43 protein-coding genes (1 of these 43 running past the window's edge) are annotated in these 57,671 nt (G+C 64.8%); 16 read left to right on the top strand and 27 right to left on the bottom strand.

Annotated features, from left to right (window positions below):
• Both PI87_RS23835 and PI87_RS23830 read left to right on the top strand, forming a co-directional pair.
• A protein-coding gene (locus PI87_RS23835) for an efflux RND transporter permease subunit (RefSeq protein ID WP_039600200.1) crosses the window boundary here: on the top strand, nt 1-1,575 show its 3' end. The gene continues 1,632 nt to the left of window position 1, outside the view; only the last 1,575 of its 3,207 coding nucleotides appear in the window; its start codon lies off the left edge, out of view; the stop codon is at nt 1,573-1,575.
• Between the two features lie 13 nt (nt 1,576-1,588).
• Nucleotides 1,589-3,115 carry an efflux transporter outer membrane subunit gene (locus tag PI87_RS23830; protein ID WP_052321715.1) on the top strand — a complete coding sequence of 509 codons (1,527 nt, stop codon included), beginning with the start codon at nt 1,589-1,591 and terminating at the stop codon, nt 3,113-3,115.
• A 72-nt stretch (nt 3,116-3,187) separates the two neighbouring features.
• Here the strand turns inward: PI87_RS23830 and PI87_RS23825 are convergent, their stop codons facing one another.
• The 17 genes from PI87_RS23825 to PI87_RS29210 form a co-directional block, all read right to left on the bottom strand.
• Nucleotides 3,188-3,613, bottom strand: coding sequence for a tetratricopeptide repeat protein (locus PI87_RS23825; protein ID WP_198139617.1), 426 nt, complete (start codon nt 3,611-3,613; stop codon nt 3,188-3,190).
• Nucleotides 3,610-4,407: a hypothetical protein gene (locus PI87_RS23820; RefSeq protein ID WP_039600198.1), complete on the bottom strand. Its 798-nt coding sequence runs from the start codon at nt 4,405-4,407 to the stop codon at nt 3,610-3,612. The genes PI87_RS23825 and PI87_RS23820 overlap by 4 nt, the downstream gene beginning before the upstream one ends.
• 12 nt (nt 4,408-4,419) lie before the next feature.
• Complete coding sequence (locus PI87_RS23815) at nt 4,420-8,862, bottom strand: DUF6531 domain-containing protein (RefSeq protein WP_052321714.1); 4,443 nt, start codon at nt 8,860-8,862, stop codon at nt 4,420-4,422.
• Between the two features lie 13 nt (nt 8,863-8,875).
• The gene (locus PI87_RS23810; protein ID WP_039600197.1) at nt 8,876-9,298 is read right to left on the bottom strand and encodes a DcrB-related protein; all 423 of its coding nucleotides are present in this window, start codon (nt 9,296-9,298) and stop codon (nt 8,876-8,878) included.
• Between the two features lie 4 nt (nt 9,299-9,302).
• Nucleotides 9,303-11,585 (bottom strand): type VI secretion system Vgr family protein, encoded by a 2,283-nt coding sequence (locus PI87_RS23805; protein ID WP_039600196.1) that lies wholly within the window; start codon nt 11,583-11,585, stop codon nt 9,303-9,305.
• A 380-nt stretch (nt 11,586-11,965) separates the two neighbouring features.
• Complete coding sequence (locus PI87_RS23800; protein ID WP_198139616.1) at nt 11,966-12,898, bottom strand: hypothetical protein; 933 nt, start codon at nt 12,896-12,898, stop codon at nt 11,966-11,968.
• Nucleotides 12,891-14,369, bottom strand: a complete 1,479-nt coding sequence (locus PI87_RS23795; protein WP_052321713.1) for a D-alanine--poly(phosphoribitol) ligase — start codon at nt 14,367-14,369, stop codon at nt 12,891-12,893. Before PI87_RS23795 ends, PI87_RS23800 begins: the two co-directional genes overlap by 8 nt.
• Before the next feature lie 9 nt (nt 14,370-14,378).
• A complete protein-coding gene (locus PI87_RS23790; protein ID WP_039600214.1) occupies nt 14,379-14,615 on the bottom strand; it encodes an acyl carrier protein in 237 nt (78 codons plus the stop codon).
• 24 nt (nt 14,616-14,639) lie between these two features.
• Nucleotides 14,640-16,253 carry an MBOAT family O-acyltransferase gene (locus PI87_RS23785; RefSeq protein ID WP_039600195.1) on the bottom strand — a complete coding sequence of 538 codons (1,614 nt, stop codon included), beginning with the start codon at nt 16,251-16,253 and terminating at the stop codon, nt 14,640-14,642.
• Nucleotides 16,254-16,260: 7 nt separating this feature from the next.
• Nucleotides 16,261-17,436 (bottom strand): alginate O-acetyltransferase AlgX-related protein, encoded by a 1,176-nt coding sequence (locus PI87_RS23780; RefSeq protein ID WP_232314072.1) that lies wholly within the window; start codon nt 17,434-17,436, stop codon nt 16,261-16,263.
• Complete coding sequence (locus tag PI87_RS23775) at nt 17,433-18,485, bottom strand: alginate O-acetyltransferase AlgX-related protein (protein ID WP_157003216.1); 1,053 nt, start codon at nt 18,483-18,485, stop codon at nt 17,433-17,435. Before PI87_RS23775 ends, PI87_RS23780 begins: the two co-directional genes overlap by 4 nt.
• A 29-nt stretch (nt 18,486-18,514) precedes the next feature.
• A complete protein-coding gene (locus tag PI87_RS23770) occupies nt 18,515-19,243 on the bottom strand; it encodes an alginate O-acetyltransferase AlgF (RefSeq protein WP_039600194.1) in 729 nt (242 codons plus the stop codon).
• 16 nt (nt 19,244-19,259) lie between these two features.
• The gene (locus tag PI87_RS23765; RefSeq protein WP_052321710.1) at nt 19,260-21,791 is read right to left on the bottom strand and encodes an NfrA family protein; all 2,532 of its coding nucleotides are present in this window, start codon (nt 21,789-21,791) and stop codon (nt 19,260-19,262) included.
• Complete coding sequence (locus PI87_RS23760) at nt 21,788-23,968, bottom strand: glycosyl transferase family protein (protein ID WP_052321709.1); 2,181 nt, start codon at nt 23,966-23,968, stop codon at nt 21,788-21,790. The genes PI87_RS23765 and PI87_RS23760 overlap by 4 nt, the downstream gene beginning before the upstream one ends.
• On the bottom strand, nt 23,965-26,136 hold the full coding sequence (locus tag PI87_RS23755) for a cellulose biosynthesis cyclic di-GMP-binding regulatory protein BcsB (RefSeq protein WP_039600193.1): 2,172 nt from the start codon (nt 26,134-26,136) through the stop codon (nt 23,965-23,967). The genes PI87_RS23760 and PI87_RS23755 overlap by 4 nt, the downstream gene beginning before the upstream one ends.
• Nucleotides 26,137-26,193: 57 nt before the next feature.
• A complete protein-coding gene (wecB, locus tag PI87_RS23750; RefSeq protein ID WP_039600192.1) occupies nt 26,194-27,387 on the bottom strand; it encodes a non-hydrolyzing UDP-N-acetylglucosamine 2-epimerase in 1,194 nt (397 codons plus the stop codon).
• A 380-nt stretch (nt 27,388-27,767) separates the two neighbouring features.
• Entirely contained in the window at nt 27,768-27,920 is a 153-nt protein-coding gene (locus tag PI87_RS29210; RefSeq protein WP_157003215.1) for a hypothetical protein, read from the bottom strand.
• A gap of 1,290 nt (nt 27,921-29,210) precedes the next feature.
• Here PI87_RS29210 and modB point away from each other — a divergent pair.
• Together modB and PI87_RS23735 are read left to right on the top strand one after the other, a co-directional pair.
• On the top strand, nt 29,211-29,897 hold the full coding sequence (modB, locus tag PI87_RS23740; RefSeq protein ID WP_039600190.1) for a molybdate ABC transporter permease subunit: 687 nt from the start codon (nt 29,211-29,213) through the stop codon (nt 29,895-29,897).
• The gene (locus PI87_RS23735; protein ID WP_232314071.1) at nt 29,894-30,652 is read left to right on the top strand and encodes a sulfate/molybdate ABC transporter ATP-binding protein; all 759 of its coding nucleotides are present in this window, start codon (nt 29,894-29,896) and stop codon (nt 30,650-30,652) included. The genes modB and PI87_RS23735 overlap by 4 nt, the downstream gene beginning before the upstream one ends.
• On the opposite strand, the gene PI87_RS23730 is transcribed toward PI87_RS23735, so the two are convergent.
• The 4 genes from PI87_RS23730 to PI87_RS23715 all read right to left on the bottom strand — a co-directional run bounded on the left by PI87_RS23730 (nt 30,649) and on the right by PI87_RS23715 (nt 35,497).
• Nucleotides 30,649-31,149: a flavodoxin family protein gene (locus PI87_RS23730; RefSeq protein ID WP_039600189.1), complete on the bottom strand. Its 501-nt coding sequence runs from the start codon at nt 31,147-31,149 to the stop codon at nt 30,649-30,651. The two genes, PI87_RS23735 and PI87_RS23730, sit on opposite strands and share 4 nt — an antisense overlap.
• 5 nt (nt 31,150-31,154) lie before the next feature.
• Nucleotides 31,155-31,967 (bottom strand): TOBE domain-containing protein, encoded by an 813-nt coding sequence (locus PI87_RS23725; RefSeq protein ID WP_039600188.1) that lies wholly within the window; start codon nt 31,965-31,967, stop codon nt 31,155-31,157.
• A gap of 107 nt (nt 31,968-32,074) precedes the next feature.
• Nucleotides 32,075-32,578 (bottom strand): DUF6622 family protein, encoded by a 504-nt coding sequence (locus tag PI87_RS23720; protein WP_039600187.1) that lies wholly within the window; start codon nt 32,576-32,578, stop codon nt 32,075-32,077.
• 120 nt (nt 32,579-32,698) lie between these two features.
• Nucleotides 32,699-35,497 (bottom strand): sensor domain-containing protein, encoded by a 2,799-nt coding sequence (locus PI87_RS23715; protein ID WP_039600186.1) that lies wholly within the window; start codon nt 35,495-35,497, stop codon nt 32,699-32,701.
• 709 nt (nt 35,498-36,206) lie between these two features.
• Here PI87_RS23715 and PI87_RS23710 point away from each other — a divergent pair.
• The 4 genes from PI87_RS23710 to PI87_RS23695 all read left to right on the top strand — a co-directional run bounded on the left by PI87_RS23710 (nt 36,207) and on the right by PI87_RS23695 (nt 38,582).
• A complete protein-coding gene (locus PI87_RS23710; RefSeq protein WP_039600185.1) occupies nt 36,207-36,614 on the top strand; it encodes a hypothetical protein in 408 nt (135 codons plus the stop codon).
• Nucleotides 36,611-37,042, top strand: coding sequence for a hypothetical protein (locus tag PI87_RS23705; protein ID WP_039600184.1), 432 nt, complete (start codon nt 36,611-36,613; stop codon nt 37,040-37,042). Before PI87_RS23710 ends, PI87_RS23705 begins: the two co-directional genes overlap by 4 nt.
• A gap of 88 nt (nt 37,043-37,130) precedes the next feature.
• A complete protein-coding gene (locus tag PI87_RS23700; RefSeq protein ID WP_442965513.1) occupies nt 37,131-38,000 on the top strand; it encodes a helix-turn-helix transcriptional regulator in 870 nt (289 codons plus the stop codon).
• Between the two features lie 141 nt (nt 38,001-38,141).
• Nucleotides 38,142-38,582, top strand: a complete 441-nt coding sequence (locus PI87_RS23695; protein ID WP_039600182.1) for a universal stress protein — start codon at nt 38,142-38,144, stop codon at nt 38,580-38,582.
• A gap of 29 nt (nt 38,583-38,611) precedes the next feature.
• On the opposite strand, the gene PI87_RS23690 is transcribed toward PI87_RS23695, so the two are convergent.
• From PI87_RS23690 to PI87_RS23680, 3 genes are all read right to left on the bottom strand, one after another.
• On the bottom strand, nt 38,612-39,157 hold the full coding sequence (locus PI87_RS23690) for a Spy/CpxP family protein refolding chaperone (protein WP_039600181.1): 546 nt from the start codon (nt 39,155-39,157) through the stop codon (nt 38,612-38,614).
• A gap of 144 nt (nt 39,158-39,301) precedes the next feature.
• Nucleotides 39,302-39,961, bottom strand: coding sequence for a response regulator (locus PI87_RS23685; protein ID WP_039600180.1), 660 nt, complete (start codon nt 39,959-39,961; stop codon nt 39,302-39,304).
• A gap of 2 nt (nt 39,962-39,963) precedes the next feature.
• Nucleotides 39,964-41,511, bottom strand: coding sequence for an ATP-binding protein (locus tag PI87_RS23680; protein ID WP_052321708.1), 1,548 nt, complete (start codon nt 41,509-41,511; stop codon nt 39,964-39,966).
• 320 nt (nt 41,512-41,831) lie between these two features.
• Between PI87_RS23680 and PI87_RS23675 the strand changes: the two genes are divergently transcribed.
• From PI87_RS23675 to PI87_RS23665, 3 genes are all read left to right on the top strand, one after another.
• On the top strand, nt 41,832-42,596 hold the full coding sequence (locus tag PI87_RS23675; RefSeq protein WP_052321716.1) for an AraC family transcriptional regulator: 765 nt from the start codon (nt 41,832-41,834) through the stop codon (nt 42,594-42,596).
• A 94-nt stretch (nt 42,597-42,690) separates the two neighbouring features.
• Entirely contained in the window at nt 42,691-43,608 is a 918-nt protein-coding gene (locus PI87_RS23670; protein WP_039600179.1) for a DMT family transporter, read from the top strand.
• A gap of 2 nt (nt 43,609-43,610) precedes the next feature.
• Nucleotides 43,611-44,303, top strand: a complete 693-nt coding sequence (locus PI87_RS23665) for a B3/B4 domain-containing protein (RefSeq protein WP_039600178.1) — start codon at nt 43,611-43,613, stop codon at nt 44,301-44,303.
• Here the strand turns inward: PI87_RS23665 and PI87_RS23660 are convergent.
• Both PI87_RS23660 and PI87_RS23655 read right to left on the bottom strand, forming a co-directional pair.
• Complete coding sequence (locus PI87_RS23660; RefSeq protein WP_039600177.1) at nt 44,300-45,877, bottom strand: TerC family protein; 1,578 nt, start codon at nt 45,875-45,877, stop codon at nt 44,300-44,302. The genes PI87_RS23665 and PI87_RS23660 overlap by 4 nt on opposite strands.
• Nucleotides 45,878-45,986: 109 nt before the next feature.
• Nucleotides 45,987-47,363 carry a cytochrome-c peroxidase gene (locus PI87_RS23655; RefSeq protein ID WP_039600176.1) on the bottom strand — a complete coding sequence of 459 codons (1,377 nt, stop codon included), beginning with the start codon at nt 47,361-47,363 and terminating at the stop codon, nt 45,987-45,989.
• Between the two features lie 275 nt (nt 47,364-47,638).
• Here PI87_RS23655 and acpA point away from each other — a divergent pair, with 275 nt between their 5' ends.
• Entirely contained in the window at nt 47,639-49,795 is a 2,157-nt protein-coding gene (gene acpA, locus PI87_RS23650; protein ID WP_039600175.1) for an acid phosphatase, read from the top strand.
• Between the two features lie 55 nt (nt 49,796-49,850).
• Here the strand turns inward: acpA and PI87_RS23645 are convergent, their stop codons facing one another.
• Nucleotides 49,851-50,099 (bottom strand): dodecin, encoded by a 249-nt coding sequence (locus PI87_RS23645; protein WP_039600174.1) that lies wholly within the window; start codon nt 50,097-50,099, stop codon nt 49,851-49,853.
• 617 nt (nt 50,100-50,716) lie between these two features.
• On the opposite strand from PI87_RS23645, the gene PI87_RS23640 reads away from it, so the two are divergent.
• From PI87_RS23640 to PI87_RS23625, 4 genes are all read left to right on the top strand, one after another.
• A complete protein-coding gene (locus PI87_RS23640; protein ID WP_039600173.1) occupies nt 50,717-50,986 on the top strand; it encodes a hypothetical protein in 270 nt (89 codons plus the stop codon).
• A 189-nt stretch (nt 50,987-51,175) separates the two neighbouring features.
• Nucleotides 51,176-52,477, top strand: coding sequence for an MFS transporter (locus PI87_RS23635; RefSeq protein ID WP_039600206.1), 1,302 nt, complete (start codon nt 51,176-51,178; stop codon nt 52,475-52,477).
• 259 nt (nt 52,478-52,736) lie between these two features.
• Nucleotides 52,737-54,704 (top strand): ATP-binding protein, encoded by a 1,968-nt coding sequence (locus tag PI87_RS23630; protein WP_084210075.1) that lies wholly within the window; start codon nt 52,737-52,739, stop codon nt 54,702-54,704.
• 268 nt (nt 54,705-54,972) lie between these two features.
• Nucleotides 54,973-57,423 (top strand): penicillin acylase family protein, encoded by a 2,451-nt coding sequence (locus PI87_RS23625; RefSeq protein ID WP_039600172.1) that lies wholly within the window; start codon nt 54,973-54,975, stop codon nt 57,421-57,423.
• Nucleotides 57,424-57,671 lie beyond the last annotated feature (248 nt).

Here is a 57,671-nt window from a genome sequence, read left to right as displayed (position 1 = left end):
CGCAAGGCTGTGATGCTCGGCATCTACCTCGCACTGATCGGCCTGACTGCGCTGCTGTTCAACCGCGTGCCGGGCGGCTTCGTGCCGATGCAGGACAAGCAGTACCTGGTGAGCTTCGCGCAACTGCCGGATGGCGCCTCGCTGGACCGCACGGAAGACGTGATCCGCCGCATGTCGGACATCGCCCTGAAACACCCCGGCGTGGAAAGCGCCGTGGCCTTCCCGGGCCTGTCGATCAACGGCTTCACCAACAGCCCGAGCGCCGGCATTGTGTTCGTCACGCTCAAGCCGTTTGACCAGCGCAAGAGCGCCGACCTGTCGGGCGGTGCGATCGCAGGCCAGTTGAACAAGCAATACGGCGCCATCAAGGATGCGTTCATTGCAGTGTTCCCGCCGCCGCCGGTGCAGGGTCTCGGCACGGTGGGTGGCTTCAAGCTGCAACTGGAAGACCGGGGTTCGGTCGGCTACGAACAGCTCTTTGCCGCCACACAAGCTTTCATGGCCAAGGCACGCCAGACGCCAGAGCTGGGCCCGTCGTTCTCGAGCTACCAGATCAACGTGCCGCAGTTGAATGCCGACCTGGACCGCGTGAAGGCCAAGCAGCTTGGCGTGCCGGTCACGGATGTGTTCGACACCATGCAGGTGTACCTGGGCTCGCTGTACGTGAACGACTTCAACCGCTTCGGCCGCACGTATCAGGTGAAGGTGCAGGCAGACGCACCGTTCCGCGCCCATGCAGAAGACATCCTGCAGTTGAAGACGCGTAACCAGGCGGGTGACATGGTGCCGCTGTCGTCGCTGCTGCGTGTGTCGCAAGGCTTCGGCCCCGACATGGTGGTGCGCTACAACGGCTACACCGCTGCTGACATCAACGGTGGTCCGGCGCCGGGCTTCTCGTCAGGCCAGGCACAGGCGGCTGTGGAACGCATTGCGCATGAAACGCTGCCCAAAGGCGTGCGCTTCGAGTGGACGGATCTGACGTATCAACAGATCCTGGCTGGTAACTCGGCGGTGTGGATCTTCCCGATCTGCGTGCTGCTGGTGTTCCTGGTGCTGGCTGCGCAGTACGAAAGCTTGACGCTGCCGCTGGCCGTGATCCTGATCGTGCCGATGAGCCTGTTTGCCGCCATGCTGGGCGTGTACCTCTCGCATGGAGACAACAACATCTTCACGCAGATCGGCTTGGTGGTGCTGGTGGGGCTGGCGTGTAAGAACGCCATCCTGATCGTGGAGTTTGCGCGGGAGCTTGAGCTGCAAGGACGCTCCATCGTGGAAGCCGCCATCGAGGCCTGCCGCCTGCGTCTGCGCCCGATCCTGATGACGTCGATCGCTTTCATCATGGGCGTGGTGCCCCTGGTGGTGTCGACCGGTGCCGGCGCGGAAATGCGTCATGCCATGGGCGTGGCCGTGTTCGCGGGGATGCTGGGTGTGACGCTGTTCGGCCTGTTCCTCACGCCGGTGTTCTACGTGCTGCTGCGTACGCTGGCCACCCGCCTCGGCCAGCGCGCGGAAGATGCACCCGATCGTGATCTGGACCTGGATGGCGCACTGCCTGTGCCGTCGGCTCAACACTAATCAAGACATCGCTATGAACGCGTTTAAACAACACATGGGTTCGGCCGCGCGGCCGGGCCGCTGGACTCCGCTGGCGCTGGCTGCCGCGCTGTTCCTCGCGGCCTGCTCGCTGGCGCCAACCTACGAGAAGCCGGATGTCGGCACGCCCAACGCCTTCAAGGAGGCTACGCAACCTGCAGACGCACCTCTGGCTGCCGGTGAACAAGGCAAATGGAAGACCGCTGAGCCTTCCCTGCCCGCTGACGGCGCGTGGTGGAAGATCTTCAACGATCCGACACTCGACAAGCTCGAAGCACAGGCCGGGGAAGCCAGCCCAACGCTGGCCGCCGCAGCCGCGCGTGTGAACCAGGCGCGCGCCTTCGTGCAAGCCAACCGTGCATCGCTGTTCCCGGAACTGGATGCGGGCTTCGGCCCGACGCGCCAGCGAGCTTCGGCCGCATCGGCGGGCTTGCCGGTAGGCGCGCCTGTACAGCCGCAGACGTATTGGCGTGCACAGGCCACGGTGGCGTATGAGGTCGACCTATTCGGCCGTGTGCGCAACAACATCGACGCCGCCGGTGCTGATGCCGAGCGTGTCGAAGCGCTGTACCGCGCCGCCCGCCTCTCGCTGCAAGCCGATGTGGCGCAGACGTACTTCAGCCTGCGCACACTCGATGCGGAAGAGGCATTGCTCGCCCGCACCCTGATCGGCCGCGAAGAGGCGCTCAAGCTCGTGCAACGCCGCTTCAACACCGGTGACATTGGTGAACTGGACGTCGCCCGCGCCGATGCTGAACTGGCGACCGCACGTTCCGACCGCATTGGCGTGCAACGCCGTCGCGCGGTTCTGGAACACGCGCTGGCAACCCTGCTGGGCAAGGCACCTGCCGATTTCACGATGGGCGCCGACCCGCTGCAAGCCGCTGATGTGCGCGTGCCAGCAGGCCTGCCCTCGGCCCTGCTGGAGCGCCGCCCCGACGTGGCCGCTGCGGAGCGCTCGATGGCTGCAGCCAACGCACGTATCGGCGTGGCGCGCGCGGCGTTCTTCCCGCAGTTGCAGCTCACGGGCGGTTTCGGCTATGAGTCGCACGACATTGGCGACCTGCTCAAATGGGGCAGCCGTACGTGGATTCTCGGGCCGCTGGTAGGTACCGCGTTGTCGCTGCCGATCTTTGACGGTGGCGCCCGCAGTGCCGGCGTGAAGCAGGCACGTGCAGCGTACGAAGAGAACGTCGCCAACTACCGCGAAAGCGTGCTTGTCGCCTTCCGTGAGGTGGAGGACAACCTGTCGGACCTGCGCTTGCTGGCGGATCAATCCAAGGCGCAGGGCGATGCCGTGCGCGCTTCCACGCGTGCCGCGCAGCTCTCGCGCACGCGATACAACGCAGGGTCAGTCAACTATCTGGATGTGATTGATGCGGAGCGCAACATGCTGTCTGCTGAGCGCATCGGCGTCCAACTTGCCGGCAGCCGCGTGAATGCGACAGTGGGGCTGATCAAGGCGCTGGGCGGTGGCTGGGGGGACTTGCCGCCGGCTCAAGCGACGGTGGCACAACAGTAAGGATTCGTTTCCTCTCTCTCTGGAAAGCGAGATTCTGCGCGGCTTCGGCCGCGCTTTTTTTTTCTGAACGTCTCAGAGCTTGATCTTCGTTTCCAGAAATTCCAGGTACTTCGAGTCGTCTTCCAGAAAGATGTCCAACCCACCGCCCATATAGGCGCGGGTCAGTTCATCTGCCGCCTTGTCGAAGTTGCCCTGCTCGTAATAGAGCTGGCCGAGACGGAGGTGGATGTATGGGTTACCCAACCCCTTCGGACACAGCACGGCGTTGTAGAAGCACTTGAACGCCTTGTCGAAGTTGCTCGTGCGGAAGTGGACATCGCCAATGGCGACGTAGATCCACGTGGCGGCTTCCCAGTCGAGTGGGTTGTCGGGCAGCAGGCGCAGTGCGGCGATGTAGTGCTGCTTGCCGGCAGCAAGATCGCCCTGCTCCACCAGACGATCACCCTCGTTACACAACGCTGCGATTTGCGCGTAGGTGGCGTCTGGGAGTTCCATCATGGCAAGGCTCTGCGTGCTTTCTGAGGCGCGGGTGGCTTCCAGGCCAGCAGAATGCCGGCCTCTCCGCAACTGCGGTTCACGCTATCGATGTTGCTCCCCTCGACTTGCCACAACCACAGTCCGGCTCCGGCACTTGTCAGCGCCCCACGATCCGGCGCGTTTGCGATCCACGCCTTGAGCGAGGTGCCCTGGATCTGGATATCCAAGTGTGAGTCATTCAGGACATTGCACGGATAGACCATCCTCAGGATGTCTTTTCGATAACGTGCCGGCCCCTTGAACCGACCAGGTGCATCGCGCTTGAACACGGTCGGGTCTTCAAAATCGAACAGGCGCGCCAGGTTTTCGCCCTCGGCGTAGTAGAAGGCATCCGCAACCTTCTTGGCCTGATACAGCATTCCGTACGAACAGGCGATCTGCGGTACCTCGTCGTTCAAGTACTGCACAAGCTTCGTGTAGACATCATCAAGGTCGGCCGTACACTGCGCATCCATGTGATGAAAGCCGCCGAACTCGTCGGTCATATAGCCGAACGACGCGAGCCATGGCTGGGCACCCGGCTTTTCTGCGTACAGTCTGAAGGCCTTCATCTCTCCGGAGGACAAGCCGGCTCTCAACTCCGGCAGAGGAACCTCCTTCAGCTCGACATCCTGTTCCCCGTTGACGGTGACGTATCGGTAGTAGGCAGCGTTTGCAACCCGCTCACCAATGGCATCGAAAAATGCTTCACCAATTCTGCATGCCTCGATCGGGCTGATGCTGCCCGTGTCGTAGATCGCCAAACCTGCGGCCATAGTTCAGTTCACCTAGATGATCGAAATCAGTTGGTCCAACGCGCTCTTGATGGTCGGGGCATCGTACGGATGGTCGAGCACGATGATTTCACCCTGTTTGGCTGGCGGCAGGTTATTCATGGCAGCCTGATTGCGCGTCGTCAGCGATGGCAGCTTGGCGCCCATGTCCGTCTTGGAAGCCAGCTCGATCGCGTGAACCTTGCCGTTCACGTCGACGGCCATAATATCAGGGCGTCTGATCGACACCCCCTTGCCATTGGCAAAGTTGTAGGAGCGGTTCAAATAGACATCCGTGAACTTGCCACTCATCGCCAGCTTGTTGGCAATCAACTCCGATAGCTGATCGTGGCCAGGGGTCCCATCCTTCTGCCCGGTGCCATGGATCTTCGTACCGTTGACCTCGCGCACCGGACATTTAGCCAGTCCGAACGGATCAACCCAGGCATTGGGCGTTTCAACATATCCATGCGTGCGTAAGCCGCCTTCCAGGCCCAAGGGATCGGGGCTGAGATACTGTCCGGCGTCCGGATCATAGTAGCGATGCAGGTTGTAGCTCAGGCCACTCTCTTCATCGCCCCATTGGCCGGGGAAGCGCAGCGTGGAATCGATTCCCGCATCATTGGCCGCCTGCCTTGCGGGAAGCAAGCTGCCCCACAGCGTGTACGCTGCCCGCCAAACCGTTCGGCCTGATGCATCGAAAATCGCTTTCGGCAATCCAACCTGATCCGTTGTGATCGGATACATGCCCGCATCTGTTTCCTGCGCGAGTGGCACGGATTCCGGCGTGATGTGCCACGTGACGACCTGCCCTGTCGTGCCGTCGCGCCTGTGTGTCCAGCGCTCGGCAAGGGTGTATCCGTCCCAAAGGAATTGGATCGCCTCGCCGCTGCCGGTATCGATCTTCTCGACACGACGGTTGAATGCGTCATAGCGATACACCCAAACGCGGCTCTCGGGTGTCTGTACCTTCACCAGCCGGTTCAATCCATCCCACGTGTAGCGCCATGTCTTGGGCCTGAAGCCCGGGCGCTCAACAGTTTTCTCGATCGCCCTGCCCCGCGCGTCATAGCGATAGGACGCGTGCCCCACGCGTTGCTGCAGCCCCCCTGGGAGGTAGTGATGTCTATCCACTGGGCCTTGCCTGCCATGGGCAGCGATGTTCTGGGCTGCGTCGTACGCATAGTGTTCCGCACCCTGGCAGACGCTGGTCAAGGCCGTAACCTGCCCGCGCAAATCATACGAATAGGCCAGGCTGCCACCTTCTGTGTCGGCATGCGTGAGTTGGCCCGCCGCATCGTAGCGGTAGCCCTGGCGGACAAGCTGCTCGAGTGCGTGAAGCGGGTCACTCGGCATTGCCTCGAATGCTGAGCGCGGGCCAGCGGTCTGGCGCAGGATTCTGCCAACGGGGTCGTACTGCCGTTGCGAGACGAAATCTCCAACCTGCCGCCCCACCTCTCGCCCGTGCGCATCACGTTGGATGTTGAGCGCGCCCACGCGCGTCAGCGCACCCAGCGCGTCGTACTCGTAGTGCGTGGCACGGTGCGGCGTCTTGCGCTCACTGCGCAGGCCCCCTGCGTCGTACACATGTGCCAGCAACTGTCCGGCCTGATCCTCCTCGATGACGCGGCCATGGGTGTCGTAGCGAAACCGTGTGATGTGTGTCGTATCGGATCGTACGGCTGCAACGCTCAGGCGCCCCCCGCGATCGTAACGATAGATCAGCCTCACGTCGCCGGCGTTCAATGCCACCAGGCGATTTTCCGCGTCGTACCGGTATCGCCAGGTACTCCCATCCGGGAGTGTCTTTGTCAGCAGTCGGCCGACCGCATCACGTGCATAGCGGGTGGTGCGCCCGCCCCAGTCGCTCTCGGCAATCAGTCGACCTGCGGCGTCATAGCGGTACTCCCATGTCTCGCCCAGCGCGTTGATGACTCTGGTCGGCCGCGTTGCATGGTCGTACTCGAAGCGGGTGGTGCGACCCATGGCATCGGTGATGGCGAACAACAGGTCGAATGGCCCGTAGTCGTAGCGCGTCACCCGACCCAGTGGATCCTTCTGCTCGACCGGCAATCCCTCACGGTTGTAGGCAATGTCGTAGGCGGCGTTGTCTGCGAGCGTAATGCGCGTGATGCCGCCACGAGGATTGCGCTCCCCGGCGGTGTGGTCGTAGCGTGTTGTGTTGCCTTCAGCATCGGTCTGCTCCAGCAGCCGGCCGAGCACATCAAACCGCGTCCCGAGCTTCGCCCCCGTCGGCAGGCGCATCTCCATCGGCAGGCGCTGGGCGTCGTAGTGGAGTCGTGTCTCGTGCTCGCCTTCCACCACGCGGAGAAGCTCGCCGTACTCACCGTAGCGATAGCGCTTGAGCGTTCCGTCAGGATCGGTGCGGGAAATCAGCCGATGCTGTTGGTCGTACTCGAGCACCAAACGAGCGCCGCCCGGCTCAACAATGGTGGCCAGCCGTCGGTGGGTGTCGTACTTGAATTGTGTCGTCGCACCCGTTGGCGTACGAACGGCAGTGAGCTTGCCCAGCGCATCGTGGATGAACTCAGTGCGCCGCCCCAGCGCGTCAACCTGCGCCGTCATACGTCCAAGCTGCCACTCCCGTTGCGTGACATGTCCGAGCGGGTCCACTTCGCGTGTGACCAGGCCTTCAGCGTTGTGCTCGTAGACCCATTCGCCATCCGCATCAAACATGCGCGTCAGGCCCGCCTCGTAGACGAAGCGTCCGGTGTGATAGCCCTGCTGCGTTCCGGTCTCAACAACCTGGCCGGCATTGTCGTAGCGGTAGCGCACCTCGGTCTGATCGGCGTCGCGCCAGCTCGTCATCCAGCCATGCGCGTCGTAGGTGTAGTGAAACTGGCCGTGCTGGAAGCTCGATACCCCCGTAAGCATTCCGTTGTCATAGGTGTAGTCGACCAAACGGCGCGTCTCGCCAGAAACCTCATGCAGCGTGATGCTGGACACGGTGCGCGCAGCGCCGCGATAGTCCAACATCAGCGCGTAGCCGATCGTATGCCGCAGCATGACCAGGCGGCCGTGCGCGTCGTAGTCAAAGGCGATGGCGTTGCCGTTCCAGTCTTCGATGCGCTCGATGCGGGAGACGCCACCATCCACCAGCGGCGCGAACACCATGATCTGCCGTGTCTCGTCATCAAGGATGCGCGGTGCGGCTCGCGTACCCTCCAGCCGATACCGGGGCTCGCGCAGGTTGATGCCATTGAGCTCGGCATCCGGCGCTTCGAAGGTGATGGTGAGGCCGCCTCCATCAAAGAAGCGTACGAGTCGGTCTTCATCCAGGCGCAGGCACCGTGACCAACTGACCGACCATTTCGGCCCCAGCAAGGCGTCATCATCAGAGCGAGTGCGATAGCGGCGCGCAAGCGCAAGCGGCAATACGCCGGGAATGGAGAGGTCTGTACGCATCTCCACCATCTCCCCTGTTGCAACGTCGATGGGATCGTTGCACTTGGTCGCGGTCTCCTCCTTGACGCCATCACGCTCCGCCGATTTGTTCGGCTCGCCCGGCGCCTTGCCTCCAATCATGCCGCCCAGCTTGGCGCCAAGCAGCCCGCCCACCAGCCCGGCGACAAATTCCTCACCCGCCGTCAGCTCCGGATTCTTGGGGCCGAACTGCCCGGTGGTCTTGTCGATCAGGATGCTCTTGCGGCCGGAGTTCACCTTGCCGCTGCAATGGCTCGAATGGCCGATGCGCACGATCGGCAGTTGATTGACCGTGATGGTCAAGCTGCCTTCTACCAGGGGCTCTGGGCCGGGGTGTTTGTCGCAGGCAATGATGTCGGTCACACGCGCGGCAGCTTTGCCCTCGAACGTGACATTGCCCGAGCCCGACGCGATCTTGCCGCAGTTGGTGCCCATGCTCTGGCTGGCCGATGCCAACGCGCTGCCGATGCTCAGGCCGCCCGCCATGCAAGCCCCCACCAGCACCGCGCCCGCCAGACCACCGGTGGCCACAGTGGCAGCAACCATCGCGCCGATGGCCACACCAATGGCAAGCCCCGCCACCATGCCCCAGAAGCCCGACGAGTGCGCAATGTCATCGCCCACGCAGGCGGGGTGCGGATCGCCCCGGCCGATGGTCAGGCCGAGCTTGTCGCCAAGCCATTCAGCGCCTTCGGCCATGGCGCCGGTCACGCCGATCTTGCCGAGTATCCACGCACCGCCCAGCGCAACGACAGCGGGCACAGCGGCCAGCGCAGCGGCACCGGCGGCGGCGGCACCCGTTGCACCTGCCGCCGTGGCAGCCGTGCCGGCCGCGTAGGCACCGTAGCCAACGTCGGCGCCCAACATGCCGTAGTTGGCACCGTCCACCCACTTCATCTGCGACTGCTTCTTCGCCTCACCGTCTTCCAGGTGCTGGATCGCGGCGATGCGCTCCTCGGCGGTACCGCTCGGGCCGGTGGGTGACGTTGGCGTGCTCGGATCTTGATCGGCCATGACAGCGCTGCGCTCAGGCCGGCGCGTTCAAGCGCAGGCTCTGCACGACGCCTTCTACCAGCGCCTTCTGGCTCGGGCTCAGCACGCCGGGCGCGGTGAAGGTGAGCATCAGCACCTGCTTGCCGTTTTCCACCATCGTGAGCAGTTGCTGTAGCGGCCGGCCGTTGTTCGACCACTTGTATTCGTGCGCATACGCCGCGCGGCCGGACACCGTGGTCTCGTTGCTGGCCACGGCCTCGTAGTCCGGCACCTGCTTGGCGAGCTTCTGCAGCTCGCTGGTGGCGTACTCGGCAAACTGCATGCCCCACGGCAAACGTTCACGCGTCACGACAAAACTCACACCCTCGGTGCCGGTTGCGGCAGAGACGAACACGTTCATCGACTTGTCGATCCAGTCGGGCGGGAGCGACAGGGAACCTTCCTGCATCTGATACATGGTGTCAGCCGTTATCTGGGTTGATATGGGTGTTGGAGGCCTGGATCTTGATCTCGGCTGCGTCGAGCCGGATGGTGGACGAGCCCTTGTGCAGTTCAATCGCATCGGCCGTCATGTGGATCGACGTGCCACCCGCGCCGCCCACCTTGATCCACAGCTCCTTGGCTTCGATCGTGTGCACGCCTGCGGGTGACTTCTGCGTCGTATTGCCTTGGGTCACGGTGTGGGCCTGGTCCCCCACAGACACCGTCGTCTCGTAGTTGCCCTTGGCAACGGTGAGCTTCTTGTCGCCCTTGCCGACGGTCGTTTCCATGTTGCCGGTATCGACCTGCGTCTTGTGGTCACCCTGTGTCACCAGTGTGGTGTGGTTGCCCTTGACGGCTTCACTCATGTTGCCGGTGGACACCTCCGTTGCATGGTCCCCCGTCGACACCAGGATCGTCCGGTCGCCCTTGATCACGTGCGTGCTCTGCGCATCCTGCACGACGGTGTTCATGTCCTTCTGTGCGTGCATGAAGACTTCCTGCGCGCCGTTCACGTCAGAGAAGCGCAGCTCATTCGAGCCACCGCCCTTGTGCGTCTGACTGCGGATGCCCATGGTCTGGCCGCTGTCGCCGTGGTAGGGGTTGGCGGCCTCGCCGTTGAAGACGCGCCCAACGATCACGGGGTTGTCCGGGTCGCCCTCGTTGAAGGCAACAATCACCTCTTGCCCAATACGCGGGATGGCCGCGCCGCCCCAGCCCGCCCCTGCCCACGGCTGCGAAACGCGCACCCAGATCGAGTCGGAACCATCCTGCTTGCCACGCCTGTCCCAGTAGAAATGCAGTTTGACGCGGCTGCCGTCGGTATGGATTTCTTCGCCCTTGGGGCCCACCACCACTGCTGCCTGCGTGCCGTACATGTAGGGCTTGGGCGTGCGGCGCTCGGGTCGGAACGGCACCTCCACCGGCAGGCAGGTAAAGCTGTTGCGATACGGCAGCTCGGTGCCCTGGCGCGTGTAGTCATTCACCGCGTGGTGCCGCACATGCAGGAGCACGAAGGGCTTGTCGTCATAGGCGGATACCGGGTGATTGGTCAGCCGAAAGCGTCCGCCCGTAGTCATCGCCTGCACGAACCCTGTGCCCTTGAAGCGGTGCGCCAGCGCTTCTTCTGCCTCCATCGCCTGGCGTGCATAGCGGCGGCCGTCGTCACCGTGGTCGTAGAGCGAATGGTATTCGTAGCGCTCGGTGCCGCCGATGTTGGGGTTCTTCAGCGTGGTCGGCACCTCCACGTGCATCAACGGCGACGATGGCGTGTCGTAGTTGAAATCCCGATACGTGATCTTGCCCACGCGAAAGTTGAACGCCTCGTCCCAACGGTCGATGCCGTTGCGCTCGCTGGCGGCGCTCGCGCCGTAGTACGGAATTGAATCGACCGGCTCGATCGGCTTGAACGTATCGTTGGTGTCGCCAATCACGAGGACGTGTTTGTCTTTCTCGTAACGGTGCGTCCAGAGCATGCCCTCCTGCTCCATCAGGCGGGCGCAAAAGTTGTAGTAGGACTCGCGGTACATGACGATGTACTCAAGCCGCGTCTGTTCCGACTTCAGATGGAATTCGAAGTCATGAAAGCCAAGTTCGACAAAGATCTCCGAGAGGATCTCTTCAGCGGTCTTGTTCTGGAAGATGCGGCAATCCGTCGAGCGCGTGAGGAACCAGAACCACGGCACCACCGTCATCTCGTAGCGCGTGACAGCGCCCGGGTGCCCCACCCGCCCGAACGACGCAACGTAGCCCTGGAAGTAGCGCTGGCCGATCTCCGGCCCGCCCGCCAACTGGCCGAACAGGCCCCCGGCCGACTTCGGCTCCAGCGACACCGACACCTGCTGCCCGACGATCTTGTCGATCTCGATATCGCTCTGGTGCGAGAGCAGATCGAGATGGATCTCCGGCAGGCGATTGACGTATTCGTCCACCACCAGCGCGTTGACCAGCAGCACGTCGTGCCCGAGCGGCGACTCCATGCGCACGAAACGGCTGTCCTGCGTCAGCCGCGCCTTGGCACCCGACATGCCGTTGATGGCATCGGCAATGGACGCAGGCGTGCGCCCGAGCAACGACATGCCCGTCTGCGCGAGTTGCGCCGCACGCGCGGCACCGCCGATCAGGCCTGCGCCCGGCACGTTGCCAAGCATGCCCGCGGCATCCGTCAGCAGGCTGGTACCCGCCTGCAACCCGCTGCCGGACAGTGTCGACAGAAAAGAATTTCCGGACGGCGCATTGCCGTTTCCGGTTGTTGTGAAACTCATGGGCCCGCTCCCATCGTCCTATGCGATTTGCACCGGCCGGGCCAACTACGCAGTCAACAGAAACACCCGTTGTCTTCGGCCGGAATCCCCCCGGCGCATCCAATCGATACGTTGTCGATTGGCGATGGATCGCATGCTAGTGGATGCATGCGTTTGGCAGATGAGCGTTCCGTTACTTGGAGCCTGAAACTTTTTGAATTCTGGCTTAACGCGTTTTAATCACAACGCGCGACGTCGCTACGAAAGCACTTGAGCGCTTCCGCATCGCCCCAACATGAACGTTTGATAAAAAACGCGGCGTCTTCAAAGCGCCGCGCCATGGGTCTGATCGAGATTCGCAAACGCCATCCGCGCCTGAATGGCCGCTCGGCTCTGCGTGCCTACGAATCCTGCCCGCTCCCGATCTTTGCGGGAGGCTGCGGCGCCTCCAGCGCCAATCCCGGCGTATTCCGCAGCGGGTGCTTGAGCAGTCCATCCACGAGCGTTGGCGACACGTAGTGCGGCCCGTCGAACAGATAAACCTTGAAGCCCTGGTAGCGCGCCAGTTGCGGCGCCAGCTCAAAAGCAGTGGCGGGGCGGAATCCGCCGCGGCGCTTGGGACGAAACGCCTCCGCAATCACGCGTACGCGCTCGGTGCCAAAGCGCCCGGCCAGCGCATCAGCATAGGCCCGCGCTGTAGCCGGATCGCGCTTGAATGCGCCGCAACCGTCCTGCCAGAACACGCCCACGTCGGCGGGCAGCCAGCGTGCAACCCAATCGGCGAAGCCCTTGGCGCCAAGTTCACTGTGGTCGTACACGCTGATCCACAGCGGCCGCGGCAACCGGTCCAGCGCGCGCTTGAGCCGTGCCATGTCCTTCCACGTGGGATCGACTTCGACCGGGAAGTACCAGCCCTCAACGTTGACGGGGGGGCGCACCGACACCAGGTGCCGTGAGCGCTCGGCAAGCTCTTCAACGTGGGCGCGCGCCCAGGTTTCATCAAATGCACCGGCCAACCCGACGATGACGTTGCGCGCCCAGGGCTCGGCAGCAATGCGCGACCAGTCCGGGGCATGCGCCACCGCCGACGGCCGGGCGCCCGACACGAAGGTCGCGTCGTCCACGGCTGTCCATTGCACCAGCAGGTTGCTGACACCGAGCCTGTCCCACGTCCCCTTCGGATTCTTGTGCAGGGCATCTGGTTGCCAGACGACGCCCTCTGCCAGCGGCTCACCGGCAAACTCCTGCGCAACCGCCCCGCCCGTCAACGTACCGGACAGCGCCAGGGCCACGACCAGCGCGGCACATCGCCAGGAAGGACGGCGTTCAGGCATTGTGCTTGCCCTCGGTTTGGCGGATCGGGTTGAGTTGCATGTCACGGTAATCCTGCGCCAGCTTGGCGCGATCGATCTTGAAGTTGACCGACACCGGCAACGTTTGCCGCGGAATCAACTCCGACGGGATCATATACGGCGGCAGCGCCTCACCCAGCGATGCCTTCCAGTCTTGCGGCAAGAACGGCGACTGCGCATCGCCTGACGCGGGCTGCACAAAACCGACAATGCGCGCCACCGACCCATCGGGCCGCCGCAATGGCACCGCTGCGGCACTCTGCACGCCGGGCAGCTTGCCCAGCGCGGCGTCGATCTCCAACAGCTCGATACGGTAGCCGCCCACCTTGACCTGGTCGTCCATCCGGCCATGGCAGAACAGGCGGCCATGCTCGTCCACCGCGCCCAGGTCGCCGGTGCGAAATCCGCGCGTGCCGTTGTGCGAGAACATGCGCGTGGCATTGAGGTCTTCGCGGTTCAGATAGCCCCGCATCACATGCGGGCCGGCAATGCACAGTTCACCGTCTTGCACGAAGACTTCGCTGCCGCGCTTGGGGTAGCCGATGGGCAGCTTGTCTGTACCGGCAAGCATGGCATCGTCCACCACGATCCACGTGGTGGCAACCGTGGCCTCGGTGGGGCCGTAGGTGTTGATGATGCGCGCGTTCGGAAAACGCTGTCGCAAGTGACGTGCCAGCGTCACGGGGAGCACCTCGCCGCAGAACAGGAAGGTGTCGAGCGTGGGCAACCCCTTTCCCGAGAAATCCGGTTGCAGCAATTGCTGCTGGGCAAATGACGGGGTCGAAACCCACGTCGTCACGCCGTGCGCGGCCAGCATCTTCAGGAAAGCATCGCCCTGGGTAATGGCCTCGCGGGAGGCCAGCACCACGCCGCCGCCCAGCGCGAGCGTGGCCATTACCTCGTACATCGACAAGTCGAAGCTGAACGGCGCCTGATTCAGGAACACCGGCGCCGTGCCCAACCCAAAGTCGTGCGCCATCCAGTCGACCAGGGTGTGCACGCTCTCGCGGCCAATCTGTACGCCTTTGGGCTCGCCCGTGGTGCCCGAGGTGAACAGCACGTAGGCCAGCCCTTTTTCTTGCAACGGTTGCGGACTGCTGCCATGCGGCAGGGGCTCGAAGGTTGCGGTGCGCGCGTCGTAGTAGGCGTGCGCGCTCAATGTGCGCGCAATGCGGTCCATGCGCTCGTCGGGGTAGATCGTGTCGAGCGGCACGAAGGGCGCGCCCAGCATCAGCGCACCGGCAATGGCCACGAAGAACGCCGCCTCCTTGTGCCCGCGGATGATGACCGGCACGTCAGCAGCAAAGCCCGCGGCGCGTGCCTGCTCACACCAGGCAGCCGCTTCTACCGCCAGCGCTTGCCAGGTGAGCGTGCGATCGGCGCCGATCACCGCATCGTGGTCGGGCCGCAGCCCGGTATCGACAAAGGTACCCGTATGAAGATCGAACCGCATGGCCCTCTCCTATCTGGTGGATTGGATATACGCTGCCAGTGCATTGACCGAGGCCAGATGCTCGGCAATTTCCGTGGGTGGCACGCGCGCGCCAAACTGCACTTCGACCGCCATCACGATCTCGACCGCCAGGACGGAATCGACCAGGCCCGATTCGATGAGCGGCGTGCCGGGTTCGACCGTGCGCATGACAACGCTCTCGACGAGCGCTTTCACATCGGCCTGCAGGGTTTCGGTTTGAGTCATGGTCATGGTTGCGATTAAGCGCGGTCAGAATTGGAAATAGAGAAAGCGCACTTCGCCGTGCAACTGCGCCATGCAAAACAGCAGCAGGCCGACGATGACAACGCTCCAGCGCAGCGAAGGCCGCCACGCAAAACGTGAAGCCGCAGCGTTGGCAGGACGCTCCAGCGCCGGTGAAAATTGGCCCATCCATTGATGCACGTTGGGCAGGCACCAGACGATGGCCAGCATCACCACGATCTGCAGCGCCAGCATTGAGCGGCCCAGCACGATGCGCAGCCACTCCAGGCCGGTCATGCCGGCTTCGCCCCAGGCGGGCCAACCCAGTGGCTCGATGCCGCGCAGGCCAACCATGCCGCCCAGCATCTGCAGCGCGTCATGCACACCGTGCGCGCGAAAGAAGACGAACGCGACCAGCGCAGCAACGAACGTCAGCAGCACATTGCCTGCATGGCGCAGCGGCGTGGGCGGTGCAGGCTGTGCCGGCGCACCGGCTGGCGCGCGTGCTGCCTGCCACGCACGCCAACCGTGGTTGACGCTCAGGAAGGCCGCATGCAGCAGGCCGTAGATGAGGTACTGCAGCCCTGCCCCATGCCAGACACCGGCCAGACCCATGGTGTAGAAGGTCGGGACGGCCACGGTTGCCGCAAAGCCGTCCACCGAGCGCTGCGCCAGCCGCCCCGTCGACTTGCCGCTGCTCATGCGTGCGCGGTTGATGCGCATCGCCATCGGGTAGTAGAGGTAGCTGGTCAGGTAGCGCGTGAGCGTCATATGCCAGCGCTGCCAGAACTCGATGATGCTGCCGGCCTTGAATGGCGAATTGAAGTTGAGCGGGAAGCGCACCCCGAACATCTTCGCCAGCCCCATCGCCATGTCGGAGTACCCCGAGAAGTCGAAGTAGAGCTGCATGGCATACGCCAGACAGGTGCCCCAGGCTGCCAGCATCTGCAGCTCGTGCGGTGCAGCAAAGCCATGATCGGCGTACGGCGCAATCGCGTCGGCCAGCAGCAGTTTCTTGGCCAGCCCGCAGGTGAACATGGTCAGGCCGATGGACAGGTTCTCCGCGCGCAGCCGGTACGTCTCGGGGCGCGCGAACTGCGTCATCATTTCCTTGTGGTGCAGGATGGGGCCCGCAATCAGGTGCGGGAAGAACGTGACGAACTGGATGAAGCCCAGCGGATCACGCTCCTTGACGATGCCCGCGTTGCAGTCGAGCAGATAGCCGATCTGCGTGAAAGTGAAGAACGACACGCCCAGCGGCAGCGCCACGTCCTCCATCGCCACGGCAACCCAGCCGGCCGGCATGATGTCGGCCGCGTTCACCACCAGGCCAAGCAGTGCGGCCAGGTATTTGTAGCGCACCAGCACCGCCAGATCGACAACGATGGCGAAGGCCAGCCACGCGCGGTGCGCACGCGACCCCGCCGGGTTGCTGAGGATCAGCCAGCTCATCGCAAAGTTGAACGCGATCGACAACGTGAGCAACAGCACGAACGACGGGTTCCACCACCCGTAGAACAGGAACGACGCAACGCACAGCCAGACCGACGCCGCACGCGGCGAGCGCGCACCCAGCAGGTAATAGCCGGCAATCGAAACCGGCAGGAACAGCGTCAGGAAAATGAACGAGTTGAATAGCATCTCGGCCTCAATGGCTTGCGCCGATAGCAGTGTTCTTCACCGGCAGGTGCAGCGCGTCTTCCGACATTTCCCACACCAGCACGCGCACGCTCTTGGGCCAGGTGGCGCGTTTGTCCCACATGGCCTGCATGGCCCGGTCGAACTGGCCATCGTCCAGGCTCACGTTCCAGACCTCGCGGCCAAGCTGTTCGCCCAGACGCCCGGCAAACTCACTGCGCCGCGAGAACGAGCTGCCTGCCAGCATGACTTCCACCGGCGGTGCGTCATCCAGCAGGCCACCCGAATGCACCACGCCGATAGTTTGCGGCGTCACCTGATCGGGCGCCGGGCGCCATGCGTCGGGCACGTCGCCCAGACCGCTCAGCGTAAGCAGATCGCCGACGCGTGGCTCCACCGGCCCCTGTTGGTGCTCGAAGCCTGCCTCGCCTCGCCCCCCCAGCAACGGCAGCACAGCTGCGCCGATCACGTTGGCAGCAGCCTGCGCGCCGCTTGCATTCCAGTGCACATCGGTGCGGAAGTACGCGGGGCTTGCCTGTTGCAACGCGGGCAGCAATTCAATGCGTGCGACACCGGCAGCGTCCAGCGCTTGTTGCCATCCAGTCAGGCGCTGCGTCATGCGGGCGTCCTGGTGCAGGCCGCATAAGGCCTGCGCCTCAACGCGTGCCTTGTCAGGCACCGTCACGACCACCAGGCGAATGCCGTCTTTGCGCAGCGCGTCGGCATAGCGGTGCAGTGTCGCGATGCGCGCATCGAGCAACGCATCGGCACCGGGCACACCCACCTGCCGCACCCGCCCGGCCGCAGCCGGGGGCGGGCGCAATCCATCGGCGTAAAAGAGCCAGCCCGGGCAACCCTCGCGCACCTGTGGCCCGAGATCGCCCAGCACGCGATAGCGCACCGCTGCCTGCCAGCGGTGCAGCATGCGGGCATACGGCACATCGATGGCACCTTCAACCTGATGGCCCAACGTACCATCACGCCATCCGCTCCAATTGAACGGCTCGCCGCTATCGGCCTGTCGCGCGAGTGCTACCACGGCCATGCCCAAACCGACAGCCAGAAGCAACGCCACCAGCCACGCCACAGCCCGATGCCAGAACGCGGACCGGTCCGGTGGCGCAGCCTCTGCCGGCGCTTCCCCTGGCAGCGCGGTTGCAGGCGAGCGTGCGAGCCCGTCGCTCATCGCGCCAGCGCCTTGTCCAGGCGAGCAAGCCATGCGTCTTCCGCCATGATCGAGGCGGCATCCCACTGCGTGGCTGCATTCGGGCCGTTCATCATCTGGCCCTCATTGAACTGCCAAACCAGCGCCTTGATCTTGCCGGACTTGAACGCAGGCGACTCCAGATAGTTCAGCAGCGTCTTCCACGGGCCAACGTTGCCGAAGGTCCAGGTCAGGCCAACGGGGGTGTCGATCGCATTCGAGAGCTTCTGCGGAAAACCAAGGTACGGCTGCACCATGCTGTTGCCGACCACCTGCACAACCGGGGGCGCGCTATCGAGCAGGTCCTTGCTGTTGCCGGCCTGACGCACGAAGAAATGGTCCTTGCCGACAGCCTTTTTCTTTTCGGGCGGCAGCAGGTCGGCCAGATCGCCGTAGCTGATTTCTTCGGTCCATTTGCCGAGCCGCGTGCCGCCACCGGTGCGCTCGGTGAACAAGCCACGTGCCTGCAGCAGCTTGGCAGTGGCAGCGGCGTTGGCCTCGGCGGCGCGGCCCGACCAGTGGTAGTCGGCGCGGATGAACGTTGTGTCGTCGGTCGGGTTGACGGTGGCAATGGCGGCTTCCGCATCCACCAGGTCGAGCCCGATCTTGCCGGCATGTGTTGCCAGTGCTGCGTAGCGGCCTTTCACTGCGGACGACAGCGTCGTGCCGTCGGGCAGCTTGTCGGCGTAGGCGCGCGCCTTGAGCGGTGCGATGACGATCACCGTGCGGATGTCGCTCGCGCTGAGCTTGTCGGCCGCCTTGCGGATGAGGTCGAGCACCTGCAGGCAGGCACCGGTGTCGTCATCGGTCAGGCTTTCCCAACCGGGGAACAGCCAGCGGTCGCGCCCTTCGATGATGGTCTGCACCTTGGTGGCAGGCGCTTGCGTGCCCAGCACAGCAAGGCTGAGAGTGGGCAACCCGGCCAGTGCACCGGCCAAGGGCGCAGCCCCCAGCGAGAACAGCACGCGGCGGCGACGGGCATCGACGGACTGACTGTTGGGGCCGAACGGCGAACGAAGCAATGCGGTCATGATGAGGCCTTCAGATTCGGTGGTGAGGTTCACTTCTTGGCGGGCGGCCAGGCAAGGTCGTCGCGCACGCCGGTGAGCACGGGCTTGGCGGCATCGCCGGCCAGGAACAGGCTGTAGCTGTCACCAGCGGCCAGCGCCGGCAGTTGCAGCGGCGCTGTGGTAGCGGTGCCGCAGCTGCCCGTCAGGCGCGCAGAAATCGGGTTGATGGCGCGCGCCTGCTGCGTGCCTGCAGGCACCTGCGCAAACACGGTCGGGCCACCATCGGCCACGGCGATCTTTCCTGCGCAGGCGCCTGCAAAGTTGTAGACGCGCAGCGTGGCGCGCATGGCATCCAAGCGCTCCTGCGGATTGGCCACGCGCGTGGCGCGCCAGCCCTGGGCTTCACGCGTAAGCACCACGGTGATGGCCTGGCCGGCCGTGGCATCGCTGGCCGATGCCGCGCCTGCTGCATCGGCGGCAGCGGCAGCAGCGGCCTGTGCGGGCTCCCGTCCGTCAACCGTCACGCGCAGCGGTGTGCCCGGCGTCACGACGCTCAGTCGCGTCGATGCGCCGGCCGCCACCGTTTGTGCAGCCTCGCTGCCGGGCAGCGTCACGCGGGCAGGTTGCGCGGCCAGGTTGACCACGCGCACATACGTGGCATTGGCAGGCGGCTGCGGACCGTACAGGCCGGCAACATCCTGCGCGGCAGCGTGCGCGGCGGCGGGCACGCCCAGCACGAGCACGGCGCCCAGCGCGCGCATCAGGTCAGTCAATGTCATGCAACGTGGCATAGGATCAATAGGAATAGATGGCGTTGAAGAACACTCCGCGGGCCCGGTCATCGCCGGCCAGCTTGAAGCGGTATTGCAAGGACAGGTCGACATACGACTGCGGTGCGTCGTACTTGCTCTCGCGGAAGACGTAACGCGTCGACACCCCCACCCCCGCGCCGATCGGCACGCTGCCGTTGACGCTGCTGTCGTAGTCCGCGCCGATGACGACGTACGGGAACACCGTCCAGCGCGAGCTGACGCGGTCAATGCGATAGGTGCGGCCTAACTCGGCGTTGGTGGTGGCGTAGTTGGTGCCGGCCTGCAGGTAGCGCCCGGCTTCTGCATAGAAGCGCCCCGTCCACCACGACGGAACGTCGATGCGGCGCTCAGTGCCGAAGCCGTCGGAATACGCGGCGCGCGCAAGCCAATCGCCGTTGGCGGCGGAACCGATCGGGATGACGCGTTCGATGGCGAAGATCGCATTCACATCGGCAAACGGTTTAACCCGCACGCCCACCGCAGCCTGCAGTGTCTGGGCGCCGCTGGCTTCACCGCCCTTGACGCCAAAGCTCTCGAAGGCGCGCGCATAGACCTCGAACATCCGGTCACCCAGCGGGCCAAATGGGCGCCAGTACCCTTCCACACCCAACTGCCACGCGTTGGCATCGCCCGGCGTGGTGGCCAGCAGCGGGCCTGATGGCATGCCGCCGCCACGGTAGCTGAGCGTCGCGTCGAAGCCCCAGTTGCGCGTGGCGTCTGCATGGGCCTCGCGCATGTCGAGCATGGCCTGCGGCGTGGGCGGTGGGTCATCGCCCTCCGGCGGCGCCAGACCCGCATCGATGGCGCTTTCCAGATGCTGAATGGCAAGCTGGTTGCGACGCGCTGCCATGGCCGAGTAAGCGGCATCGGTACGCTCGTCGATCGACAGCGGCGTGATCTTGTCAGCGCGCTCGAACAGGTCGGAAGCGGTCTGATCATCGCCTGCACGCTGCGCGATATACGCAGCGGAAAGCGGTGGCAGCGCATCGAGCAGCCCGTCGTCAACAATCGCCTTCGATTCGCGTGTTGCTGCCCGCTCCTGCTTGGCGTCAATCAGCGCGTTGACCAGATCAACGCGGTGCTGTGCGTCCTGCGGCGCGGCCTGCACAGCCTGACGGGCATACTCAAGCGCCAGCTTGGTGTCTTTTGCCTCGGTGGCGCGGGCTGCCGCCTGTGCCGGCGCGAAGCCGGCGTCTGCCGGATACAGATCGCAGTCCGATCCGAACTCACTGCTGGCACAGTCGATCACTGGGCGAGCCGCCACCGCCACGCGCTGCGTGATCGCCTCGGCAGACGGGGCCGGTGTGGCCGTTGCTGCCGACGCAGTTGCCAACTGCAGGCGCGCACTGTGTACGCGCATGGTGATGAGCGAATCCGTGTCGTCGTCGATCGGCTTGAGATTGCCGAGCATGTCGATCACGCGCTGCGGCTCGCCCTGGGCCAGCCAGATATCGGCGGCGATGGTCTGCATCGAACGCCGCACCGCCGCGGTGGCATCGGTCTGCTTGGCCGCTTGCGCCAGGTCAGCGTTGGCTGCCGCCGACTTGCCCTGTGCCGCGCGTGCGTAGCCGCGCAGCGTCCAGGCCATGATTTCCGTATCGTCGTAGGCGATAGCGTCGTCCATCGCGCGCTCCATGCCAGCGAGATCGCTCGTGGCAAGCAGCCCGTCGATGAGCTGCAGGCGGTAGTCAAAACGTGCCGGTGCATAGACGACCGCCTGACGCGCCAGCTCGATGGCACGCGCCACATCGTCTGCCCGGCCCGACTGGCGCGCATTGAGCGCCGCCTCGGCCACCTTCATGCCCAGGCCGACGCCAATGAATTCGCGGCGGATGCGCAGTGGTTCGCTGTCGCCAAACTGGCGGACGGCGGCCATGTCGGCGTCCCACGCAGCGGCGTCATCGCCAGCGGCGCTGGAGGCATCGATCAGCAACAAACGAAAACGCTTCAGGTCCGGACGCAGCACAATCACCTCGTTGGCGTACCGCACGGCGCCTGCAAAGTCCTTGGCGTTGTAGGCTTGGTAAGCGCTCTTGGCCGCTTCCAGCGCCGCGCCGGTCAGCAGTGCACCGCCCTCCTCATCCTTGGCCTGCGCGTGCCCTGCAGCGTTGGCAGGTGCCCGCAAGGCGGCAACGCGCTTGCGCTGCTCGACGAGCTGCCGGTCAGGGCCGAAACGCGCAACGGCGCCGTTGAGCACACGCCCGGCCTCCCCATATTGGCGTTGCGCTGCCAGCGCATCGGCCAGCAACAGGTGGAGTGACATGACGTCAGGACGCTGCCGAATCGCCTCACGCGCCAGTGCCACGCAACTGCTATACGCACGGCGCTTGCAGGCATCGTAGGCCTGCTGGGCAACACGATAGGCGGCACCGGCCAGCGGCAATGGCTGGGCGCCATGCGATTGCGCGTGCAGCAGCGTTGGTGCGCACAGCGCGCCCGCCAACGCAGCCATCGCCATGCGCGCCGGAATGCGTTGCTGGAATGCGCGCGCGGGTTTCACATTCAGTTGCCTCATGCCGCTGCTGCCAGCACCCCGCCCAGGCGGTGCTGCTCCTTGATCACGTCTTCCAATGCGTCGTGCGAGATCACGCCGCGGCTGACCATGTAGTCACCGATGCGGCCGTCGCGGTGCGGACTGTAGTCGCGCAGTGTGGTGTCAAATGTTTCGCGCAGAACATGGCCGCGCTCGATCAGCAGATCCCCCAGCAGCGGCACACCACGCGCTGCGGCGGCGCCATCCACATGCGCGGCCTGCGGCGCCGGTGCTGCACCGGCTTCCGCCACCTTCATGCCGCGCAGTTGGCGCAGGCCCATGGCGATCTCGCCTTCACGCACGATCTGTTGCACGACATCGCGCTGCAATTGGGCGGCCACCTGTGCGAGCTCCACATCGGGCAACGGGCTGGCCACCAGCAGCACGACACGCCCCGAGGCATCCTCACCCTGCGGCAGCACACGGTGGCGGATCACGGTCTCGAGCGGCAGCACGTCCGCATGCGCACGCAACCGCTCCAGATCAAGTGCGCCACGCTCAAGATCGGCCTGGAAGGCAATGGCCTCGGCCAGCGTTTCGTCGTCCAGCCAGCCTTTGGCCATCAGTACGCGGCCCAGGGGCGCCTGGCGGGCATGGGCGTCTTGCAGTGCCTGATCCAGGTTCTCCTGCCCGATCGCCTGCCACGTCACCAGCAGTTCGCCCAACCGCGGACGCTCGCCGCTGAAGCCGTCTTCCGACGGAAAATCGTGCATGGTCTTGTCCCATGCCAACCGCTTGCCGGTAATGAGGTGGGTGAGGAACATCTTCCACGCCCGCGATACCGCCATGAAGTTGATGAAGTTGCCGACGATCATGCGCGGCACCGACAGCACGCCGTGCTCCCATCCGTAGAGCTGCGTAACGAAGTACACGCGCTGCACCACACGCAGCGTCAGCGCAATGGCGTTGAACCACAGCAGCGTGCCCAGCCATTCGTACTTGGACAGCGGCGAGGCGATCAGCTCGGGCATCCACCCAAACTGATCGGCCACCGCAAACAGCAGAAACTGCACGATCAGCACGTAGGCCAGAATGCCAACGAACGCGGTGACAATGCCCTTGCGATCCCGCGCAAGCAGGTAGCGGTTGGCGGGGCCACCCGTCCAGCCGGTCTGCTTCCAGCCTTGCAGCCCGATGCCCAGCGCCCAGCGTGCCCGCTGCCGGTACGCCGTGCGGAAGGTATCTGGGAAGAACTCGCGCACGCACAACGGCATGGTGAGCGTGAAATCGCGCTCCGGCCCCAGCCCGAACCACGATTTGCGCCGCATGCTGAACTGCACCGGAAAGCGCGCAAAGATAGACTGCATGCCCATCTTGCCCAGCCGCGCACCCACGTCGTAGTCCTCGGTCAGGCTTTCGGTATTGAAGGGCTGGTTGTCGGTTTCGGCGGCCAGCGCGAGCAGCGCGCGCCGCGAGAAGCAGGTCCCAACGCCGGCGGACGGCACCGTGCCGGCCAGGCTTTCGCGCACCACGAGGTCCTTGCCATGCCACTCGGCAAATTCATCCATATAGGTGCCGGCCACCAGCTCGAACCAGTTGCGCTCGAGCGATGCCACGGGCAACTGGATCATGTCCTTGCGCGGCAGGAGGTAGTTGTAGAAGCGCAGCTCCAGCGGATGGAGGACGTCCTCGCTGTCGTGCAGCACCACACCGGCAAACTCGATGTTGTGGTCGCGCTCGTGCTTGAAGATCGCCTGGATGACCCAGTTCAGGCAGTCGGCCTTGCAGGTCGGGCCGTCGTGCGGCACTTCCACGCGGCGCAACTGCTTGTAGCGGCGGCGCATGCGCTCCACTTCATTGATCGTTTGCGCATCGTTCTGGTACGTGCCGACGAATACCATGTAGCTGCGGTAGTCCATCACACGCACCATGTTCTCGATCATGGCCGCGATCACGTCGTACTCCAGCCATGCCGGCACCATGATGGCGATTGGCTGCTCAGCACGGGCCTTGAGCTGCTCGGCCGTCAGCGGCGTGTACACGCGCTTGACCGTGAAGAAGCGGTAGACCTCGCGCACCCAGAACCATACGTCGATGAACAAATCGTCGAGGCTCGAAATCAGGATGAGCACCGCCACCACGATGGCCAGCAACTCCAGCCCGTGGTAGTACTGGGCCAGCAGGTGGCCCGCATACCATTGGATCGCGTCGAACGTCACGACTTCGACTGGCGACGCCGGCGTGCGATGCCCGCCACTGCCAGCAGGATCAGGAACACCAGCACCACGATGCCCGGCCCGGCCCACGACCAGAAGCTCTTGGCCAGGCGCGGACGATCTTCATCGCTGGGCAGGACTTCACCGGGGTGCAGCGTGTCGAACACGCGGGCGATGCCGTCACTGGCCACCACCGCCACGTCGCCGCGCGACAGGCGCAGCGTGGCAGGCAGCACCGGCGCCACCGGCCCGACGGTGCGATAGACCACGCCCGTCGCACTACCCGCCTTTGCCACTTGCACGATGCCGAGGTTGGTCAGGCCCGACACATCGGCCAGCAACTTGTCGGAAGTCGTCGTCAGCGTCAGGCGATCCTTCGACAGGGCAGCGCGGCCGGTCTCGTCACGCAGGGGCACATCGATTGCCAGGAAGGTGTCTTTGGGCGCCGCCGCCTCGTTGTCAGCCACCGCGGTGAGCTGGCTGCGCGTGGGCGCGATGCCGGCGGCGTTGGCCAGGCGCGCGACACGCGGCAGCGTTGCCGCTGCATCGCCCAGATAGGCGGTCGGCACCATCACATTGGCCTGCGAGGCGAAACGCGCAACCATGCCGGTGAAATCCGGGTCCAGGCTGGCGGTTTCCAGCGTCACGTGGCTACTCGGCAGCACGGCCACCGGATAGCCTTGCAGACGGGCACGGCAGCCGTCTTCGGGCGGGCGCTGAAACAGCACACGCAGCAGGTTGGATGCGCCCAGCGCGTAGCGCGGGATGCGCGCCGTGATGCGCTGCACGCGGCCGTCCTGCTTGAGCAATTCCGAGCCGATCAGCATGCCGTTGAAATAGACCGACGCGACCTGGCCGCCCACACTGGCCGACGGCGCGGCCGCAATGTCGAGCACCACTTCGCCCGGCAGCTTGCCCTGTCCCGAGACGGTGCTCAGGTCAAAGCTGGCATCCCACGTCGCACGCCCCAGCACCTCCATCGTCCGGGGCTCGCCGCCCAGCAGCGACAGCGCGACCTTGTCACCGTATGCGTGCGGCGCGCCTTCCAACTGGTGCACCACGATGCGGTTGGACGTGTCGATCGGACGCCACGCTGCGGCCAGTGCCGCTACCCCGCCAACATCGCCCGTCACGATCACAACCTGCCCCGGCAGATGGGCGAGCCGCACTTCGCCTGCCGTCAGCGGCTCGGTGATTGGCGCCCAGGTCTGCACACGCCACTGGTCAAACGCTGCAACAGCCGGCGCGGATACCGCAGCAACCTGCGCGCGCAGTGCATCCAGCGATGTCTTCAGGCCCTCGCGCAATGCGTCATCCACCACCACGATGTCCGGTGCGAATGCCGAGCGCGACGCGAGCAACACAAACGCCCCAGCCTCTGCCGGGCTGGCCAGCTTGTGCTGGCCACCGGCAGCCAGCGCAGCAAATGCCGGCACGGCCTGCAGCGCCTTGGGCACGCTCACCCCGGTCAGGTCAACCGTATCGCCCGCCACGGGCCATGCACGCACGGCCGGGCGCTTGTTCTCTGCCTGGAGCAGCGCGATCGTCCGCCAGCTCACGTCATAGGCGGGTGCGCCCACCTTGTTTGCGCTCAGCGCAACCGTCGGTGCCGTCGGCAATGCACTCCACGCGGTGCGCAGATCCTTCACCGCAGCCGGGTCAAAGCGATATGTCAGCCGCGACGTGGGAGCGATACGCAGCACGTTGCCGATGGCGGTCTGGTCGGTACAGATGGTGTCGTTGATGATGGACGACCACTGCAGCCCCAGACGGACAAAACCGGTAGGCCGCGGGCCGCCATCCACACCCAGGCTGGCCGCCGCGTCGCCCTGAAACTGGGTAAAGCCGCGCGCCAGCACCGGCGCGCCGTCCAGCGACACCAGCATGGTGGTGCGGCCGCCATCTGCACGCATGTAGTCACCATCCAGCTGGAGCGTTGCGTCAGAGATCGGCAGGTTGGCCGGCACCGGCAGGTACAGCTCGCGGATGGCATCCGGCGCCTGCAGCACCAGCGGCTCGCGCACGCCCACGTCTGCCAGCGACAGGCTGCGCGCCACGACGCGCCCTTGCGAAAGCTGGGCCAGTGCCGCGCCAAGGTCATCGGGCGCAGCCTGAGCACCGCCCGCAACCAGCAAGGCAACCGCAAATGTCGCCGCCCAAGCGCGTGTCATGCAGCGAAAAGAACGTTCAGAATTCACGTCGATAGTCTCGCAATGATGGATGGCGCCTTATCGCAGCAAAGGCTCGCGGGCAGTTGCACCAACAGAGATGCGTCCGGGCCCGTCAGGATTGAATTCATGGAACGGCTGCCCCGTCAGTGCCGCCACGATGCGTGCCGATGCATGGCCATCGCCGTAGGGGTTGGAGCGGCCAGAGAAGGTCTCGCCGATTGCCAGGTACTCCAGCACCGTGCGCGTTTCCCGCACAATCGTTTCGCGCTGGGTGCCGACCAGGCGCACCGTGCCGGCCGCGATCGCTTCGGGGCGTTCGGTCACGTCGCGCATCACCAGCACCGGTTTGCCCAGCGCCGGAGCCTCTTCCTGGATGCCGCCCGAGTCAGTAAGAATGACGGCCGATCGCTGCATCAGGCGCACGAAGGTCAGGTAGTCCAGCGGCTCGATCAGATGCACGTTGGGCTCGCCGCTGAGCGCCTGCCGGACCGGCCCGCTAACGTTGGGGTTGAGGTGCACGGGATAGACGATCTGCGCGACGTTGCTGCGCGCAAGATCGCCTAGCGCGGCGATGATTTCGGCAAAGCCCGCACCGAAGTTCTCCCGGCGGTGGCCCGTCACCAGCACCACCGGCTGCTGCGGATCAAGAAACGCCAGCGTCTGATCGAGCTGCACACGCAGCGCAGCGTCCGCGTCGATGCGCGCGGCGCTCAGATAGAGCGCGTCGATCACGGTGTTGCCCGTCACGATGATGCGGCCCGCCAACGACTCAGCCAGCAGATTGGTCCGCGAGCTGTCGGTTGGCGCGAACATCAGGTCGCTCATCACGTCGATCACCCGGCGGTTCATCTCTTCAGGCCACGGCTGCGCGAGGTTTCCGGTGCGCAAACCGGCCTCCACGTGTCCAACCGGGATCTGCCGGTGGAAGGCGGCCAGCGCAGCGGCGCAGGCCGTAGTGGTATCGCCGTGTACCAGCACGCGGTCCGGCTGTTCACTGGCGAGCACTTCGTCGATCGAGACAATCAGCCGCGACGCCAGCCCGTTAAGCGTCTGGTTACCCGTCATCAGCGCGAGGTCGTGATGCGGCCGGACGCCAAACAGATCAAGCACTTGCGACAACATGGTGCGGTGTTGGCCGGTCACGCAGACGATGGATTCCACGCCGGCCGTCGACTCGAGCTGCTTGACGACCGGTGCCATCTTGATGGCCTCAGGGCGCGTGCCGAAAATGGAAAGGATCTTGGTTGGCATCAGGATTCGTTCTCTTACAAATGCACCGCTGCGGCCGACAACGACCACGAAGCGAAGCAGCCACACGGTTCACGATCCAAGCCGGGCGCGACATTACAGGGCGCTAGCGTTTGCGTGCAACGCCAGCTGTGGCCGCCCGGCTCACGAGGACTTCAGCAGAAAGGTGGAGTGCAGACGTGCAGGCATCGCCCGCAAGCGCGCGTTGCGCCGATCACCCATCCGAAATGCTTGGCCCGACCACTAATCGATCGGTTGACTCGGCCACGCACAACTCGCCGTGCAGCGCCCGGGCAAACACGCCATGCCGGGCACGCAAGGACGCGCGGCCAAGTCAATGCCGGAAGACAGCGCCCCCGGGCCTGGAAAACGGCGTCTGAGAATCAGGTCGGGCCGAACAGGACGTTGACCCGCGTGCCATGGCGGCACAGGTGGTGTGTCGGCAAACGGGACAGCGTCCCGCTCTGCGTGATGGAAGTGAGCGTCGCGATCCCTCGCAGGGCATGCTCGCGCGTCACCATAATGCGTTGTTTCATAACTTCCCCGTCACCAATAGATACAGACCAACATCGTCCGACCACCAACTCAAGGCTTAAACCTTCTTATTGATTGGATTACTTATTTTTATTGTCACCATACCCCCCAGCTGTCTGTGCAACAGCCCGCTTCGGCGGGTACAGCGATGCGCATACTAGCGCAAGATTTCCTGATACGTGCCCACCAACCGTAGGGAACGCTGGCTTTCCAACAATTGTTAATTATTGGGTTAGCGTTTCTTCACAAGCCGTTGATACTGGTTTGATGACGAAATCACCGGTATATGAGGGAGTGCCCAGAAAATCTACTCGACTGCAATGACCACTGAAACAAAACCGCAGCCATTACCACCTGCTCGCCCCTGAAACCGATATCCGCGTCATTTAGCCGCAATCTGATACTTAATACCCAGGCAAACACCCGCGGCGGCACGATACCGGCAAGCACAGCAGCCTGCTGCAGCGCCTGCTTGCGCGGCCCGTAACGCTGACGAGCAGCGCCATCTTGTGCGCTTCGGTGCATGCCTCACTCAGGATAGACAAGGGGGTCAGCTCAGGACCGGCGCCGTATATGCCCCAACATTCGGGCAAATGAACAATACAAGGCATAAGCAGCATGCAGGCACCCGTTTTTTCGGCATAGCGCCCGCTCCACCGCCACGCATTATTCCAAACAAAACAACGGATCTGGATAACGCCTCTTTTCCGGCCCTATGCAGTCTGCGGAAATTTTTTAAAAATGCTAAGACGCGAAGCAATTGCCAACACCCCACAATCGGGCCTGTGCTGCCGCCGCAGCCGTGCCACCGATGAGGCTACACGCCCTGCCTCTCTTCATTTCAATGGTGCTGAAACAGATTGAATTTTACAGGAATGCCAATACGATATCAGCCCGCCAATACCACCCATTCGGGGGGCTATCGATTCAAATAGCTTTGATTGAAAGACATCTTCTTTTGATTGAGCGGCATTTCGCATTGGCAGCCCGCAACTGAGGCGCGATGCTCGGACAACACCGCGCACGCACCCTGCCTCACCGCGAGTCCGGACAACCAGCCGCACGACAACTTACCGAAGTGCAGCCAGAGCCACACAGCCGATGGCAGCCAGCAGATTTGGCATCGCTCCGCCCGCCACCTCATCCCTGGCCAGGAGTATTTCCCGTGCCCCATGTGCGGAATCAAGCGCAATGGATTGACCCGTCGTTATAACCAACCCTATATTTCGCTAGAAACGCGCATATTGGCACCCATCCGCCAGCCAAATGCCTCTGGCACACCACGCATCCGCATGACCGATTCTGTCTGGACGCCCCTGCTGCTCTCATTGAAAGTGGCCGGCTGGGCGACCGTCCTCAACCTCGTACTGGGCGTGGCCGCCGCCTACGCGCTGGCGCGCACGCGCAGCCGCCTGCGTGACCTGATCGACTCTGTACTGACCCTGCCGCTGGTATTGCCGCCAACGGTGCTGGGGTACTACCTGCTGGTGCTGCTGGGCAGACGCGGCACGATCGGCGGGTGGCTGGACAGCATGGGCATCCAGCTTGTCTTCACTTGGCAAGGCGCGGTCATTGCCTCCACAGTGGTGGCTTTCCCGCTGGTCATGAAGTCGGCACGCGCCGCCTTTGAAGGCGTGGATCACCAACTGGAAAATGCAGCACGCGTGCTCGGCCTACCCGAGGCGGCCGTGTTCTTTCGCGTGACCCTGCCGCTGGCTGCACGTGGCATCGCCGCCGGGGTCTTGCTGGCGTTTGCACGCGCACTGGGTGAATTTGGCGCCACGCTGATGATTGCCGGCAACCTGCCCGGCCGCACCCAGACGCTGTCGGTCGCCATCTACGAAGCCGTACAGGCCGGGGATGACGCTACCGCCAACACGCTCGTGCTGATCACCTCGCTCACCTGCATTGTGGTGCTGGTGGTGGCCAGCCGCCTGCTGCAAGGCCGTGCGCCCAGCCTGCAGGAGCAGCCGGCATGAGCGCAAACCAAGCTGCGATGGTGGATCTCGTCGTACAGAAAACGCTGACCAGCGCGGCGCGCGTGTTCTCGCTGGACATTGCCGTGCGCTCCGACAGCCGGCGCGTGGTGCTCTACGGCCCATCGGGCGCCGGCAAGAGCCTCACCATGCGCGCCATCGCCGGTTTGATGACGCCAGACCGGGGCCGCATCGTATTGAACGGCCGCACACTGTTCAACCATACAGATGGCGTCAGCCTCAGCACGCAAGAGCGCCGCGTCGGTTACCTCTTCCAGGACTACGCCCTCTTCAACTACCTGACGGTGGCGCAGAACATCGCCTTCGGGCTCAAGCGCGGGTGGTTCAACCCGCCGCGCCGCCAGCACGACGCGCGGGTGCGGCAGTGGATCGAGACCTTCGAACTGGAAGCGGTGGCCGCCAACTATCCGACGCAGATTTCCGGCGGACAGCGGCAGCGCGTGGCACTGGCCCGTGCGCTGATCGCCGAGCCCTCCATGCTGCTGCTCGATGAGCCCTTTGCCGCGCTGGACCCGGCATTGCGCACGCGCATGCGCTCGGAGTTGTCAGCGCTGCAGCGGCGGCTGGATGTGCCGATGCTGATGATCACGCACGACCCGGCGGACGTTGAGATCTTCGGCGACCACGTGTTCGAGCTGCGTGATGGCCGTGTCGTGGCAGACGCGGTGCGTGCACCCGATACGGCTCCCCTGTCACCGCATCCGCACCTGACAGCGGTGGCGAACCGCTCGGCCTAGAACACGCCCAGCGCCAACCCTGTCGCCATCGCCTCGCCAAGCGAGCGGCAGCGCTCAAGATCCTGCGTGCCGATCTGCTTGGTTGCCAGGATGGCTTCCGGCGTCTGCGCATGGGTACATACGATGATCGGCTCGGCCACGGGCTTGAGCCGCCAGCCTGTAGCAATGCGTTCGATCTGTCGCACCGCGTTCTGGCCATCGCTGCCCGCGCAGATGAGACATGCGTATGGGCGGCCGTTGATGCGGTCCAGCGCCGGGTAATAGCAGCGATCGAAAAAATCCTTGAGCTGTCCGCTGATGGCGGCGAGGTTTTCCGGCGTGGCGAACAGATAGCCGTCTGCCGCGAGCACGTCATCGGGGCCGGCTTGCGCTGCGTGGAGCAGGCGCACGACAACGCTGCCCTCTTCTGCTGCGCCGGCCTGCGCGGCCTCGGCCATCTGCCGGGTGCCGCCCGTCATCGAGTGATAGACGATCAGCAGCGTCTTGGATGCAGCCATGAAGCTCAGGCCAACCCCAGGATCACGCTCGATGCCTCGAACACGGCCACGGCTTCCACACCCTCGGCCAGGGCCAGCGTGTCGACAGCCGTGCGCGAAAGCATGGCCACCAGGACCGTTTCCCCCGCCGACCCGGCATTCGTATCCAGCAGACGCAGGCGCACCTCGGCCTGCACCGCGCCGTCACGAATCTCCGTCACCACGCATGGCAACTGGTTTTCCGCTGAGACCCGCCACTCACCGGATCCGCGCAGCAGCATCACCGCCGGCGCCTTGATGAGCGCGACGGCCTGCACACCGGGCGCCAGCCCCAGCGTTTGCGTGCTTTCCTGCGTAATGGTGGCCACCACGGCCTGGCCACCTGGCAAGCGCAGCGTGACGGCATCGTTGACGGCGCCGGAGGCCACGGACTCCACTGTGCCGAACAGCGTGTTGCGCGCGCTCGTGCGCAGCATCAGGCGGCGCAGCAAGGTGGCGTCTTCGCGGGCGGCCTGGGCGGCCGCATCCAGACGCTCCACAAAGCGCCGGTGCTCCGCTTCCAGCATGCGAAAGCTGTCGATCAACCGCTGCGCGCGCGGCGTGAGCACGCTGCCACCGCCGCCCTTGCCGCCCGTGGTGCGCACCACCAGCGGCTCGCCGGCCAGGTTGTTCATGGTGTCGATGGCGTCCCACGCGGCCTTGTAGGAAAGGCCCACGGCCTTGGCACCCGCCGTGATGGAGCCTGTCTGCCCAATGGCGGACAGCAGTTCGATGCGGCCGTGTCCGCCCCAGTTGTCTTCACCGGCGCGCAGCCAGATGGTGCCGTCGAGTTCCAGCATGTCGTCTCGTATTGGATGGAGATTGCAACATGCGGATGTTAACGCCGATTCGGGTCACATCGCGCCGATCGGAGGGCAGATCGGCGCATCGACCGGCGGGGGTGAACTCAAGCCGCCATCAAGCGCGGCGTGCGCACATGCAGCAGCACCGAGCGCGAGAGCAGCAGCCCGCCCAGGAACCCGAACAGCGCGCTGAACAGCGTCATGAAACTGGCCGATTGCAGAACGTCCGGATGGATCGCCAGCATCACGTTGTAGGCGTAGCGTGCGGTGAACAGGCTCAGGATCACCACCATCGGCACCCAACTGCCGGGCACGCGCACTGTGGCAGCCGATTCGGAGACGGCGCCGCTGGGCGGCACCAAACGCGTCAGCAGGAAAGCTGCCGCGATGGCCGTCAGCCACGCCACCAGTGCGAGTGCGCTGCCGTGGCTCGCCATCACGACACCGTAGAACGAGTACATAGCCACCACCACCGGCAGCACGATCAGGCGGCGGCGCGATACCACGCGCGGCTGCGTCTGGCGCAAGCCAAGCGCGATCAGCATGGCAAACACCACGAACACCCAGGCGGGCGTATGCGACACGATGGAGGTGATCGATTCAGGCATGGCGGTCTCCCTGTTGGAATGACCCCAGCTTAGGCGCCGCCTCCCGCACATAGGAGCGGTTTGCGACGAATGGCAGAAAGGCTGGTGCGAACGGTCAGCCTAGGCGTTCAGCCCACGCAGTCAGCCCAATGCGGCGCGCACGCCGGCGTCCACCACCGAGAGGTGCGCCCGCAGCAGCCGATCGAAACCGTCCGCGGTGACGGGCTTGCCGATGTAGTAGCCCTGGATCTCCTGGCAGCCCGCCTTGGCGAGGAACTCCACCTGATCGGCATCTTCCACGCCTTCGGCGGTGACGGTCATGCCCAGAGCGCGTGCCATGGCCACGATGGCCTCGGTCAACGCAACGGAATCCGGGTCACCCGGAATGCCCGTGATGAACGAGCGGTCGATCTTGACGTTGCTGATCGGGAAACGCTGCAGATACGACAGCGACGAATACCCCGTACCAAAATCATCGATGGAAATGCGGATGCCCTGCGCGGTGAGCGCATCGAACATCGGGCGGACTTCATCTGCGCCGCCCATCAGCAGGCTTTCGGTAATTTCCACTTCCAGCGCGGTGGGCGGCAGACCGGTCTCGGCCAGCGTCTGCTCGATCATGGGCACCACATCACCGGCCTGGAACTGGCGCGCCGACAGGTTGACTGCCATGCGAAAGTCATAGCCCAGCGCTTCGTACCACGTCACGGCCTGTTCGCATGCGCGGCGCAACACCCATTCGCCGATCGGCACGATCAGGCCGGTCTCTTCGGCCACCGGAATGAACTCGACCGGCGAGATGGCACCCAGCTTGGCGCTGTTCCAGCGCAGCAGCGCCTCGGCACCGACGATGCGGTGGCTGGCCAGGTCGTACTTGGGCTGATAGACGAGCTGCAGCTCGTTGTTCTCGAGCGCATCGCGCAGCGCGTTCTCCAGCAGGTAACGGCGCTGCAGGCGGGCGTTGAGTTCAGCGGTGTAGAACTGCGCACGGTTGCGGCCATTCTGCTTGGCGCGGTACATGGCGGCATCAGCCGAGCGCAACAGGTCGGAGCCCGAAATCCCATCGTGCGGATACAGCGCCACCCCCACCGACACGCCCAGGTAATAGCGCCCGTTGACGGTGTCGAACGGCTCGCGCATGGTCTGCAGCAAACGTTCCGCCAGCAGCGCGATACGCTTACCTTCAACGCGTTGCTCGATCAGGATGACGAACTCGTCGCCACCCAGGCGGGCAATCACGTCGCCGGGGCCAATGCAATCGGTCAGGCGCGCGGCAGCGCTCTGCAACAGCGTGTCGCCGCAGGCATGGCCGGCGGTATCGTTCACGCTCTTGAAACGGTCCAGATCCAGGAAGAACAGCGCAAGCTCGCGGCTCTCGTCACGCGCGCGCTCGATGGCGCTTTCCAGATGCGCGATGAAGAAACTGCGGTTGGTCAGACCCGTGAGCGCATCGTGCGCAGCAAGATGGCGCAGGCGCTGCTCGGCGCGCTTGATGTCGGTGATATCGGCGAACGACAGCATGATGCTGCTGGGCATCGGCTCGCCATGACGGCGGATCGGGATGATGTTCTCGCGAATCCAGATCAGTTCGCCGGTCTTGAGCAGGAGCCCATAGACCCGCCCCAGGATCGGCTCGCCGCTACGCTTCACGAGCTGCGAAGGCAGGACATCGTGCGCGACCTCGTTGCCGTCCTCGTCAATCACGCGTTGCAGCGGGTCCAGCCGGTTGCGGCCAACCAACTGCCCGGCACGCACGCGCAGGATGCGCTCGGCGCTGGCGTTGGCGGCCAGCACCACACCGTCCGGGTTCTGGATCAGCACCCCTTCGTTCAGGTGCGTGATAGCTAGGCGATAACGCTCTTCGCTCTCGGCCAGGCCGCGCTCGATGGTGTCTTTCTGGATGGCGACGCCGGCCAGGTGGGTCACGTCATCGAGGAAATTCAGTTCTTCTTCGCTGGGCAGGCCAGGCTGTCGGTAGAACAGCGTAAGCGCGCCCAGCTTGTCGCCACGCGACGAGCGGATCGGCAAAGCCCAGGCCGCCGCAAAACCCGCAGCCAGTGCTGCAGTACGTTCGTGCTGCCAGCGCGGGTCGGTTGCGATATCGCCAATAAGGGCCGCATTGCCCAGGTAGACCGCGCAACCGCATGCACCGGCATCGGGGCCGACGGGCGAATTCTCCAGCGTAGCCGCGTAGGCCGCTGGCAACGTGGGCGCGGCTGCAACGCGCAGGCTCTGGCTCTCGTCCGGGTTGTCGGTATCCAGCAGCAGCACTGCCGCCATGGCATTCGGGTAGACCTGCTCGACGTACAGGCACAAGTGGCGTAGCACCGTCGACAGCGTCGCATTGGAAGCGAGTTGCGCGAGCACGGCGTTCTCCGAAGCAAGCAGACGACGCGCTTGCAAGGCTTCGGCACGGGCCTGTACGGCATGACGCTCCAGCGCGTGGCGCGACCCCGCTTCACGCAGCACCAGCATCACGGCCGGCTGGCCTTCGTGCTCGCAGGCTGCAGCTTCGCTGGCAACCAGCACATGGGTGTAGTCGGCACGCACCAGGCGATGCTCGACGGGTTGTGCAGGCAGGCCGCCGCTCACCATGCGCGCCAGACGCGGCACGGCCTGACCAACATCATCCGGATGGATCAGGCCGGCAAGCTGAGCGCCCTCAAGCTGCTCCGGCGCTTGCGCATTCATCAAGCGCGCGGCGGCGGGGTTGGCACGCACGACGCGCCCTTCCATCGTCAGCAGCACCGCATCGGACGACAGGCGCGCCAGCGCATCGAAATCCGTACCCATGGCCTGCTCCCCGGCTACAGCAGCCTGGGGCTCGGTCACGGTCTGCGCCGCAGGCACAGGCGCCGTCGCCGGACGTGGCATGGCTTCCAGGGCCGGCTCAGCGTCAACAGGAAGGGCTCCGGCATCGGCCGGATGGGAACGGGTCATCGGGGATACGGTTGCTTGGTCAGCGACTGCGACAGGAGATGCAGCCTACACGCGTTTCGACCCTATCCACAACGGCACGCCGGCGGAAAACTGAAGAGCGCTCTGCGCGATAACCTCGGCGCCAGCAAGGCAACGGCCCGCACCTCGGTACGACGCCCAAAGAAAAACCCGCGCTCAGTTGACGAGGCGCGGGTTGAAATCTCTGGACCGTGTCGATCTGTTCCAGAGAGGAGAACCGACCCACGAAGCGACGGGCACATAGCTGCCCCGGCATCGCTTCCATGCTTTGAATAATAGTGTCCCACCCAAAAAAACAAAGTGCGAAAAAGGCAGGGTATTCCATCCCTTTTTATAATCCGCCCCATTTTTCGTACCGCTTCTTTTTGGCACTGCACGAACCCCTTTGCTGCTTGTCCCGCCTGCGCGCGCTGGCGATCCGCCATGCATCGCACGATGATGCCGATCGTGCATATAAATCGCCCCGGCATATAGGTTGGTCGGAACACGCGCGTGAATGTTCCGTATCGGGTTCAACATCCGCCGATTATGTCGATTGCATGAATCATTTTGCGCAGGGTGAATCACGTTCAGGAGAACGATGGGGCAGTTTGCCGCGTCAAGTTTCGACACGAAGTGCCGTTACACTCCAGAGATCCCGCCTGCCCGCGTTGCTTTACAGGCGCATTCTGACCCCCGTGCTTTGACCGTCATGCCGTCCCTTTCCCCCACGTCTCGATCGTCGTCCTCGTCGCATGGCTTGCGACGCTCCACACGATTGCTGATTGCCGTAGCCGCACTTGCCGCGCTGGTAGCGTTGCCGCGCGCGCATGCTTCAACGCAGCCGAGCACACCGCTCACAGCAGCAGCCAGCGCACCGGCAGCTACCGAACCGCCCGCACCGGTTTCCGCAGCGGCTGCCAAGAGTGGCAAGGAAGGCAAAGCCCCCACCTGCCAAGCCATCATGCAGCGCCTGTCGGGCAGCCTGGCCGGCACGCCCAGCCGCGCCGACAAGCCCGGTGCCGTGATGGTCGATTTTGAAAAATCCGGCGTGACCATGGCCTGCAGCCATTCCGACGCCGTCGCCATTCCGGTGCCGGGCAACGCCAAGCCACGATGACACGCTCCGCAATCGCACGCGGTGTGCTTGCTGGCATGCTGGCCGGACTGGCCATGACCGCCTCCAACGCGATCGCTGCCGAGCGCTGGATCACGCTGCCCGATCAACCGGACAGCTACGCCTCGCTCGATGCCGGCAGCATCCAGCGCATGCCCAGCGGCCCGATCAGTGTATGGGTGCGCGTGGAGGCGTCCAACCGTGCGGGCATGCGTTCATTGCAGCGCATGTTCGGTGCGTTCCGCGGTGACATGGCCGACTTCCTCTACACCGTCGACTGCCGCAGCCGGCAGTTCTCGGTCTCGCGCGCCAAGCTGTACCAGGGCGCCATGACCGTCAGCGAGAAGCAGTTCGCCAACGATGCCAACTGGCAGCGCGTGGATGGTGTGGGCCTGGCCGGGGCGGTGGCGCACGAACTCTGCTCGGGCTAGGGGCTACGCCCGCCATCCCCGGCGGCACGATCGTTGGTAACATCGGCGCGTGCGCCCCACCCTCGACCCTTCTTCACCTGATCCACGTGTGACCGCAGACGCCAGCGTCTTCGGCACGCTTGCACGTGGGTCGCGCGCGTCGCTGGAGCGCGTGGCCAATCTGGGCGACGGCGTAACCGCCGCCATCTGGTGCAACGAGCATGACGAAGCCCGCTACGTGCAGCCGGGCCACCACACGCTGTCGGTGTATCTGCAAGGCGGTTACACCACGCACCGGCAGGACTTGCCGAACCTGTTCGGCGCACCGGGCCGTGTGTGCATGCTGCCGGCCGAGCACGAATCGGCCTGGGTGATCGACCAGCCAATGCGCTTCGTCCATCTGTACTTCGCACCCGATGCGTTGGCCGGACACGCGGTGCGTTTGCTCGACGCCGAGCCACGCCTCTTTACGCTGCACGACCGCACCTTCATTGAAGACGCACACCTCGCGCAATCGTGCGCGCGCATCGCCCTGCTCGACTGGACCGACCTGGACGACCGCATGCGCGCCAACGCGCTGGCCAATGACACGCTGTCGTATCTCGTGCAGACGCAGGGCCGCACACGCGCGCTGGCGGTGCGCGGCGGGCTGGCACCGCACGTGTGCCGCCGCATTGCCTCACGCATTGAAGCCGAGCTGCACTTGCTGCTGTCAATCGGGGAGCTGGCGGCCGAAGCCAACCTGTCGGAATTCCATTTCGCGCGGATGTTTCGCGCATCGTTTGGGGTGGCGCCGCACGAGTGGGTACTGCAGCGACGCATCGCCCGCGCGCAAGACCTGCTGCGCTCGACCATCCTGCCGCTGGCAACGATTGCCGAGCGCTGCGGCTTTGCCAGCCCGAGCCATTTCAGCCGACGCTTTGCCGCTCAACTCGGGGCCTCGCCCTCACGCTACCGGCAGGCTTGGCAAGGCAACTAAGCGCGCCACCTCCTGCATCAAAAAAACGAACGACCGTATTTCAGCATCGGCTGAAAAGCTGTGCTGGGCCTAGCGTTTTCCACGATGGAGGTGCTCTTTGCGTTGCAGTAATTTGGAAGTGGGTTCCCCATGGAGAGCACCATGTTTACCCATATCCTCTTGCCGACCGACGGCTCCGAGCAATGCCGCAAGGCAGTCGACGGCGCATTGAAGCTTGCGCGCGCCACCGGCTGCCGCCTCACCGCTTACACGTGCATTGAAGAATTCCCCAACATGGCGTATTCCGCCGGGGTGGGCGAGTGTCCGCACGCGTACTACATGGAGCAGGTGAACGGCTACGCCAAGGATTGCATCGATCGCATTGCCGAGCGCGCCCAGGAAGAAGGCATCCAGTTCGACAGCGATGTCTCGCAGTTTGCCGAGCCCTACCTTGGCATCCTGGATGCAGCGAAACGGCACGCGTGCGACGTCATCTTCATGGCATCGCACGGGCACCGCAGCTTGATGGGCCGATTGCTGATCGGCAATGAAACGCGCAAGGTGCTGACCTACGCGAGTGTTCCAGTGGTGGTCTACCGTTAGCGGCGGCAGACCCACACTGGCAAGTCCGATTACATTGCCGCCAGTTCCTGCGCGGGCCCGTCCTCGCCCTGCTCGAGTTCGGCCACGCGCCGGGCTTCGCGATCGGTGATCTGCTTGCGCTGCTCAGGCGTCAGCACCTGCATGATCTTGGCGCCGGCTTGCGCACGCAGCTGGGCTTCGCGGGTGACGGCGCGGCCTAGCGCCTCGCTCAGCGTGCGGACGCGCGCTTCATCGTACTGGCCAGACATCACCATCTGACGCAGGTCACGACGTGCATGTGCGACGGCCTTGTGCTGTTCGCGCTCCTGCGGCATCTGCGCGTACTTGATCGCGAAGATCTTGTCGCGCTGCTCTTCAGTCAACTTCAGGCCACGCAGGAAGAACTCACCACCGTGGTGGCGACCCATGCCATGCGGCCCCATCGGACCCGGCCCACGGCCCATCATCCCCGGACCATGCCCCGGCATCGGCGACATGGGTGCAGCGCCGGGCGCGGCCGTCTGGGCCATCGCAGCGCAAGACAAAAGAAGCCCGGCAGCAACGGCAACCAGGCGGCGGGAAGTGACAGCGATCATGATGAGGCTCCTGATGAGAACGTCGGCCGGACACGCCAGCCATGCGTTCACTGTAGCCATCGATGTCGCACCAAAGGTGGGCAAACGGAGGAGTTTTCTTGAACCTCTGCCGGGGCAGAAACGGCTCCACTGCAGGCTCGGCGCCTACGCGTCGAGACGATAGCCCACGCCGTAGACCGAGTGGATCATGTCGGTGCCCGGGCTCAGCAGCTCCATCTTGCGGCGTAGGTTCTTGACGTGCGTATCGACCGTGCGGTCCGTCACGATGCGATGGTCGTCGTAGATCTGCTCAAGCAGATTCGCGCGTGAGAGGATGCGCCCCGGCGCGCCGGCCAATGCCGCCAGCAAGCGGAACTCCACCGGCGTGAGATCCAGGCGCTGGCCTCGCAGCGTGGCGGAGTACGCAGAGCCGTCGATCACGAGCGCGCTCTCGGGCAAGCCGCCGCTGCGCTGCGCGCGCCGCAGAATGGTCTTGATGCGCGCCACCAGTTCGCGCGGGCTGAAAGGCTTGCAGAGGTAGTCGTCCGCGCCGAGTTCGAGGCCGAGCAGGCGGTCGATCTCTTCCACGCGCGCCGTCACCATGACGATGGGGACTTCGCTGAAGGTCCGCACTTCGCGACAGATTTCCAGGCCGTCTTTTCCGGGCAGCATCAGGTCGAGCACCACCAGCTCGGGCATGACTTCGCGAATGCGCTGCACGGCGTGCGTACCTTCGGCCAGCCATTCGGTTTCGTAGTGGGCGGCGCGCAGGTAGTCGATCGTCAGTGCGGCCAGTTTGGGTTCGTCTTCAATGATCAGAATCATGGTCAATCATGCGCGGTAGGCGGATCAAGCAGATCAAGAATGGGGAGGCGGATGAGGATCCAGAGTCCGCCCAGCGGCGAGGGTCGGGCCTCAATGGTGCCACCGTGTGCGGCAACAATGGTTTGACACAGGCTCAGGCCAAGGCCGGCCCCACCCTGTGCACGGCTGCGTGAAGGGTCGGCACGGAAGAGCCGGTCGAAGATGCGCGGCAGCATCGCCTCGGGCACGCCCGGCGCACTGTCCTGTACGTCGATCTGCTGCCACGCACCGTCTTGGTGGACATGCACGCGCAGCGTCCCGCCGGCATCGGTGTAGCGCAGCGTGTTCTCCAGCAGGTTCTGCATGACTTGGCGCAGGCGCTGTGGGTCACCGTTCACCAGCGTCTCTTGTGAAGGCCCGCTTGGCAGATCGAGTTGCAGCGCGATGCCCTTTTCCATCAGGCGCGGCGTGAAGCCCTGCACGGCGCTGCACACGCTATCGGCCAAGTCGAGCGTTTCCATGTGGAAGGCCAGCGCGCCCACATCGGCCAGCGACAGCTCGTACAAATCGTCGATGAGCTTGCTGAGCGTCGCCACCTCTGCCTGCAGCGAGGCCAGCGAAGCGGCGGTCAGCGGGCGCACACCGTCTTCCAACGCCTCCAGTTCGCCACGCAGCACGGCCAGCGGTGTGCGCAACTCGTGCGAGATGTCGGCGGTGAGCTGGCGGCGCATTTTTTGGTTGGCTTCCAGCGATGTGGCCAAGTGGTTGAAGTCGGCTGCCAGCCCGCCAAGTTCATCGCGCGAATGGACGTCGACACGCGCGGCGTAGTCGCCGTCGGCCATGCGGCGGGTGGCATCCGTCAAGCGGCGCATCGGCGCGAGCAGCGCGCGCGCGAGCAAGACCGCCACCAATGCGGCCAACAGCACTGACAACGCGGCGATGATCCACGTGGCACGCAACTGCTGCCCCAGGAAGGCCTGGTCGGCACCTTCGGGCACGCGCATGCGCGCCGGCATGGCCAGCCAGCCGATGGTCAGATCGTTGTGGCGGAGTTCATGCCATTTCGCGGTGGGCCCCAGCGGCGGCCCATCGCCGATGATGACGTGGCGTTCGGCATCCAGCAGCCAGATCGGCGAGCGAGGCATCGGCGGCGGCATCTCGCCGGGCGGATGCGGCGGCAGGCTACCCGCATGTGGCACATTCGGCGCAGGATCGGGCGGCATGCCACGCCCCATGTCGGGCGGCAGCGGATCAAAGTGGCGGCCGGGCGGCGGATCAAAATGCTCGCCCCCCATGCCATTGGCGCGGGCACGCGCGCCTTCGCGGCGCAGCAGGCGGAACCACGCCTGGCGATCGTTGCGCAGGAATTCCCAGTTGCCGTGCTCGGTGTAAGCCGCTTCAACGCCGCGGGCGAGCACGGTCATGCGCTCGGCTTCGCGCGTGTTGACGTAATCGAGAAAATTGGCGTCGAAGCGCCAGCGCACGGCCGCACCCATGGCAAGCGCCACGACGATGCTCAACGCGAACAGCACAACGAACAGCTTGGAGGTAATGCCGAAAGACGGGCGCATGGATCAATGCAAACACGCTGTCGCCCGCACCAGCGGGGACGATTCCCGCAAGGCCGGACGCCAGCTCTGCGTCATCTTACCGGGTGACCCCGGGCGGGATGTCTTGAGGATAACAACCGCGCCGCGTCAGAAATTGAACGAAATGCGAAGAACACGTTCCACCGCGTTTCGATATGGCGCCGCGCGCACGTACCAGCGCTAGCCGCCTCGCCCCATCCCACCGCACAAAGCGCGCTATGCTGCTGCATTCGCCCTCCACCCAGGAGACCGCCTTGCCCAGCCGGCCGCCCCAGCCTGCGTTCTCGATGCTCCGCTGCGCCATGCGGGGTGTGGAGGCCGTTGCCGCCGACTCCAGCCACACGTTCCCGCGCCACACGCACGAGCAGTTCGGCATCGGCGTTGTCGACCGCGGTGCGCAGAAATCATTCAGCAGGCGCGGCATGGTGGAAGCCGGCGCGGGCGACGTCATCACGGTCAACCCCGCCGAGGTGCACGACGGCACCCCGATCGGCGATGCGGGCCGCGCCTGGCGCATGCTGTACTTCGACCCGTGCACGGTCAGTGAGCTTGCGCATGATCTGCAGATCGGCAAGGACAATGCCGAGTTCGACCGGCCCGTCGCGCACGATGCCAACCTGGCGCGCCGCGTGCGTCTGCTGTTCGCGCAGATGACGGCACCCGCCGCGCAATGCGATCCGCTGCTGCGCGAGCAATTGCTGCTCTCCGTGCTGGCCGATGCGCTGCACGCCGCCAACGCCCGCACGGACAATCCACCCGATGCCATCCGCATCGCCCGCACGCGCATCGACGATGACCCCGCCGCCGCAGTCTCGCTGCTCGACCTTGCACAAGAGACCGGTCTCAGCCGCTTCCAGGTGTTGCGCGGTTTTGCGCGCGTTACAGGCCTCACACCGCATGCCTATCAGTTACAGCGGCGCATTGCCCTTGCGCGCCGCCTGATCACCCAGGGCCTGCCGCTGGCGGAGGCCGCTGCCGCCTGCGGTTTTGCCGATCAGAGCCACATGACCCGCCAGTTCGTGCGCAAGTACGGTGTGTCGCCGGGCATGGTGGCAGCGGCGCGGTAGCGGCAACCGGCGGCCCCTCCCCCCTGCAATTTCGTTCAAGACGCGCGCCTCGGGCACCGCCATCCTGCGGGCTTTCACAGACGCAGGGTTCGACATGTCCAAACGCCTCGAAGGTTGCCTCTACCTCGCGCTGGCGATGGTGTTGGTGGGCAGCACGGTTGCGGCCAGCAAGATCATCGCCGCCGGGCTGCCGCCGTTCACCGCTACGGCGTTGCGCTTTGCGATCGCGCTGCCTCTGTTTCTCGTTGCCATGCGCGTGACGGGTGCGCGCTGGCCGGTGCTCTCGCGCAAAGACTGGGGCCTGCTGTTCCTGCAGGCGGCGGCCGGCAGTGTGGGTTACACCACGCTCCTGATCTCTGGGCTTCGGCATACATCGGCGGCAGACGCTGGCGTCATCATCGGCACGTTGCCGGTGGTGTCGGCACTCATCGCCATCGTGGTGCTGGGCGAGCGCCCCGGGCGCGCGGTACTGGGCGCGATCGCGCTGGCGACGGCGGGCGTGCTGGCCATTGCATTCCAACCGGGCAGTGATGCAGCGCATCCGCTACTGGGCAACGTGCTGGTGATGGGTGCCGTGGTCTGCGAAGGGCTGTTCATCCTGCTCAATAAGCGGCTGCACACGCCGGTGCCGCCACTGGCGCTGTCGACGCTGATGAGCCTGTTCGGCTTGTTGACAGCCGTGCTGCCGGCGCTGTGGGAAGCGCCCTGGCAACTGCATGCCGGAGCCGAGGCTACGCACGCGCTGGCCGCTGTTGCCTACTACGCCGTCGTGCCCACCGTCGCCGGCTTCGTACTCTGGTACGCGGGTGCGGCACGTGTGAGCGGCGCGGAGGCCTCGCTCTTCACGGCCCTTGCCCCCGTGGCCGCGGTGGTGTTTGCCGCCACATTGCTCGGTGAGGCGGTCAGCGGCCGGCAGATCGTCGGTATCGCGTGTGTACTGGCGGCGGTGTTGAGCCTCGGCCTGGCGCGCTCGTCCGCACCGGCGTCTTCCATGCCCAAGGAGTCCACCTGACCATGCACTTCACCCATGCCATCCAAATCTGGCGCGACTTTCCTGAACTCGTGCCCGGTGTGCTGTCGGTCAAGGGGGTCCGACCGGATGCCCGCTTCGATGCGGAGATCGCCCGCCTGCAGGCAGTCGCTCGTACTCGGTTGGCGAGCACGCCCGAAGGCGAGTTGCCGGAAATCCAGGCGTGGCGCCGTGCGTTCACGCGCATGGGCTTGAAACCCACGCAGTATCGCTGCGCAGCCGAGTCGCTACTACGACGTTTCAGGAAGGACGACGCGCTGCCACAACTGCATCCGCTCATCGACGTGTGCAACGCAGCTTCACTGGCATTTGCGATTCCGGTGGCGGTGTTGGACACAACCGCCATCGAATGGCCTTTGACGGTCCGCCGCGCCGCCGGCAATGAGCGCTACGTCACCTTCGCGGGCGAAATCGAGCAACCCGATGTGGACGAAGTGATTTTTGCAGATGCTGCCAACCACGCGCACGCGCGCCGCTGGTGTCACCGTCAGAGCGGCGATTCTGCCGTGCATGCACGCACAGCGGACGCGTTGATCGTGGTGGAAGGCATGCACGCGAGTGCGGCTGCCGATGTGCGTACGTTGCTGGGAACACTGTCGGCAGCGCTGACGGCCGCCGGGATGGTGGTCTCGGCGCCGCGCCTGCTGAGTGCGGCGGCGCCGGAATACGTGGCTTAGGCTTCGGCGTCGGGCGCCGTCACTTCTTCCATGCGCTCGATGCGCACGCGCACGATGCGGCGGCTGCCGGCTTCAAGCACGACGAAGCGCAAATCGTGGCGCACCAGCGTGTCACCCACTTCAGGCAGACGATCCCACTGGTTGAACAGGTAGCCGCCCAGGCTCGTGGCGCCACCGCCCTCGTCGAGCAGCCAGTCGACGTGCAGCACGTCTTCGAGCTGGCGCAGGTCGGCCTCGCCGGCCACATCCCAGGCCCCGTCGTCGAGCGGCAGCACATCGGAGCGCTCATCTTCGTCGGGAAACTCGCCGGCAATGGCTTCGAGCACGTCGATGGGCGTCACCACCCCCTGCACCACATCCAGCGGGTCCGTTACCACCAGCATGCGTCCGCGCGCGCGCTTGAGCTGATCCATCAGGCGCAGGATGCCGAGGTTGTCGGACACCTTCAGCGCAGGTTTGATCGAGCGTTCCACATCGATGGCGCCGCGCGTGTCGAGGTCGCCCATCAGGTCTTTCGCGCGCGCCACTCCCACCAGATCATCCAGCCCGCCACGGCACACCGGAAACTGGTTATGCGGCACGGCCAGTAGCAGCTTGCGTGTCACTGCCGCATCGGCATGCAGATCCACCCAGGAGATTTCATGGCGCGGCGTCATGATCGACCGGATTGAGCGCTCGGCCAGATCTAGCACGCCACTGACCATGCTGCGCTCTTCCGGGCGGAACACAGTCTCGGGCGCGGGCTGGTTGGCATGCGGCGCAGCTTCGTGGGCTTCGGCATCGGCTGGAGCGCCGCGGCGGTCACCCAACAGGCTCAGCACGGCATCGGCCGTGCGCTCGCGCAGCGGGCGGCGGCGCTCGTAGCGCACGGTGTTGCGCTGGGCCACCTGGTTGAAGAATTCGATCAGGATCGAGAAGCCGATGGCCGCGTACAGATAGCCCTTCGGAATGTGGAAGCCCAGCCCTTCCGCCACCAGACTGAAACCGATCATCAGCAGGAAGCTCAGGCACAGCACCACCACGGTGCGGTGCGCATTGACGAAGGCGGTGAGCGGGCGCGAAGCGAACAGCATGGCGGCCATGGCGATCACCACGGCAGTCATCATCACCGGCAGGTCATTGACCATGCCCACGGCGGTGATGACGGAGTCGATGGAGAACACGGCATCCAGAATCACCACCTGCGCGATCACGTTCCAGAACTTACCGTGACCGGTGCCGTGGCTTTCGTCCTGCGGCTCACCGTCCAGGCGCTCGTGCAGCTCAGAGGTGGCCTTGAACAATAGGAAGAACCCGCCCAGCAGCAGGATGATCGAGCGCCCCGACAGATCCACCGGCCCGATCGTCAGCAGCGGCTTGGTCAGCCCGATCAGCCACGACATGGCCGCCAGCAACACCATCCGCATCCCCAGCGCCAGGCCAAGGCCGATCATCCGGGCGCGGTCGCGCTGCGCGGGTGGCAGCTTGTTGACAAGGATGGCGATGAAAACGAGGTTGTCGATGCCGAGAACGATCTCGAGCACCACCAGGGTGAACAGGCCGATCCAGATGGACGGGTCAGCAAGCCAGGTCATAGGGAAAAGTCAGTGACAGCGCAAATGCAATCCGCTGATGATAACCGCAGCGCACGCATGGCCTGCGCTGCGGCAGAGAACGCAACAAACGGGCCGACCGCCCATGCGTTCAACGCTGGGCCACGCGGGCGGCCTGCTTTGACGCCTGCACGGGCCGATAGCCGTCAGTCAGCGTCTTGAGGAAGACAACGATGTCGCGCACGTCGGCCTCGGAGAGCACTGGCTTGTCGCCGGGCTTGCCGCCAAAGGGCGGCTCCATGTTGACGTTGGCGCGGTACTGCGGCGGCAGATCGTCGAACTTGTCGACAGTGCCGTCGGCCTTGCGCGGATACCACTTCTGCGGCTGCGTATCGCGCTGGGCGTAGAAGCGCACGGCATCTTCCAGCGAGTGGATGGCGCCATTGTGGAAGAACGTCTTGCGCAGCGCCACGTTGCGCAGCGACGGCGTGCGGAAGCGGCCGCAGTAGTCGGCGCGGTCTTTCAGGTCCGTCCGGTCCGGGCCGCACAGGCCAAGATCAAAGAACGCCGGATCGGCATTGGCCGCCAGCGCGCGGTTGCGCGGCACACCCACGGCAATGTGGCCGAAATCGGTAAAGGCCGGGAAGGCGCCGTCCTGCTTGATCACGCTCACGTGACACACCGCGCAGTTGCCCTTGGCCGGATCGGCAAACACCTGCAGGCCATGCATCTCCTGCGGCGACAGCTTGACCTGCTTGCGCAGGAACGCGTCGTACTTGCTGTCGTACGGATAGAACTCCGACGGCGTCTGCTGGAAGACCTCCAGCACCATCAACGCTGCGCGGAACGCGGTGTCCTCATTGTCGAGAATGTCATTGCCGAACACTTGGCGGAACGTCTGCGCATGACGGCCGTTGCGCAGCTTGGCCACCACGGCGGCCGGCGTGCCGTTTGCCATCTCGTGCGCGGAAAGCAGCGGAATGCGGGCCTGATCGTGCGTGGACGAGACGCGGCCATCCCAGGTGTAGCCACCGGTCGGGCCTTGGTCTTCCGAATCGTTGCCGTCGCTCTCGTAGAAGTGCTCGGTGAATGCCGGCACATTCTGGATGTAGCGCAGCGAGGGTGCGGCACGCACACCGGTCTTGTTCATATCCGTGCCGCCCAGTTGTACCGACAGATCATTCGGCGGGCCATAGGCGTTCGTCGGGCTATGGCAGCTTGCGCAGGCCTGTTTGCCCGAAGCCGACAGTGCCGGATCAAAGAACAGCGCCTTGCCCAGTGCCGTCATCGCGGGCACCGAGGGGCGGCGCGTCGCCATCATCGTGTAGAAGGCCTTCTCGTAGGCCGGCGCAGCCGGGGCGGAGGCCGCAACTGGCTTGGCTGCCGGCGCAGAAGCTGATGGAGCCAAGGCGGTAGTCGCCGCCTGCGCCGCTGAAGGTTCGCTGCGTCCGCAAGCGGCCAGCCCGGCAAGCGCGCATGCCGTGATGGCGATCACGCGAAGAGTGGCAACAGGCAGAAGGCGACGCATTGGCGACAAGGCGGAGTATTGGGAGCCTTGCAACTTAGCACGGCGCCCATGACACTTTGATGTCGTCAAACGTGTGTCACGTCAGCCCTTGGAGAGCCCTCATGGTGGCAATTGTCTTCAAACGTTCGGTGGTGCCCCTGCTCATCCTGATAGTGGTTATCACGGTCAATTGGACCGAGACTCGCTTCAGGCCAACGTTTTCATCATCAACTTGTCACACAGGAAGACCAGACTCCGGCTCGCTTTCGTCCCCCACACAACAATCCAGGGAAATCATGAGCCGAGCATTCCGTCTTCTGCCGCTGACCGCGCTGGTCGCGGCGAGCATGTCCGCCTGCGGCGGCAGCGACTCGAGCAACAGCACCGCCTCCACGCAATCCACTTCGGGCGTGGTGACCGGCAGCTACTTCGAGCACGCCAAGGTCTGTATTGACGCCAATAACAACGGCAAGTGCGATTCGGGTGAAACCAGCACCTACACCGATGCCAACGGCGCCTACACGCTGGCCGGTTCGGGTGCCGTCACGGTTGAAGTCGGCACTGACGCCTTCCGCAATGACCCGGCTACGGGTGCTCACAATGCCATCACGCAACCGCTGGTGTTCCGCGCACCGGCCGGCGCCGCAGGCGTGATCAGCGCCATCTCGACGGAACTGGCTGCTCTGATGGACAGCAACGGCGGCGACATCAACGCTGCCAAGACGGCTCTGGCCGCACGCCTGGGCGTGACGATCGACAAGCTGCTGGAAGACCACAACAAGGAAAGCGACGCCAACATCAAGGCTACGCTGCAGGCTGAGATCGACCAGGCCATCGCCCTGATCGCCGATGCCGTCGCCAGCGGCGGCGACGTCAACAAGGGCATCCGCGACGGCGTTGCCAAGCGTATGGCGCTGAACAACAACGTGCAGACCATCGTCGTGATCTACGCGGAAAACCGCGGCTTCGACAACCTGTACGGCCTGTTCCCGGGCGCCAACGGTATCCCGGGTGTGAACCAGACCTCGACGGGCACCGCCGTTGCACAGAAGGACTTCGACGGCTCCGTGCTGCCGACGCTGCCGCCGACCTGGGGTGGTGTGACCGCTGCCGGCCAGACCGTGCAGGTCACGCAGGCGCAGTCCGCCAACATGGCGAACCAGATGTTCCAGATCGATGCCACGTCGGGCTTCGGCAGCTCGGGCATTGTTGTGGGTCAGAACGTCATCACGCGTGACCTCTGGCACCGCTTCTATCAGAACCAGATGCAAATCAACGGTGGCAAGAACGACAAGTTCGCCGCCTTTGCCGACGCGGGCGGCCTGTCGATGGGTTACTACGACGGCAGCAAGATGGCCATGTGGAACATCGCCAAGCAATACACGCTGGCCGACAACTTCTTCATGGGCGCCTTCGGCGGTTCGTTCCTGAACCACCAGTACCTGATCTGCGCGTGCGCACCGGTCTACCCGAACGCCGCCACCTCGGTGGCCAAGGGCAGCATCGCTGCGGTCAATACCGATGCAAACGGCTCGCCGACGCTGGTGCCGAGCGCAAGCTCCGTCATGGCAGGTGCACCGACGTCGTATGCCGGCGGCACGAAGGATGGCGCCCTGACCCCGGTCGACGCCAACGGCAACTCGTACGCTGTCAACACGATGCAGCCGCCGTACCAGCCGTCGGGCAACAACGCAGCGGCCAGCGGCAACGCAGCCTATGCAGACCCGACCAAGGCTTCGACCCTGCCGGCACAATCGCAGCAGACCAACATCGGTGACCTGCTGACAGCCAAGGGGGTGAACTGGGCCTGGTACGCCGGCGCCTGGAATGCAGCGCTGGCCGACGCCCCGAACGCCACGCGCAACGTGATTTACGGCGGCACGATCCAGTTCCAGCCGCACCACCAGCCGTTCAACTACTTCACCCGCTTCGACCCGGCCACCACCAACGGTACCGCCGAGCGCGCAGCTCACCTGAAGGACTACGACGCGGCCTTCCTGCAAGACGCTGCCGCAGGCAAGCTGCCGGCCGTGACGTTCTACAAGCCGCAGGGCAACCTGAACCAGCACGCCGGCTACGCCAACGTGGCTGACGGTGACGCCCACATCGCCAACGTGATCGCCCAACTGCAGAAGAGCCCGCAGTGGAAAAACATGGTGATCGTCGTGACGTATGACGAAAACGGCGGCTTCTACGACCACGCCACGGTGCCGAAGGCTGACCGCTGGGGCCCGGGCACGCGTATCCCGGCGATCATCGTCTCGCCGTTCGCCAAGAAGGGCTTCATTGACCACACCCAGTACGACACGGCTTCGGTGCTGCGTTTGATCACGCACCGCTTTGCCCTGCCGACGCTGCCGGGCCTGAAGCAACGCGACGACGGCCTGGTGGCCAACGGCAACAAGCCGATGGGCGACCTGACCAACGCGCTGGACTTCTCGCAGTCGCAATAACGCTGCAGCGTGGTCCTAATGAGAAAGGCAGCCTCCGGGCTGCCTTTTTCTTTGCCTACTTGCCTTTCTTCTTGCTGGCGGGCTTCTCGCTCACCAGGCTCTCCAGCCGCATCCCCACCTTGATCGTCACCTGCCAGTGGGCAATCTTGCCGTCCACGAGGTGGCCGCGCGTCTCAAGCACTTCAAACCAGTCCAGGTACTTCAGCGTCTCGCCTGCCCGGGCGACGGCGTTGCGAATGGCCGCATCGCTCGACTCCGGCGAAGACCCCACCAGTTCGATCATCTTGTAGGTATGGGAACCCATATCGCCTCCATGTTGGTTTAGGGTCTGTGGACATATAAACGTGCGCACGCAAGGCACGGATGGGTCGCAGGGCTAGGCGCGGACGGCGCCGCTTAGCCAGCTAAGCAAGCTGGCCGTAACGACGCCATGCGGCCCATCTGTGCCTTGCCCTCCGGGTTGGCCCGAGCGGGGCCATCTGCTTTGTCGGAGCGCCTTGCAAAGGGAATGACCCTTTGCGGCGGCGTCCTTCGCGCATCTGGCCCCGCTCGGGCCAACGTGCGCACGTTTATATGCCCACAGACCCTAGTGTCGTGCAGAAGGTCTCCCGCAGACTGCACGCTGAACGCGCTCACGACAGAGCGTGCGCCACGTCACTTACCAGAATGGCTGCTGCGGCCCCACTCTGCCAGCCCATTTTTTGGTGGACGTGCTGAATGCCTGGCGGTTAATTGCGTTCACAAATTTGACAAAGCTTGTCACGCCGACCGACGCAGCGCGTCAAACCCAACCGAGGCACCCGCTTGAACTGTCATATTGCGCGGGTACCCTGCGCGGCTTTTGCATGACATCACGGCGTTCCACCGTTGGCACAGAACGTGCCTTAGGTAGATCACCCGTGTCCCCCTAGAGGAGGCGCCATGCGCCACCCCGCCCAACAAGCTATCGCCTCGCACCCGCATCCCCGCACGTCTGCATCGTCGGGCACGTCGTCTGATACTTCGCGCCTGCTGGCCGAAACCGTTGCCTTCCATATCGAACGCGGCGGCCGCCGCATCGAGGCCACCTACTCGGCCCGCAACGGCATCGTCACGGTCAAACATCAGGGCAAATCCCTGTCCACCTATTCGCCGCAGGGCGACTTCAAGGCTGTTGCGCGTCAACTGCTCAGCGTCATGCTGACCATCTGAGCACGCGGTTCAGCCAAACGGCCTTCAGCTTGCGGGCGCTGGTCATGGTGAAAGTTCCTGTAATGGTTTGCCGTCCATTTTTCCAAGCCGGCGCTCGCACGGGCGGCCGCTGGCGGTCGGCATCCGTTACGATGACGGGCATTCCGTTCATCACTTTTGCAGATTGCCGGCTTGCCGGCAGCATTCACTGTGTCTGGCGACGCCGGTCTTTCCTCGTCTTCCGCGCCTGCTCATCCAGCGACCGCACTGTCGCACGCGCCCTTCTCCTACCCCGCCTTCCGGCTGTTCTGGTTCACCAGGCTATCCACCACCTTCGCCTACCAGATGTTTGGCGTGGCGGTCGGCTGGCAGATCTACGACCTCACGCGCAGCGCCTATGTGCTCGGGTTGGTTGGGCTTGCCCAGTTCCTGCCTTCGGTGCTGCTGGTGCTGGCCTCGGGCCATATCGCCGATCGCTACGACCGCCGCCGCGTAGTGCGCGCGTGCCAGGCCATCGAGGCGCTGGTGGCGGTGACGCTGTCCATCATGGCGTTCAACGGGCACGCCGGCGTGCAGCCGATCTTCCTGTGCGTGGTGGTGATAGGCGCAATGCGTGCGTTCGAGACGCCGACACTGCAGGCGCTGCTGCCATCGCTGGTGCCGCCGCCGGCGTTGCCGCGCGCGGTGGCGCTGTCCAGTTCGGCCGGGCAGACCGGCGTCATCCTGGGGCCAGCGCTGGGCGGGTTTCTGTATGTGGCCGGCGCGCCGGTGGTGTATGCCACGGCGGCCGGGCTCTTTCTGCTTGCACACCTACTGCTAGTCTTCGTACGCATGGAGCGCGTGGTACCGGTCAGCACGCCGGTGAGCCTGCAATCGCTGTTCGCGGGCATCGCCTTCATCAAAGGGCGGCCGGTAGTGCTGGGCGCCATTTCGCTCGACCTGTTTGCCGTGCTGCTGGGCGGCGCAACTGCGCTGCTGCCAATCTACGCGCGCGACATCCTCGGCACGCAGGCGTGGGGGCTGGGGCTGCTGCGTTCTGCGCCGGCAGTGGGCGCGCTCGGGATGGCGCTCTTCCTCGCGCATCGGCCGCTGGAGCAGCGCGTGGGCAAGATCATGTTCACTGCCGTGGCGGTCTTTGGGCTGGCAACGCTGGTGTTCGGGGTGTCGCGCTGGCTGCCGCTATCGATGCTGGCGCTGGTGGTGCTGGGCGCGTCAGACATGATCAGCGTGGTGATCCGGACCTCGCTGGTGCAGCTCGATACGCCCGATGCGATGCGCGGGCGCGTGAGTGCGGTCAACTCAGTCTTTGTGGGCGCGTCCAACCAATTGGGCGAGTTCGAGTCGGGCATGTTGGCCGGTCTGCTGGGGCCGGTGGCCTCGGTGGTGGTGGGCGCGCTCGGCACGCTGCTGGTGGTGGCGATCTGGATGCGCCTGTTTCCCGACCTCACGAATCGGGACCGCCTGCGCGACCCGCATCCGCCGCATCCAACACCCCCCTCGTCAGGGGGGTAAGGCTGCACATCCGCGCCGCTATTGGCCCGGGCAGGGATCTGGCGCCAAATCGGCCGCCCTCTGGCAGGCATGTCAGCGAAACCCCGATGGCATCGGCGGCGGCGAGTTCATATGCTGAGTCACCTTTGGCTGCTCTGTTCTGCCGCGCCGGATCGTGAAGTTCATCCTGCATCCTCCTTCTCGCACTCCACTGGACGCGCGCCCTGCCCGCGCCGGGCGCCCTGCACGCCCGACGCCCCCACCCGCGCCGGCTGAGCGTATGCCCGACCCCGGGCCATTCAGCGGCAGCGGGCTGAACGTCTCGCCGGCTATCCGCCCATCCGCCTGGCTGGTGGCGATCGGGGCGGCTGTGGTCGGTACGTTCGGGCGGCTGATGCTGGAATCGGCCGTGGGCATCCGCCTGCCGTTCTATCTGGCGTTTCCGGTGGTGACGATTGCCGCCTGGTACGGCGGTTTCTGGCCGGGCATTGCCGCCATTGCCACGTATGCCCTGCTGTTTGCTGGACTGGTCGAACTGCAAGCGGTGCCGCCCGCCAACCTCACGCCGGTGCAGCTCAGCGTGTTCGCGGCGGGCGCGCTGTTGATCTGCCTGCTGTGCGAACAGTTGCGCCGCGCCCGCGCCGGTGCGGAACGCCGCGCCCGGGCGGAAACACTGCAACGCGTATCGCAACAGCGCCTGCTGGCGGCGCTGCAGGCCTCGCCCATCTCGGTCTATGACGTCGACAACACGATGCACTTCACCTGGGTGCACAACCCCGTGTTCGGCTTGCAGCCTGAGCAGTTGATGGGGCGCACCGTGCGCGAAGTGTTCGGCCGCCGTGCCGCTGCACGCCTGACGGAAGCGGGCCAACGCGTGATTGCCACCGGCACGCCCACGCGGGTGGAATTCGCCTTCCGCCGCCGGCATACGCAGCGTGTGGTCTACGACGTGGTGGTCATGCCCCTGCGCGACGAGGCCGGCGAAATCGTCGGCCTGACCAACGCCGTCATCGACATCAGCGAGCGCCGCCAGGCCGAAGCACGCCGTGCACAGTTGCTCGAAGCCGAATCGCGTGCACGCGAAGAAGCCGAACGCGCCAGCCGCCTGAAAGACGACTTCCTGGCCACCGTCAGCCACGAACTGCGCACGCCGCTCAATGCCGTGCTGGGCTGGGCGCAGTTGCTGAACATGCGCGCCTACGACGAGGCCATGTTCAAGCGCGGCATGGCGGCCATCGAGCGCAGCGCCCGTACGCAGGTCCACCTGATCGACGACCTGCTCGACATGTCGGCCATCCTCTCCGGCAAAGTGCCGCTGGAGGTCGGGCCGGTGGATTTGGCCGACGTGATGGAGCGCGCCAAGGAAACCATTGAGCCGATGGCGCGCCAGAAGCAGATCAGCATCGACACCGAATACCTGCCCGTACCGCTGCTGCAAGGTGATGCGGGCCGCCTGAAACAGGTGTTCTGGAACCTGCTGGCCAACGCCGTCAAGTTCACGCCCGAGGGTGGACACGTCCGGTTGTCGGTACACCCGGCGCCGGAAGGCGTGGTGGCTACGGTGCGTGATACCGGCATCGGCATTGAGCCGGCATTCCTGCCGCATATCTTCGATCGCTTCCAGCAGGCGGATCTGTCCAACACGCGGCGGCACGGTGGCCTCGGCCTGGGGCTGTCGATCGCCAAGCAACTGGTCGAACTGCACCACGGGCGCATTACCGCGGCCAGCAGCGGAGTCAATCACGGCACCATGATGGCTGTCACGCTGCCGCTGCACGCCACGCAACCGGATGAGCAGGCGGGCCGCGTGCCCGGTTTCGTGTCGGGCACGTCGGCCCCCGCGCTGGATGGCATGCGCGTGCTGGCCGTGGACGACAACCCGGAATCGCTCGGCGTGATTGCGCTGATGCTCGAGCGCTACGGCGCTGAAGTCGTCACCGTATCCAACGGGCCAGCCGCACTCGAGGCGCTGGAGCAAGCCACCGCGGATTACCCCTTCGATGCGCTGGTCAGTGATCTCGCCATGCCCGGCATGGATGGCATGCAGCTTGTGCGTGCCGTGCGCGCGAGTGGCATGGTCGACCTGCCTGCCATCGCCGTCACGGCTTTTGCCGACCCGATCCGGTTGAAGGCGGCCAAGGAGGCCGGTTACCAATCCGTCATCACCAAGCCGATCTTCCCCGGTGAGCTGGGCCACGTGCTGGCCGCCAACGTGCGTCGCAAGATGGGCCCAGAAACACTGGCCTGATCCGCATGCAGCCATGCCTTGACGGAATGGTTGACCGAACAAAAGTCATTGGCGCGCGTGTGCGCGCATCCGCATACTGGGCGTCTGTGCCGGTCGGTGGGCATCTCTCCCCTAGCAGTTCCCAGCATCCTGCTCTACCGATCGGCCAGCTTGCCCTTCCCATCAGCCGCGCTCGCGGCTGTCTGTCGTACCCATAAGAACGCCTGAATCCTGCACCCCACCTCGGGCTGCATTGGCATTCCGGGCTCAGAGAGGAGACTGCATCGCCATGCCCATCCGTTCACTTTCCGTTGTGCTGTCTGCCATTGCGCTCGGCATTTCTGCGCAGGCCATTGCCAAAGACGCGCCCAAGGCTGCCACGCAGACAATCACCGTGCCCGGCCTGTCCAAACCCGCCGACATCCTGATCGACCGCTGGGGCGTACCGCACATCTACGCCAAAAGCGAAGACGACGGCTTCTTTGCGCAAGGCTTCAATGCCGCGCGCGACCGCCTGTTCCAGATCGACCTCTGGCGCCGCCGCGGCCTGGGGCAACTCTCGGAAGTATTCGGCCCCGCCTACGTGGAACAGGATCGCGCCACGCGGCTGTTCCTGTATCGCGGTGACATGCAGGTCGAGTGGAACCACTACAGCCCCGATGCGCAGCGCATCGCCACGCGCTTTGTTGCCGGTATCAATGCGTATGTCGATTGGCTGGTCAAGCACCCGGAGCAGATGCCGTTCGAGTTCCGCAAGCTGAACTACACGCCCGCACACTGGGCGCCGGAAGACGTGGTGCGCATCCGCAGCCACGGCCTCACGCGCAACCTGCAATCAGAAGTGGCGCGCGCCAACGTGGCCTGCAAGGCCAGCCTGGCAGACGACACCATCCGCTTTGGCCTGCAGCCCGACTGGCAAACCCAGTTGCCCGAGGGCCTTGACCCATGCCTGCCGAAGGATCTGCTCAAGGTCTTCACGCTCGCCACGCAAGGCGTGAAACTCACGCCGGAATCGCTGAAGGGCGTGGACATCGACAGCACGCCTACCGTGTCTGCAGCTGCCGCCACCAACCTCGAAGAGACGATGGAGGGCAGCAACAACTGGGTGATCGCGCCGGGCAAGTCCACCACCGGCCGCGCCGTGATGGCCAATGACCCGCACCGCGCGTACTCGGCGCCGAGCCTGCGCTATATCGCCCACATCAGCACGCCCACGCTCGACGTCATCGGCGCGGGTGAGCCCTCGCTGCCTGCTGTGTCGATCGGCCACAACGGCCACGTCGCCTTCGGCCTGACCATCTTCAACATCGATCAGGAAGACCTCTACGTTTACGAGCTGAACCCGGCCAACAACACCGAATACCGCTACAAGGGCGGCTGGGAGCCCTTCACCGTACTGCACGAAACCGTGAAGGTGCGCGGTGGTGCGGGCGACGCAACCTCCCGCCCCGTCGACCTGACTTTCACGCGCCACGGCCCCGTCATCTATATCGATGCGGAGAAGCACCGCGCGTATGCGGTGCGCTCGGCGTGGCTGTCGCCGGGCATGTCGCCATATTTCGGTTCAGTCGGCTACATGCGCGCGCGCACGTTCGCGCAGTTCAAGCAATCGATGCTGAACTGGGGCGCGCCCACCGAGAACCAGGTCTATGCCGATACCAAGGGCAACATCGGCTGGGTGCCCGGCGGCCTCGCCCCCGTCCGCCCGAACTGGGACGGCCTGCTGCCCGTGCCGGGTGACGGCCGCTACGAGTGGGCCGGTTTCTGGCGCGGCGATCAACTGCCCAGTACCTACAACCCGAAGTCGGGCTACTTCACTTCGTCCAACGAGATGAACCTGCCGGCGGACTACCCATACCGCGAGCGCAAGCTCGGCTTCGAGTGGACCAACGGCTCACGTCACGCACGCATTGACGAAGTGCTTGCCAAGCTCGACAAGGTGTCGATCGAAGACTCCATGCGTCTGCAGAACGACATGGTGTCGATCCCGGCGCGCCGGCTGATGGCGCTGCTGGCGCCGCTGTCTTCCAGCGATGCAGACACGCAAGCCGCGCTCAACCTCTTCAAGGGCTGGAACGCGACCATGCTGGCGGATTCCCCACAGGCTGCGCTGCACGAGGTCTGGTTCACGCATCACCTGGGCCGTGCGTTCAAGAGCGCGGTGCTCTCCAAGGCCGGCGCCGATGCGATGGGCGCGCCCGATACCGCCGTCATGCTCGACACACTGGAGCACCCGCAAGGCAGCGAACGCAAGTTCGGCGAAGACCCGCAGCAGGCCGCCGCCAAACGTGACGCCGTGCTGCTCGCGAGCCTGAAAGACGCATGGGCCGACATGATGAAGCGCCAGGGTCCGAACCCGCAGGCGTGGAACTGGGGCGAACTGCACCACAACCTGAACGCCCATCCGTTTGCGGCCATCGTCGATGAAGCTACGCGTGGCAAGCTCAACGTCGGCCCGACACCGGAAGGCGGCAGCCCGTACACGCCCAATCAATCGACGTACCGCGCGAGCGATTTCCTGCAGACCAACGGCCCGTCGTTCCGCACGGTGGTGGATGTCGGCAACTGGGACAACTCCCGCGCCGTCAACCTGCCCGGCCAGTCCGGCAACCCCGACAGCCCGCACTACCGCGACCTCGCACCGCTGTGGCTCAAGGGCGAATACTTCCCGCTGCTGTATTCGCGCAAGGCAGTGGAAGCCGCGACGGAGTCGCGCGTGCATCTAGTGCCCGCGAAGTAAGTCGCACGCTCAAAAAGAAACGCCACCGCAAACAACACGGTGGCGTTTTTCTTTGGCACATCAGGCACGCTCCGGCACCAACACATGCACTCAGACGGTTTGGCCGTACCCTGCCCTATGCGGCGCCTTGAATTTTTGTGAGCGGGCGGAAAAAAGGCGGGGAACTGTTTGAGCGAAGCGAGTTTTCCCCGCCTCCGCCCGGTCACGGAAATTCAAGGAGTCTTTCGCCGCATCGGGCGCGCCTTTCT

Origin of the sequence: Ralstonia sp. A12, assembly GCF_000801955.1 — a bacterium.
Lineage (GTDB): Bacteria > Pseudomonadota > Gammaproteobacteria > Burkholderiales > Burkholderiaceae > Ralstonia.
Note: the sequence above shows the minus strand (reverse complement) of the source record. Positions and strands in the feature narration are given on the sequence as shown.

Coding starts and splice junctions, on each gene's coding strand:
- PI87_RS29210 (WP_157003215.1), bottom strand. CDS start 27,920: ATGAAACAACGCATTATGGTGACGCGCGAGCATGCCCTGCGAGGGATC.
- modB (WP_039600190.1), top strand. CDS start 29,211: ATGACCGATTCTGTCTGGACGCCCCTGCTGCTCTCATTGAAAGTGGCC.
- PI87_RS23710 (WP_039600185.1), top strand. CDS start 36,207: ATGCCGTCCCTTTCCCCCACGTCTCGATCGTCGTCCTCGTCGCATGGC.
- PI87_RS23690 (WP_039600181.1), bottom strand. CDS start 39,157: ATGATCGCTGTCACTTCCCGCCGCCTGGTTGCCGTTGCTGCCGGGCTT.
- PI87_RS23735 (WP_232314071.1), top strand. CDS start 29,894: ATGAGCGCAAACCAAGCTGCGATGGTGGATCTCGTCGTACAGAAAACG.
- PI87_RS23790 (WP_039600214.1), bottom strand. CDS start 14,615: ATGACTCAAACCGAAACCCTGCAGGCCGATGTGAAAGCGCTCGTCGAG.
- PI87_RS23805 (WP_039600196.1), bottom strand. CDS start 11,585: ATGAGTTTCACAACAACCGGAAACGGCAATGCGCCGTCCGGAAATTCT.
- PI87_RS23705 (WP_039600184.1), top strand. CDS start 36,611: ATGACACGCTCCGCAATCGCACGCGGTGTGCTTGCTGGCATGCTGGCC.
- PI87_RS23765 (WP_052321710.1), bottom strand. CDS start 21,791: ATGAGGCAACTGAATGTGAAACCCGCGCGCGCATTCCAGCAACGCATT.
- PI87_RS23660 (WP_039600177.1), bottom strand. CDS start 45,877: ATGACCTGGCTTGCTGACCCGTCCATCTGGATCGGCCTGTTCACCCTG.
- PI87_RS23715 (WP_039600186.1), bottom strand. CDS start 35,497: ATGACCCGTTCCCATCCGGCCGATGCCGGAGCCCTTCCTGTTGACGCT.
- PI87_RS23665 (WP_039600178.1), top strand. CDS start 43,611: ATGCACTTCACCCATGCCATCCAAATCTGGCGCGACTTTCCTGAACTC.
- PI87_RS23730 (WP_039600189.1), bottom strand. CDS start 31,149: ATGGCTGCATCCAAGACGCTGCTGATCGTCTATCACTCGATGACGGGC.
- PI87_RS23670 (WP_039600179.1), top strand. CDS start 42,691: ATGTCCAAACGCCTCGAAGGTTGCCTCTACCTCGCGCTGGCGATGGTG.
- PI87_RS23685 (WP_039600180.1), bottom strand. CDS start 39,961: ATGATTCTGATCATTGAAGACGAACCCAAACTGGCCGCACTGACGATC.
- PI87_RS23820 (WP_039600198.1), bottom strand. CDS start 4,407: ATGGCCGCAGGTTTGGCGATCTACGACACGGGCAGCATCAGCCCGATC.
- PI87_RS23675 (WP_052321716.1), top strand. CDS start 41,832: ATGCGGGGTGTGGAGGCCGTTGCCGCCGACTCCAGCCACACGTTCCCG.
- PI87_RS23680 (WP_052321708.1), bottom strand. CDS start 41,511: ATGCGCCCGTCTTTCGGCATTACCTCCAAGCTGTTCGTTGTGCTGTTC.
- PI87_RS23655 (WP_039600176.1), bottom strand. CDS start 47,363: ATGCGTCGCCTTCTGCCTGTTGCCACTCTTCGCGTGATCGCCATCACG.
- PI87_RS23810 (WP_039600197.1), bottom strand. CDS start 9,298: ATGTATCAGATGCAGGAAGGTTCCCTGTCGCTCCCGCCCGACTGGATC.
- PI87_RS23775 (WP_157003216.1), bottom strand. CDS start 18,485: ATGACCGCATTGCTTCGTTCGCCGTTCGGCCCCAACAGTCAGTCCGTC.
- PI87_RS23780 (WP_232314072.1), bottom strand. CDS start 17,436: ATGAGCGACGGGCTCGCACGCTCGCCTGCAACCGCGCTGCCAGGGGAA.
- PI87_RS23645 (WP_039600174.1), bottom strand. CDS start 50,099: ATGGGTTCCCATACCTACAAGATGATCGAACTGGTGGGGTCTTCGCCG.
- PI87_RS23830 (WP_052321715.1), top strand. CDS start 1,589: ATGAACGCGTTTAAACAACACATGGGTTCGGCCGCGCGGCCGGGCCGC.
- PI87_RS23770 (WP_039600194.1), bottom strand. CDS start 19,243: ATGACATTGACTGACCTGATGCGCGCGCTGGGCGCCGTGCTCGTGCTG.
- PI87_RS23825 (WP_198139617.1), bottom strand. CDS start 3,613: ATGATGGAACTCCCAGACGCCACCTACGCGCAAATCGCAGCGTTGTGT.
- PI87_RS23815 (WP_052321714.1), bottom strand. CDS start 8,862: ATGGCCGATCAAGATCCGAGCACGCCAACGTCACCCACCGGCCCGAGC.
- acpA (WP_039600175.1), top strand. CDS start 47,639: ATGAGCCGAGCATTCCGTCTTCTGCCGCTGACCGCGCTGGTCGCGGCG.
- PI87_RS23640 (WP_039600173.1), top strand. CDS start 50,717: ATGCGCCACCCCGCCCAACAAGCTATCGCCTCGCACCCGCATCCCCGC.
- wecB (WP_039600192.1), bottom strand. CDS start 27,387: ATGCCAACCAAGATCCTTTCCATTTTCGGCACGCGCCCTGAGGCCATC.
- PI87_RS23630 (WP_084210075.1), top strand. CDS start 52,737: ATGCCCGACCCCGGGCCATTCAGCGGCAGCGGGCTGAACGTCTCGCCG.
- PI87_RS23695 (WP_039600182.1), top strand. CDS start 38,142: ATGTTTACCCATATCCTCTTGCCGACCGACGGCTCCGAGCAATGCCGC.
- PI87_RS23795 (WP_052321713.1), bottom strand. CDS start 14,369: ATGCGGTTCGATCTTCATACGGGTACCTTTGTCGATACCGGGCTGCGG.
- PI87_RS23720 (WP_039600187.1), bottom strand. CDS start 32,578: ATGCCTGAATCGATCACCTCCATCGTGTCGCATACGCCCGCCTGGGTG.
- PI87_RS23800 (WP_198139616.1), bottom strand. CDS start 12,898: ATGCCTGAACGCCGTCCTTCCTGGCGATGTGCCGCGCTGGTCGTGGCC.
- PI87_RS23725 (WP_039600188.1), bottom strand. CDS start 31,967: ATGCTGGAACTCGACGGCACCATCTGGCTGCGCGCCGGTGAAGACAAC.
- PI87_RS23625 (WP_039600172.1), top strand. CDS start 54,973: ATGCCCATCCGTTCACTTTCCGTTGTGCTGTCTGCCATTGCGCTCGGC.
- PI87_RS23785 (WP_039600195.1), bottom strand. CDS start 16,253: ATGCTATTCAACTCGTTCATTTTCCTGACGCTGTTCCTGCCGGTTTCG.
- PI87_RS23755 (WP_039600193.1), bottom strand. CDS start 26,136: ATGACACGCGCTTGGGCGGCGACATTTGCGGTTGCCTTGCTGGTTGCG.